At 46.6% G+C, this 54,366-nt stretch carries 59 protein-coding genes, 4 tRNA genes and 2 pseudogenes; 41 read left to right on the top strand and 24 right to left on the bottom strand.

The features are described from left to right. The 4 genes and pseudogenes from KCO92_RS03165 to KCO92_RS03150 form a co-directional block, all read right to left on the bottom strand. Nucleotides 1-249, bottom strand: a pseudogene (locus tag KCO92_RS03165) (hypothetical protein); the annotation flags it as partial. A gap of 13 nt (nt 250-262) precedes the next feature. Beyond that, nucleotides 263-943: a hypothetical protein gene (locus KCO92_RS03160; RefSeq protein WP_104695640.1), complete on the bottom strand. Its 681-nt coding sequence runs from the start codon at nt 941-943 to the stop codon at nt 263-265. Nucleotides 944-953: 10 nt separating this feature from the next. Further along, nucleotides 954-1,844 carry a hypothetical protein gene (locus KCO92_RS03155; protein WP_104695639.1) on the bottom strand — a complete coding sequence of 297 codons (891 nt, stop codon included), beginning with the start codon at nt 1,842-1,844 and terminating at the stop codon, nt 954-956. A gap of 12 nt (nt 1,845-1,856) precedes the next feature. Continuing rightward, the gene (locus KCO92_RS03150; protein WP_158653563.1) at nt 1,857-2,546 is read right to left on the bottom strand and encodes a hypothetical protein; all 690 of its coding nucleotides are present in this window, start codon (nt 2,544-2,546) and stop codon (nt 1,857-1,859) included. Between the two features lie 75 nt (nt 2,547-2,621). On the opposite strand from KCO92_RS03150, the gene KCO92_RS03145 reads away from it, so the two are divergent. Continuing rightward, nucleotides 2,622-3,923 (top strand): tetratricopeptide repeat protein, encoded by a 1,302-nt coding sequence (locus tag KCO92_RS03145; RefSeq protein ID WP_104695637.1) that lies wholly within the window; start codon nt 2,622-2,624, stop codon nt 3,921-3,923. On the opposite strand, the gene KCO92_RS03140 is transcribed toward KCO92_RS03145, so the two are convergent. Both KCO92_RS03140 and KCO92_RS03135 read right to left on the bottom strand, forming a co-directional pair. Beyond that, a complete protein-coding gene (locus KCO92_RS03140; RefSeq protein WP_104695636.1) occupies nt 3,911-4,663 on the bottom strand; it encodes a hypothetical protein in 753 nt (250 codons plus the stop codon). The two genes, KCO92_RS03145 and KCO92_RS03140, sit on opposite strands and share 13 nt — an antisense overlap. A gap of 880 nt (nt 4,664-5,543) precedes the next feature. Then, nucleotides 5,544-5,738: a hypothetical protein gene (locus tag KCO92_RS03135; RefSeq protein WP_104695635.1), complete on the bottom strand. Its 195-nt coding sequence runs from the start codon at nt 5,736-5,738 to the stop codon at nt 5,544-5,546. Nucleotides 5,739-5,774: 36 nt separating this feature from the next. Between KCO92_RS03135 and KCO92_RS03130 the strand changes: the two genes are divergently transcribed. Next, nucleotides 5,775-6,164 (top strand): DUF1104 domain-containing protein, encoded by a 390-nt coding sequence (locus KCO92_RS03130; protein WP_104695634.1) that lies wholly within the window; start codon nt 5,775-5,777, stop codon nt 6,162-6,164. Between the two features lie 175 nt (nt 6,165-6,339). On the opposite strand, the gene KCO92_RS03125 is transcribed toward KCO92_RS03130, so the two are convergent. The 14 genes from KCO92_RS03125 to KCO92_RS03060 all read right to left on the bottom strand — a co-directional run bounded on the left by KCO92_RS03125 (nt 6,340) and on the right by KCO92_RS03060 (nt 16,077). Next, complete coding sequence (locus tag KCO92_RS03125; RefSeq protein WP_104695633.1) at nt 6,340-6,708, bottom strand: DUF779 domain-containing protein; 369 nt, start codon at nt 6,706-6,708, stop codon at nt 6,340-6,342. Then, the gene (locus tag KCO92_RS03120; protein ID WP_104695632.1) at nt 6,708-8,213 is read right to left on the bottom strand and encodes an aldehyde dehydrogenase family protein; all 1,506 of its coding nucleotides are present in this window, start codon (nt 8,211-8,213) and stop codon (nt 6,708-6,710) included. Before KCO92_RS03120 ends, KCO92_RS03125 begins: the two co-directional genes overlap by 1 nt. 16 nt (nt 8,214-8,229) lie before the next feature. Then, on the bottom strand, nt 8,230-9,276 hold the full coding sequence (gene adhP, locus KCO92_RS03115; RefSeq protein ID WP_104695631.1) for an alcohol dehydrogenase AdhP: 1,047 nt from the start codon (nt 9,274-9,276) through the stop codon (nt 8,230-8,232). Nucleotides 9,277-9,419: 143 nt separating this feature from the next. Beyond that, nucleotides 9,420-10,928: a Na+/H+ antiporter NhaC family protein gene (locus tag KCO92_RS03110; RefSeq protein ID WP_104695630.1), complete on the bottom strand. Its 1,509-nt coding sequence runs from the start codon at nt 10,926-10,928 to the stop codon at nt 9,420-9,422. Between the two features lie 20 nt (nt 10,929-10,948). Beyond that, nucleotides 10,949-11,036 (bottom strand) — tRNA-Ser (locus KCO92_RS03105). A gap of 30 nt (nt 11,037-11,066) precedes the next feature. Next, a tRNA-Cys gene (locus KCO92_RS03100) sits at nt 11,067-11,141 on the bottom strand. Between the two features lies 1 nt (nt 11,142). Continuing rightward, a tRNA-Leu gene (locus KCO92_RS03095) sits at nt 11,143-11,229 on the bottom strand. Between the two features lie 35 nt (nt 11,230-11,264). After that, nucleotides 11,265-11,576 (bottom strand): TRL-like family protein, encoded by a 312-nt coding sequence (locus tag KCO92_RS03090; protein ID WP_104695629.1) that lies wholly within the window; start codon nt 11,574-11,576, stop codon nt 11,265-11,267. A gap of 24 nt (nt 11,577-11,600) precedes the next feature. Further along, nucleotides 11,601-11,675: transfer RNA gene (locus KCO92_RS03085), tRNA-Gly, on the bottom strand. Nucleotides 11,676-11,688: 13 nt separating this feature from the next. After that, nucleotides 11,689-13,245 carry a dipeptide ABC transporter ATP-binding protein gene (locus KCO92_RS03080; protein ID WP_411710052.1) on the bottom strand — a complete coding sequence of 519 codons (1,557 nt, stop codon included), beginning with the start codon at nt 13,243-13,245 and terminating at the stop codon, nt 11,689-11,691. Nucleotides 13,246-13,249: 4 nt separating this feature from the next. Then, on the bottom strand, nt 13,250-14,266 hold the full coding sequence (locus KCO92_RS03075; protein WP_104695648.1) for an ABC transporter permease: 1,017 nt from the start codon (nt 14,264-14,266) through the stop codon (nt 13,250-13,252). Between the two features lie 76 nt (nt 14,267-14,342). Further along, nucleotides 14,343-15,008, bottom strand: coding sequence for an outer membrane protein (locus KCO92_RS03070; RefSeq protein ID WP_104695627.1), 666 nt, complete (start codon nt 15,006-15,008; stop codon nt 14,343-14,345). Nucleotides 15,009-15,016: 8 nt separating this feature from the next. Further along, the gene (locus KCO92_RS03065) at nt 15,017-15,202 is read right to left on the bottom strand and encodes a hypothetical protein (protein ID WP_104695626.1); all 186 of its coding nucleotides are present in this window, start codon (nt 15,200-15,202) and stop codon (nt 15,017-15,019) included. A gap of 8 nt (nt 15,203-15,210) precedes the next feature. Then, nucleotides 15,211-16,077 (bottom strand): class 1 fructose-bisphosphatase, encoded by an 867-nt coding sequence (locus tag KCO92_RS03060; protein WP_233709750.1) that lies wholly within the window; start codon nt 16,075-16,077, stop codon nt 15,211-15,213. A 109-nt stretch (nt 16,078-16,186) separates the two neighbouring features. Here KCO92_RS03060 and rplI point away from each other — a divergent pair, with 109 nt between their 5' ends. From rplI to KCO92_RS02960, 20 genes are read left to right on the top strand one after another with little or no spacing between them, the layout of a single operon-like run. Beyond that, nucleotides 16,187-16,633: a 50S ribosomal protein L9 gene (rplI, locus tag KCO92_RS03055; RefSeq protein WP_104695625.1), complete on the top strand. Its 447-nt coding sequence runs from the start codon at nt 16,187-16,189 to the stop codon at nt 16,631-16,633. A 3-nt stretch (nt 16,634-16,636) separates the two neighbouring features. After that, the gene (gene hslV / locus KCO92_RS03050; protein ID WP_104695624.1) at nt 16,637-17,179 is read left to right on the top strand and encodes an ATP-dependent protease subunit HslV; all 543 of its coding nucleotides are present in this window, start codon (nt 16,637-16,639) and stop codon (nt 17,177-17,179) included. A 23-nt stretch (nt 17,180-17,202) separates the two neighbouring features. Next, nucleotides 17,203-18,519: an ATP-dependent protease ATPase subunit HslU gene (gene hslU / locus KCO92_RS03045; RefSeq protein ID WP_199766175.1), complete on the top strand. Its 1,317-nt coding sequence runs from the start codon at nt 17,203-17,205 to the stop codon at nt 18,517-18,519. Further along, nucleotides 18,516-19,412, top strand: coding sequence for a GTPase Era (era, locus tag KCO92_RS03040; RefSeq protein WP_199766174.1), 897 nt, complete (start codon nt 18,516-18,518; stop codon nt 19,410-19,412). Before hslU ends, era begins: the two co-directional genes overlap by 4 nt. A gap of 32 nt (nt 19,413-19,444) precedes the next feature. Beyond that, nucleotides 19,445-20,452: a L,D-transpeptidase Cds6 family protein gene (locus KCO92_RS03035; protein ID WP_199766023.1), complete on the top strand. Its 1,008-nt coding sequence runs from the start codon at nt 19,445-19,447 to the stop codon at nt 20,450-20,452. Between the two features lie 52 nt (nt 20,453-20,504). Then, nucleotides 20,505-21,689, top strand: coding sequence for a tryptophan synthase subunit beta (gene trpB, locus KCO92_RS03030; RefSeq protein WP_104695621.1), 1,185 nt, complete (start codon nt 20,505-20,507; stop codon nt 21,687-21,689). Further along, nucleotides 21,686-22,480 carry a tryptophan synthase subunit alpha gene (gene trpA / locus KCO92_RS03025; protein WP_104695620.1) on the top strand — a complete coding sequence of 265 codons (795 nt, stop codon included), beginning with the start codon at nt 21,686-21,688 and terminating at the stop codon, nt 22,478-22,480. The genes trpB and trpA overlap by 4 nt, the downstream gene beginning before the upstream one ends. Before the next feature lie 23 nt (nt 22,481-22,503). Then, nucleotides 22,504-23,229, top strand: coding sequence for an META domain-containing protein (locus KCO92_RS03020; protein ID WP_233709751.1), 726 nt, complete (start codon nt 22,504-22,506; stop codon nt 23,227-23,229). Between the two features lie 2 nt (nt 23,230-23,231). Beyond that, a complete protein-coding gene (locus KCO92_RS03015) occupies nt 23,232-23,777 on the top strand; it encodes a YigZ family protein (RefSeq protein WP_104695619.1) in 546 nt (181 codons plus the stop codon). Continuing rightward, entirely contained in the window at nt 23,778-24,215 is a 438-nt protein-coding gene (gene hemJ / locus KCO92_RS03010; protein WP_104695618.1) for a protoporphyrinogen oxidase HemJ, read from the top strand. It abuts the gene before it with no gap. Then, nucleotides 24,212-24,991, top strand: a complete 780-nt coding sequence (ubiE, locus tag KCO92_RS03005) for a bifunctional demethylmenaquinone methyltransferase/2-methoxy-6-polyprenyl-1,4-benzoquinol methylase UbiE (RefSeq protein WP_199766024.1) — start codon at nt 24,212-24,214, stop codon at nt 24,989-24,991. The genes hemJ and ubiE overlap by 4 nt, the downstream gene beginning before the upstream one ends. After that, nucleotides 24,982-25,794 carry a carbon-nitrogen hydrolase family protein gene (locus KCO92_RS03000; protein ID WP_104695616.1) on the top strand — a complete coding sequence of 271 codons (813 nt, stop codon included), beginning with the start codon at nt 24,982-24,984 and terminating at the stop codon, nt 25,792-25,794. Before ubiE ends, KCO92_RS03000 begins: the two co-directional genes overlap by 10 nt. After that, a complete protein-coding gene (gene serS, locus KCO92_RS02995; protein ID WP_104695615.1) occupies nt 25,787-27,046 on the top strand; it encodes a serine--tRNA ligase in 1,260 nt (419 codons plus the stop codon). Before KCO92_RS03000 ends, serS begins: the two co-directional genes overlap by 8 nt. A 1-nt stretch (nt 27,047) precedes the next feature. Further along, on the top strand, nt 27,048-29,582 hold the full coding sequence (locus KCO92_RS02990; RefSeq protein ID WP_158653561.1) for a tetratricopeptide repeat protein: 2,535 nt from the start codon (nt 27,048-27,050) through the stop codon (nt 29,580-29,582). Next, entirely contained in the window at nt 29,579-31,441 is a 1,863-nt protein-coding gene (locus KCO92_RS02985) for an ATP-dependent helicase (protein WP_104695614.1), read from the top strand. The genes KCO92_RS02990 and KCO92_RS02985 overlap by 4 nt, the downstream gene beginning before the upstream one ends. Then, nucleotides 31,441-32,112: a flagellar basal body P-ring formation chaperone FlgA gene (gene flgA / locus KCO92_RS02980; protein ID WP_104695613.1), complete on the top strand. Its 672-nt coding sequence runs from the start codon at nt 31,441-31,443 to the stop codon at nt 32,110-32,112. The genes KCO92_RS02985 and flgA overlap by 1 nt, the downstream gene beginning before the upstream one ends. Next, complete coding sequence (locus KCO92_RS02975) at nt 32,109-32,675, top strand: UbiX family flavin prenyltransferase (protein WP_104695612.1); 567 nt, start codon at nt 32,109-32,111, stop codon at nt 32,673-32,675. The genes flgA and KCO92_RS02975 overlap by 4 nt, the downstream gene beginning before the upstream one ends. Beyond that, nucleotides 32,657-33,163 (top strand): pantetheine-phosphate adenylyltransferase, encoded by a 507-nt coding sequence (coaD, locus tag KCO92_RS02970; protein WP_199766029.1) that lies wholly within the window; start codon nt 32,657-32,659, stop codon nt 33,161-33,163. Before KCO92_RS02975 ends, coaD begins: the two co-directional genes overlap by 19 nt. Continuing rightward, a complete protein-coding gene (tmk, locus tag KCO92_RS02965; RefSeq protein WP_104695610.1) occupies nt 33,147-33,719 on the top strand; it encodes a dTMP kinase in 573 nt (190 codons plus the stop codon). The genes coaD and tmk overlap by 17 nt, the downstream gene beginning before the upstream one ends. Continuing rightward, complete coding sequence (locus KCO92_RS02960; RefSeq protein ID WP_324726186.1) at nt 33,688-34,284, top strand: ComF family protein; 597 nt, start codon at nt 33,688-33,690, stop codon at nt 34,282-34,284. The genes tmk and KCO92_RS02960 overlap by 32 nt, the downstream gene beginning before the upstream one ends. Here KCO92_RS02960 and KCO92_RS02955 read toward each other — a convergent pair. Both KCO92_RS02955 and ispF read right to left on the bottom strand, forming a co-directional pair. Then, a complete protein-coding gene (locus tag KCO92_RS02955; RefSeq protein ID WP_104695608.1) occupies nt 34,274-35,155 on the bottom strand; it encodes a response regulator in 882 nt (293 codons plus the stop codon). The genes KCO92_RS02960 and KCO92_RS02955 overlap by 11 nt on opposite strands. After that, complete coding sequence (gene ispF, locus KCO92_RS02950) at nt 35,152-36,333, bottom strand: 2-C-methyl-D-erythritol 2,4-cyclodiphosphate synthase (RefSeq protein ID WP_233710467.1); 1,182 nt, start codon at nt 36,331-36,333, stop codon at nt 35,152-35,154. The genes KCO92_RS02955 and ispF overlap by 4 nt, the downstream gene beginning before the upstream one ends. Before the next feature lie 169 nt (nt 36,334-36,502). On the opposite strand from ispF, the gene thiC reads away from it, so the two are divergent. Further along, on the top strand, nt 36,503-37,852 hold the full coding sequence (thiC, locus tag KCO92_RS02945; protein WP_104695607.1) for a phosphomethylpyrimidine synthase ThiC: 1,350 nt from the start codon (nt 36,503-36,505) through the stop codon (nt 37,850-37,852). Here the strand turns inward: thiC and KCO92_RS02940 are convergent. Then, nucleotides 37,849-38,166 (bottom strand): c-type cytochrome, encoded by a 318-nt coding sequence (locus KCO92_RS02940; protein ID WP_104695643.1) that lies wholly within the window; start codon nt 38,164-38,166, stop codon nt 37,849-37,851. The genes thiC and KCO92_RS02940 overlap by 4 nt on opposite strands. A 102-nt stretch (nt 38,167-38,268) precedes the next feature. Here KCO92_RS02940 and KCO92_RS02935 point away from each other — a divergent pair, with 102 nt between their 5' ends. The 10 genes from KCO92_RS02935 to nspC are packed head-to-tail and all read left to right on the top strand — an operon-like array spanning nt 38,269 to nt 46,725. After that, on the top strand, nt 38,269-39,120 hold the full coding sequence (locus KCO92_RS02935) for a bifunctional 5,10-methylenetetrahydrofolate dehydrogenase/5,10-methenyltetrahydrofolate cyclohydrolase (RefSeq protein WP_104695606.1): 852 nt from the start codon (nt 38,269-38,271) through the stop codon (nt 39,118-39,120). Beyond that, nucleotides 39,114-39,968 (top strand): signal peptidase I, encoded by an 855-nt coding sequence (gene lepB, locus KCO92_RS02930; protein WP_104695605.1) that lies wholly within the window; start codon nt 39,114-39,116, stop codon nt 39,966-39,968. The genes KCO92_RS02935 and lepB overlap by 7 nt, the downstream gene beginning before the upstream one ends. After that, the gene (rpiB, locus tag KCO92_RS02925) at nt 39,969-40,403 is read left to right on the top strand and encodes a ribose 5-phosphate isomerase B (RefSeq protein ID WP_104695604.1); all 435 of its coding nucleotides are present in this window, start codon (nt 39,969-39,971) and stop codon (nt 40,401-40,403) included. Then, a complete protein-coding gene (locus KCO92_RS02920) occupies nt 40,397-40,729 on the top strand; it encodes a hypothetical protein (RefSeq protein WP_104695603.1) in 333 nt (110 codons plus the stop codon). The genes rpiB and KCO92_RS02920 overlap by 7 nt, the downstream gene beginning before the upstream one ends. Nucleotides 40,730-40,737: 8 nt before the next feature. Next, nucleotides 40,738-41,286: an adenine phosphoribosyltransferase gene (gene apt / locus KCO92_RS02915; protein ID WP_104695602.1), complete on the top strand. Its 549-nt coding sequence runs from the start codon at nt 40,738-40,740 to the stop codon at nt 41,284-41,286. Nucleotides 41,287-41,305: 19 nt separating this feature from the next. After that, nucleotides 41,306-41,932 (top strand): DedA family protein, encoded by a 627-nt coding sequence (locus tag KCO92_RS02910; protein WP_104695601.1) that lies wholly within the window; start codon nt 41,306-41,308, stop codon nt 41,930-41,932. After that, a complete protein-coding gene (locus KCO92_RS02905; RefSeq protein ID WP_104695600.1) occupies nt 41,932-43,410 on the top strand; it encodes a leucyl aminopeptidase in 1,479 nt (492 codons plus the stop codon). Before KCO92_RS02910 ends, KCO92_RS02905 begins: the two co-directional genes overlap by 1 nt. Next, entirely contained in the window at nt 43,410-44,510 is a 1,101-nt protein-coding gene (ychF, locus tag KCO92_RS02900; RefSeq protein ID WP_104695599.1) for a redox-regulated ATPase YchF, read from the top strand. The genes KCO92_RS02905 and ychF overlap by 1 nt, the downstream gene beginning before the upstream one ends. Before the next feature lie 38 nt (nt 44,511-44,548). Further along, nucleotides 44,549-45,520 (top strand): chemotaxis protein, encoded by a 972-nt coding sequence (locus KCO92_RS02895; RefSeq protein ID WP_104695598.1) that lies wholly within the window; start codon nt 44,549-44,551, stop codon nt 45,518-45,520. Continuing rightward, entirely contained in the window at nt 45,520-46,725 is a 1,206-nt protein-coding gene (gene nspC, locus KCO92_RS02890) for a carboxynorspermidine decarboxylase (protein ID WP_104695597.1), read from the top strand. Before KCO92_RS02895 ends, nspC begins: the two co-directional genes overlap by 1 nt. Here nspC and prmC read toward each other — a convergent pair. Then, entirely contained in the window at nt 46,722-47,555 is an 834-nt protein-coding gene (gene prmC, locus KCO92_RS02885) for a peptide chain release factor N(5)-glutamine methyltransferase (RefSeq protein ID WP_104695642.1), read from the bottom strand. The two genes, nspC and prmC, sit on opposite strands and share 4 nt — an antisense overlap. A 142-nt stretch (nt 47,556-47,697) precedes the next feature. On the opposite strand from prmC, the gene KCO92_RS02880 reads away from it, so the two are divergent. From KCO92_RS02880 to KCO92_RS02845, 8 genes and pseudogenes are all read left to right on the top strand, one after another. After that, the gene (locus tag KCO92_RS02880) at nt 47,698-48,732 is read left to right on the top strand and encodes a D-alanine--D-alanine ligase (RefSeq protein WP_104695596.1); all 1,035 of its coding nucleotides are present in this window, start codon (nt 47,698-47,700) and stop codon (nt 48,730-48,732) included. Next, a complete protein-coding gene (locus KCO92_RS02875) occupies nt 48,732-49,469 on the top strand; it encodes an alpha/beta fold hydrolase (RefSeq protein WP_104695595.1) in 738 nt (245 codons plus the stop codon). The genes KCO92_RS02880 and KCO92_RS02875 overlap by 1 nt, the downstream gene beginning before the upstream one ends. 2 nt (nt 49,470-49,471) lie before the next feature. After that, nucleotides 49,472-50,944 (top strand): Mur ligase family protein, encoded by a 1,473-nt coding sequence (locus KCO92_RS02870; RefSeq protein WP_104695594.1) that lies wholly within the window; start codon nt 49,472-49,474, stop codon nt 50,942-50,944. A gap of 9 nt (nt 50,945-50,953) precedes the next feature. Next, on the top strand, nt 50,954-51,445 hold the full coding sequence (locus tag KCO92_RS02865; RefSeq protein WP_104695593.1) for an HIT family protein: 492 nt from the start codon (nt 50,954-50,956) through the stop codon (nt 51,443-51,445). Nucleotides 51,446-51,456: 11 nt separating this feature from the next. Beyond that, nucleotides 51,457-52,392: a ribose-phosphate pyrophosphokinase gene (locus tag KCO92_RS02860; protein ID WP_104695592.1), complete on the top strand. Its 936-nt coding sequence runs from the start codon at nt 51,457-51,459 to the stop codon at nt 52,390-52,392. A 14-nt stretch (nt 52,393-52,406) separates the two neighbouring features. After that, nucleotides 52,407-53,612, top strand: a complete 1,206-nt coding sequence (locus KCO92_RS02855) for an adenylosuccinate synthase (protein ID WP_199766031.1) — start codon at nt 52,407-52,409, stop codon at nt 53,610-53,612. After that, complete coding sequence (locus KCO92_RS02850) at nt 53,609-54,037, top strand: flagellar FliJ family protein (RefSeq protein ID WP_104695590.1); 429 nt, start codon at nt 53,609-53,611, stop codon at nt 54,035-54,037. Before KCO92_RS02855 ends, KCO92_RS02850 begins: the two co-directional genes overlap by 4 nt. Further along, nucleotides 54,030-54,366: pseudogene (locus KCO92_RS02845) on the top strand (hypothetical protein); the annotation flags it as partial. The gene KCO92_RS02850 and the pseudogene KCO92_RS02845, both read left to right, overlap by 8 nt.

Below are 54,366 nucleotides of genomic sequence, written 5' to 3'. Positions count from 1 at the left end.
GGGTGTGAGGGCTTGTAAAAGCGGGATGTGATTGACAAAGGCTTTTAGGTGCTTGACAAGGGTTGGTGCTCCTTTTTGCATGGCATTTGAATAGACTATGTCATTATCCATGCGATCGCAACGCTCTTTGAAAGCTTGGTGGTAGATTTTAACCATCAGCGCGCGGGCTTGTTGCATTTCTTGGACCAAATCAACGCTGACAGCCCATAGGGGACTGATGAGTAGAATAATACCTAGTAAGCGAGTCATTTAAATCCTCCATTTAATTGCTTGGCATGGATGGCAAAGATTTATAGTAGTTATCTAGCAAAATTGCAGGCTTTTGGCTAAAATCCACGCCTAAGAATTTTTGGCTAAAAGCGCGGTAAGCTTTTTGCCCATTGCTATCAAAACTCATGTCATCATCAGGCGACCCTTCTATGTCATTGGGTTGGCTTTTTGGCAAGTTTTCTAAGATTTTTAGAATATCCACGCCCTCTTGGTGCTTTTTAAATAGAGGGGCATAGACAAAATCCCATGAGTTTAAAAAACTCTGCGCGCTTGTGGTGGTGTCAAAAGAGGGAACATCTAGAATCTCCGCACAATCAGAGTCGGGGATATTCTCACTCAAGACTAGCAAAACTCGCATGGCTTCATACACCTTGATCGTCCTTAATAAATGCGCTTCTTGGGGGGTTCTAGGCTTAAAGGTTTGCAATAAAGGCACTTGATTCATCATGTCCAGTGCCAAAGCAAAGGTAGCAATGGCATGCCTTCGCATAGAGTTTTGGTAGCGATTAGAATTATCACAAATGAACCTAACACCCCCTAGACCATTGATCAAACCCTCTTCATAGTTTTTAACCATCAAGCCATAAAGCGCGTTAAACTTCTGCAAAAACGCTTGAGGGGGCTGGCCTAAAGCCAACTGCACCACCAACAAACACCATAAAACCCAACGCATAAAACCTCCTCTAATCAGTGCTATACAAACAACGCCCTTGTGTGTATATATTCTTATCGCACACCTCATATAAGGCTTTTGGATTAAGAAACTGACATTTTTGACTCCTAAAACACGCGCTTCTTAGCCTATATAAGAGTGCATCCCTGCCAAAAAAATCCATGTAGTCGTTATCTCCTCCTACATAATCATCTAGCCCCTCCTTGCCCCAAAAATATAAAAAATCTTGCATAGAAATTCTAAATTTGCCCTGTGGATCGTCCCTAGGTTGGCTGTAATAAAGATGGCTACCAAGCAATTTCATCAGATCGCCTCCCAAATCGTAGAGATAAGTTAGACCAGGATCGGGACATCCATGCGCATTATCTGGATCGTGGCAAGAAAAAACTTGTTTGCTATAAGTGCGTAGATAAAAACGCCCCCGCAACATTTCAAAGGCATATTGGTCGGCGGAGTAATGATCATCGATTTCAACTTCTTGGTATTTTGCCAAGATCACCAAGAGATTATTTTTAACCTCAATGTCTAGGGGTGTGTCGGTGCAAAACCCCTTAGACAATTGCCCCTTATGCAAAATACCCATGCATGTGTGCACGCCATCAGAGGGTCTAGCCCCCATAAATAAAGCACAACCCCGATAAAAAATCAAAGTGTAGGCTTTGGACTTGTTAGGTTTGTCATGGGGGGTTTTGGTTAATGTGCGGGCATCTTCTTGATTATAGATCGCTTCGCTCCACTGCAAGCTATCTTCATTATGGATACATCCCCCTTTTATCCCATCCGAATCTTTCCAATAATCATCCACCCATTTTTTCACCATTACTTGCGCCTCTTTGAGTTCTAAGGCGTGCAGACTGTGCCAAGAGAGGCACAAACTAAGCATTAAAAATAAATTTTTCATGAAACTCCTATCTCAAGGTTTAGCATACCGATCGCTCTTGATCCACAACTTAACAATCTCCCCATTTTTACGCCTAAAAGCTACAAAAGCAAATGCGCCTTGTTGTTGCAAAAGATATACCCTATCTTTAGGGATTAAAAAGAGATTGTTGATCTTGCAATGCTTATTAGGGGCAGAGTAAAAATACGCCCTATTCTTGCCACTAATGGTTTTTAGGGGGTGGGTGTGAAGATTTTGATCTTTAAAGCGCGCTTGCAAGGCTTTAGTTTGGCTAGCATCGCAGAATTTTAAACATGTTTCTAGTTGGTTTGCGTATTTTAAAGGGAAGGTGAGATTAACCCCGTTTAAATCTTGCAATGTGTGCGTTTTAAGATCATAATTTGCCCAGCTTATTGTGCCCGTACCTAAGAATTTGGGGTGCTTGGGGTCTTGTTGCCAGTTAAAATACAATTTGGCCATGATGCGGTCTTGATCCCATGTGTCTATGTAATAGGAGATATGACCTTTAAGCCATTTAATGCCCTTGTGCTCGCTGTCCCACTGCTTAAAATTAAAAGCGCTATGCTCCACTAAAGAGATAAATTTTAAAACACACTCAGAATTGACATGTCCGGGGAAATCAATTTGAGTGGGTGTGGCTTCTTGGGCGTAAATTAGGGCGATCCAACTCACCCATACAAGACAAATTTTAACTAATCTCATCACTCTAAAACCTATGGTAGTTATCTAAAAAGTTTAAGTCCTTTGGTTTAATTCTCAAACAATTAGGAGATGATAATGTTAAGAAAATATCTTATCGTGGTGCTTTTAGTGGTGGGTGTGCTGGGCGCTCAGGCAACACTTTTAGAACAAGCAGAGGCAGCTTACAAGAGAAAAGACTACCCCAAAGCCTTTAGACTTTACAAACAAGGGGTGCAAAGAGGAGAGGCGCAGGCGTTCTATCATTTGGGCTTGATGTATTACTATGGGCAATATGTGGATATGGATATAAAGGGCAAAAAAGCCTTTAACTACTTTAAGAAAGCCGGAGAGATGGGGATAGCAGATGCCTATCTTGAGCTAGCAGACATGGTCGCAGATGGCAGAATAGCCAAAAATGCCAAGGGAGAGCCTTTTGCTTGCGAGAAAGCACTTTCATATGCCGACAAAGCCCTAGAGTTGAGCCCAAAGAGGGCAGATATCTATGAAAGAGTCGGGTTGCTTTATCTTAGGGTTCAATGGAGCAACCATACTTGCAGTCTTAAAGACTTTAGCCAATACTCCCAAGAAGTCCAATACAAGCAAAAAATTTTTCAAAAGGGGTCGTCTTATCTTGAAAAGGCGGGGGAGATGGGCGACTTTAGTGCCTACACAACACTAGGCTACTATCATGCTGCGGGCGATTTCGGGTTTGAGCGTAGTTTTGACAAAGCCAAGCAATACTATCTTAAGGCAGTAGCGGTGCTAGAAAAAGCGGGGGCAAAGGGGGATAGCCAAGCCTATAATGAGCTGGGATTGATTTATCAAGATGAGCATAGCAATCTTAGCACGGGGACTATCCTATTTGATCTTGACTCTAGGATTACCCGAGAAAATAGGGATAAAGCGTTGGAGTATTTTAAAAAGGCGGCGGCTATGGGGAATGCCAATGCCTACACCAACATGGGAAAGTATGTAGATGAGAATAAGGCGATGGAGTATTACAAAAAGGCAGGAGAGTTAGGGGACGCACAGGGGTATATCAAGTTGGCACAAATGGAGGGAACACTGCTTAACAAGAGCATAGAGTATTTAAAGTTGGCAGGAGATTTGGGAGATGAGGATGGTTATAGCATGCTTGGCGACATTTATTTTTATGGTGGTTGGGAAAGGGATGAAAATGACCCTAGTGCTCCCCATATCCCACGCGATTATAAAAAAGCAGCACATTACTACAAAAAATGCACAGATATGGGGAATGCCTATTGTTATCTATCGTTAGCAAAATTGTATAAAAAAGGCTTAGGGGTGCCAAAAGATACCAAAAAAGCGCGCGCATACGAGGGACATGGGAGGGATATCCTGTGTGTGGGAGAGGACTTGGATGATTATTGTGAGTGAGGTGAGGAATCGCTTTTCCACTCTGGGTGTCGCTTTTGGATGGTCTCTAAGAGCGTTTTTGCGCTGTAAGGGCAGATATGGAGGTTGGGAATGGTTTTGCTATTAGCGTATTTAAAGGGGCGATAGACATCGTCTGTATGCTTGCCCTTAGCATCTAGGGCATAAGTGGCTGTGTGGTCATCTAAAAACTTAAGTCTTCTGATCATCCAACCGCTGAAGGGTGGATTGGGCGGATACCAATCATCATCACTATACCAAATGTGTAGCCGTTGGGATTTTGCTAAATCGCCTTTTAAAGCACTCAAGAACTCCCATAGCAAAATGGGTGTTATGGTAAAAACATCGTCTTTGAGTTTGACATCAAGGACGCGCGCTAAACCCGGAGATTCAGGGTTAGGACCTTCTCTAGTTGCTAGCAATAAGGTAGGCTTGTAGTAAAGAAAATACCCCGGGTAATCCTCCATTTCTTGTGGGTTATTAGGATTTAGTTTTATGAGTTTCTGGCAATCCTTAGGATTATAGACAAAGACCTTATCCCAAAAGGAACGCCCTTGAGAGTCCTTTAAATCTGTATTGACCTTTAAAACTTTGGAGTCAGAAACATCGCCTTGAGTGATAATGTATTCTGTGTTTTTAGCATGTAGAATTTTGTAAGACCCATCGCTAACAATCTCGCCGTCGTCTGTATTATCCGTAGCATTTAAGAGTAAGGTTAATAGTAAAAAGATGAGAAATTTCATTTTGTTCCTTGTTTGTCCATGTTCTTCTAGTCGGCACTAAAAAGGCAGTGATCCCGCTCTGAATCTGAGCTATACTTTTTGCATGCCTCTTGCAGTGCCTTGAAATTGAGAAACTTGCACCTACCTTTTGCAAAGCATGCAAGCCTTAACTTATACAAGAGCGTAGCATTACCAAAATCTCCGTATCCGTTGTCTGCATATGTTCCTAGGAAATCATCCAGCCCCTCCTTGCCTTGCTAGCATCTCCATAGGGGTATCCTTGTAGATCGGAGTCGTGGCAGAAAAAAACCTTTGTGCTATAAGTTTTTAGGTAAAACGCCCACTTAACATTTTAAAAGCGTATTGGTCTTTGTAGTAGTGATCGTCTACAAGGTCTGCGGCTTCCTTCGAGACAACCAAGAGATTATTTTTAACCTTAATGGATATAATTGCATCTGAGAAACATCCCTTAGATAATTGCCCATTGTGTAAAATGCCCACGCATGCGTATAGACCATCAGGAGCGGGTCTAGCGGAATTCAACGCAGTACAACCCTGATAAAAAATCAAAGTATAGGAATCCGTCTTATTGGGTTTATCATGGAGATTTTTGTCCCCGTGTGTGAATTTATGTTGTCATGGATGGTCGCTACCCATTGTGCGTTATCAAAAAAGTGCATAGATTGGGATCTTGAGTTGTATACCCATGTTCTCTCCAATATCCTTTCCAATAGTCATCCACCTATTTTTTCACCACCGCTTGCGCCTCTTTGGGTTCTAAGGCGTGTAGGCTGTGCCAAGAGAGGCATAGATTAAAGATAAAAACTGACACCCTCGCAAAAGTCTTTTGTGTATCTCTCATGGGTTTTAGTGTAGTTTGGATTTTTAAACTCAGAGTAAATTATTGAGGAGTTTTAGGATGTTTGATAGCAAAATAGGCATTGATGTCTTCCTCAGAGAGGTCGGGGAAAAACTTGATAGTTTCGCCTTGCACATAAAGCCAATAACCCCATTCTTTATCCATTTTGATTCTTTGCTGGGCATTGCAGCTTAAAGGTTCTAAAAAAGGCTCAAATTTACAATGCGCGCAATCCATGTTACAATGTTTGGACAATACATTGAAAGGATGAACATGTACAAACGCGCCTTAATGTTGGCTTCTTTGGCTACGGGGCTGGCTTGGGGGCAGGATTTTACTAAGTTGAGCGATGAGCAGCTCATTAAAATCGCAGGCACTCTTCCGGCTAGTCAGGCTCTAAATTACAGGATGGAAGTGGTGAAACGCTTGAGGGCACTTGATGAAGAGCACCAGAAAGAGTTTAAAGAGGCGTTTAGCCAAAGCGCTCAAACAAATTTAAAAAAGATGAGTTGGAAAGAGTTTTCCCACATGCGCGAGCAGGTACGCAGGCATTTAGCTAAGATGAAAAAGAAACACAGCCCCAAAGAGCTTGAGGCGATGGGTTTAAACATAGATATCTGCACGGGTAAGGAGCGCCGTGTTTGGTGCGCCGCCTCCATTTGATACATCATCTACAGCTGAAAACTGGGAGCTACTCCCCCTAAGAGTTATGGTATTATCCAAAACCCATCTCGCAGGGGATTTTTGTGGTTTCCACTCCAAGAGTTGACGCCCCAACCCTTGTACATTGTGCCTTTTACTTGCATGTGGCCAAGCATTCCCATGGCTTGAGAGAGATTTAGGCCCTTTGAGCTTCTAATTGTGTCAACTCTTGGGGAGTGAATACGCGGCTTTTGAGATTAAAGCTTTTACCCGTGCCATAGGCTAGAGAAAATTCGCTCCCTTCAATATCCTGCACATCTAAAATGAGCTGGGTATGCCCTTGATATTCTTGTTGTTTGGTGTGCAGGTAGAAGCCCACCCCTTCCACCTCCCCCAAGCACACATCATTTTGCCCAAGCTTAAAATCCTCTTTAGCATAGGCATACACCACACTCCCCTCACAGCACCCACAGGAGTGGTAGAAAATAAAACCCCCCGGATGAGCAATTTTAAGCTGTGCGATAAAATCGCGGGCTTGTGGGGTGGCTATTACGCGCTCAGGCATTAGAAGAATCCTAGCTTATTGGGGCTGTAGCTGACCAAAATATTTTTAGTCTGTTGGTAGTGTTCGAGCATCATTTTATGCCCCTCGCGCCCAATTCCACTTTGCTTATAACCCCCAAAGGCGGCGTGGGCGGGATAGAGGTGGTAGCAGTTAGTCCACACACGCCCGGCTTTGATCGCGCGCCCAAAATGATAAGCGCGGTTGATGTCCCTTGTCCACACCGCTGCGCCCAAGCCAAACATGGTATCATTAGCAATTTCTAAAGCTTCTTTTTCATCTTTAAAGGTAGTCAGGGCTAAGACGGGGCCAAAAATCTCTTCTTGGAAGATGCGCATTTTATTATGCCCCTTGTAGATGGTGGGCTGGATGTAACAACCATTTTCTAGCCCCTTGATGTGGTTTTTACCCCCACCAATGAGGCACTCTGCACCCTCCTCTTTGGCCACTTGCATATAGTTTAAGATAGTGTTAACTTGGTTTTCATCCACTTGTGCACCCATCATGGTGTCTAGCTCGAGCGGATTACCCACTTTGATCGCTTTGACCCGTTCTAAGACCTTTTGAATAAAAGAGTCATAGATCTTTTCATGCACTAAAGCGCGCGAGGGGCAGGTGCACACCTCCCCTTGATTGAGTGCAAAGAGCACCAAGCCCTCAATGGCCTTGTCTAAAAACGCATCTTCGTGCTCGTAAATATCCGGGAAGAAAATATTGGGACTCTTGCCCCCCAGCTCAAGCGTGCAGGGGATGATATTTTCGGTAGCAAATTGCATGATCTGCCTTCCTACAGCTGTCGAGCCGGTGAAAGCGACTTTGGAAATTTTGGGGCTGGTGGCGAGATGTTTGCCAATCTGCCCTCCGCTCCCATTGACTACATTGACTACCCCAGCGGGGAGCAAATCCCCAACAATCTCTAAAAGCACCAACAGACTAGCGGGCGTGGCTGAAGCGGGTTTGAGCACCAAAGCATTGCCTGCAGCTAGAGCAGGGGCAAACTTCCAAGCGGCCATCAACAAGGGGAAGTTCCAAGGGATAATCTGCCCCACTACACCCAAAGGTTCGTGAAAATGGTAGGCCACGAGTTCCGGATTGATGTCGCTAATACCTCCCTCTTGGGCACGGATACAGCTGGCAAAATAGCGGAAATGATCAATGGCTAGGGGAATATCCGCGTTCAGTGTCTCTCTAATGGGTTTGCCATTGTCCCAAGTTTCCGCATACGCAAGCTTTTCTAAGTTGGCTTCCATTCTATCAGCAATCTGGAATAACACGCGTGCCCTAGCATCCACAGGGGTGGCTGCCCATGCGTCCTTAGCCTTGTGGGCGGCATCCAAAGCCTTTTCAATGTCCTCCGCAGAGGATAGGGGCACTTCACAGAGCACTTCTCCATCGATGGGGCTCTTATTGGATTTGTATTGTCCCTTTACAGGTTTGACCCACTCCCCGCCAATGTAGTTTTCATAACGGGGCTTGAAAATTTGCTTACTGTCTTTGTAAATACTCATACATCTTCTCCTTAAATTAATGTCCATGGCGAAAATCTAGCACCATACGCCCATCGATCGCGCCTTTTTTCATGCGATCAAAAATGGCATTGATGTCTTCAAGCTTGGCAGGAGCCACATGGGCTTTGACCTTCTGTTCCTCAGCAAAGTTAATGGCTTCTTGCAGATCTAAGCGTGTGCCCACAATGGAGCCACGCAGAGTGATACCATTTAAAATGAGATTAAAGATATTCACGGGAAAATCACCCGGAGGTAGCCCATTCATCGCCACGGTCCCCCCACGGCGCACAAAACCCAGAGCTTGTTTAAAGGCTACAGGGTGCACAGCGGTTACCAAAACCCCATGTGTGCCCCCTTCTGTTTCTTTTACGATTTTATCAATCGTGCCCTGTTCGCCTAGATCTTTAGCATTAGCCACCACGCTAGCCCCGTATTTTTTGGCTAACTCTAGCTTGTCATCAGAAACATCCACCGCAGCTACATTCAAGCCCATCGCTTTGGCATATTGCACGGCTAAATGCCCCAGTCCGCCAATGCCAGAGATGGTAACCCACTGCCCGGGCTTGGTGTCTGTCATTTTAAGTCCCTTATACACCGTAACCCCAGCGCACAAAATGGGAGCGATGTTTAAAAAGTTAGTGTCTTTTTTGAGCACACCAACATAGTTAGCGTCAGCCAAAGCGTATTCCGCATACCCACCATTGACAGAATACCCCGCATTGTCTTGTTTTTCACACAGAGTCTCCCAGCCAGCCATACAGTGGGTGCAATGCCCGCATGCGCTATAAAGCCAGGGAATGCCCACCGCATCGCCTTCCTTAATATGCTTGACACCCTTGCCTACCTCTACCACATAACCCACACCTTCATGCCCGGGGATGAGAGGCAATTTTGGTTTAACGGGCCAATCTCCATCTATAGCATGCAGATCGGTATGGCAGACCCCACACGCCTCAATCTTGACCAGCACACCCCCCTCTCCAACTTTTGGGACATCTACTTCTTCTACAAAGAGGGGACCTCCAAATTGTTTGACCACCGCGGCCTTCATCTTTTTGCTCATAATCGCTCCTTAGTTATATTCCCAATGTGAAAATGTTGTATCTAGTCTAGTTAACACTATCAGTAAACAAAGATTGCCAAGCGAAAAAAATACCCGCTTGTCGTTACAAATTGTAATTCCAAATCGTGTGCGTAGGAAGTTATTTAACGCGTGGAGTGGGCGCACCTGAGAAAATAGAAAAGTCCCATGAGCAATCCCAAACCTACTAAAAACCCTATTGCTTTGGAGAGAGTGAGTGAGGCCACCAAGAAGGCTATCATCGCACATCCGGCTGTGAGAGTGGCATAGGGCAACTGGGTTAAAAAATGACTCTGCACAGAGCAACCAGCCCCAGTAGCAGAGAGAATGGTTGTGTCAGAAATAGGGGAGGCGTGATCGCCATAAACCGCTCCGCTCAAGATTGCGGCAACAACCAGCACAATATCCCCCCCCACCACACTCACCATTCCTGCTCCAATGGGCAACATGATCGCAAACGCTCCCCAACTTGTACCCGTGCTAAAAGCGATGAAACCTGAGATGAGAAATAAAAGCAAGGGCATGAGCAAAAACACCCCTTGAAAATGCTGGATTAAACTAGCTAAATACAGTCCTGTTTGTAAATCATCGCGAATCATCGGCCCAATAGCCCACGCCAAGATTAAAACCCAGATTGCCCCAATCATACTCTTAAAACCCTTGATGAAGAGGGAAGGAAAAGCTTTTTTGGGTAAATATCGATATGCCAAGATCGCCCCAGATCCTAGAGAAAAAAGACCACCAAAAAAGAGGGCAAAGGCGGTGTCTGTATTTTGAAAAATGCTCAATAAATCCTTGTGATCGCTGGCACTATATCCCGTGTAGATAATCAGGGTTGTAATGCTCATGATGAGTGTGATGATACTCAGGAGTAATACGGAGATGGGGGCATTTTGCGTGCGCTTTGCTAGATCAAACTTTTGAAAATCTTTTACACCAACATTTTGATATTTCTGCATGGCAGGCAAGTTAATTTGCCACACAATGGTCAAAAACACGGCGAAAATGGCAAACCATGCGTAGTAATTGCATCCAATACTACTCAAGAGCAGTGCAAAGCTATCTTTGAGCAAGGGTGAACCCTCATTTTGCATCACCCCCACGATATAAGCCCCCCAACTAGAGATGGGCACTAGTAAGCACACGGGCGCAGAGGTGGAGTCGATGATATAAGCCAAACGCTCCCGACTACTTTGATGGGCATCGTTGAGAGACTTGCTAATTTGGCCCACAATGAGCGCATTAAAATAGTCATCAATAAAAATTACTAGGCCCGCAAAGAGGGCGATACCCTCTGATTGGCGCGCGCTTTTAACATAGGTTCTAGCCCGTTGCACAAAGGAATTGATCGCCCCAGAGGCAGCGATAATCTGGCTTAAAATACCTAGGATAATTAGAAAACCAAAGACGAATAGACTGTTCAAATTCGCTTGCACGCCCTGGGGCGTGGTGTGATAAAAAACAGCACCAATTTTGTGGTAAATGTAGAGGACAATATCCCACAAATGCCCATTTGTCATGAGCAGTGCGCTCAGCACCATGCCACTGAAAAGCGAGAGTGCGACGCGTTTAGTAAAGATTACCATGAAAATAACAAACAGGGGAACAGAGAGACTAAGGACGGAATGACCCATGGATGCCTATCAATAGAAGCTGGCCGGGAGAGAGGGATTCGAACCCCCGGAGGTGTGACCCTCAACGGTTTTCAAGACCGCCGCTTTCAACCACTCAGCCATCTCCCGCGACAAATGCAAAAATTAGCGTGGTAAATCTGGAGGCGACACCCGGATTCGAACCGGGGAATCAAGGTTTTGCAGACCCATGCCTTACCACTTGGCTATGTCGCCATGGTGCCCAAAGCCGGACTTGAACCGGCACGGTATTGCTACCGAGGGATTTTAAGTCCCTTGTGTCTACCTATTCCACCACCTGGGCGTGCAAACGCCGTTGCAACGGTGTTTAAAGGGTGTTTAATCGCCCTTTACAATAGTCGTGTAGTGGCCATAAAGCCCAATTACATTGAAAACTTTACGATCCACTGACTTAATGGTTTTAATGCCACCTTCTTTAGCCGCTTTTTCTACAGAACAATCACCGAAAGCGAAGAGGCCAAGGATACTACCGCAACTGGCTTCACCGGTTTTAGATCCAGATTCACCATTGCCTGAAACTGGAAGCTTAACACCTGTAAAAAGGTTACCCACAGGAAAAGGCGACGCACAACCCGCCATCAAAATTCCCGCGCACGCACCCACACCCGCAAGCTTAGCCACACGCAACATCAATTGCCTCTCTAAAATCAAAAATGGAGCGGGAAACGGGGATCGAACCCGCGGCCCCGACCTTGGCAAGGTCGTGCTCTACCACTGAGCTATTCCCGCAAAAACCGCAATTTTAGCAGGACTTATCTAAAAAGTCAAGCCGCGTTTCTAAAAGTCTCTTAGTATAAGGATGTTTTGGCGCATTAAAGACATCCGCCACACTCCCACTCTCTATCACCTGCCCCTTTTCTACTACCAAAACAGAGTCGCAAATGCTTTCAATTACATCTAAATCATGACTGATAAACAGATAGCTCAGATTAAGCTTTTCTTGTAGCTCTAGTAGCAAGCCCAATACCACCTTTTGCATACTCTTGTCCAGTGCGGAAGTAGGTTCATCCATCACAACCACCTGCGGGTGCACAATAATCGCACGCGCGATGGCTACCCTCTGGCGTTGCCCACCACTGAGCTCAAAGGGGTAGTATGTTAAATGTTTGGCTTCCAAGCCCACCGCCTCTAAACTCTTTTGGGCCACCTCCACACTCCCCTTAATGCCTGCCCCATGAAAGGCTTCTAGCAAAATCTCTTGCACGCTCCAGCGTGGATTTAGCGAGGCATAGGGATTTTGAAATACCATTTGTAGAGATTTTCTAAAAGGTTTAAAGGTCTTGCGATTGAGCTGGTGCACGCTTTGGCCTAGCACAAATTGCTCGCCCACGGAGGCGATGAGTTTTAAAATTCCTAAAGCTAGCGAGCTTTTTCCACTGCCAGACTCTCCGATGATCCCTAGAGTCTGCCTAGCATGCAGGTTTAAATTCACCCCCTGGATAGCAACGCGCACCTTATGAGCTCCCAAAAAGCGTTTTTGCACATAATGCACTCCAAAATTTTGCAATCTTAGGGTTTCTTCCCCTTGTTCTAAGCTTTTTTTGCGTAGCAGGTGGCGGGCTTCTAAGAGCATTTGGGTGGTGGGATGAGTAGGGCAGGTAAATAGGGTATTGAGATCGTTATGCTCGCATAATTGCCCCCCTTGCAAGACATAAACATACTCAGCTAACCATTGCACCGCGCCTAGATCATGGCTGATAAGCAAGATCGCCATTTGGTTTTGCACGCTTAGAGTTTTGAGTAGTTCTAAAATTTGTAATTGCACTTGCGCGTCTAGGGCAGTGGTGGGCTCGTCGCAAATTAGAAGTTTGGGGCGGTTGATAATGCTCATGGCAATCGCCACACGCTGGTTTTGCCCCCCGCTAAGTTGGTAGGGGTAGCGTTCTAACAAATCCAGCCCTAAGCCTACCTGATTCATCACTTCCTCAAGACGCGTAGTAAATTCTTGTTTGGGATAGGTTTTATGTAGGCGCAAACTCTCGGTAATTTGGGTTTTGATCTTGTGTAGGGGGTTGAGCGCACTTAGGGGCTCTTGGGCGATGTAGGCGATATCCTTGCCCCGAATATTGCGCAGGGCAGTGGGTTTGAGGGTGAGCAGGTCGGTATTTTCAAAGAGAACTTTCCCGCTTAAAGGGCGCACAAAGGGCACAAGCTGCAAAATGAGGCGGGCAAGTGAACTCTTCCCGCTCCCACTCTCCCCCACTAAGGCTACCCTCTGCCCTGGCTCTACGCTCAAATTAATGTCTTTGAGCAAAAAATCTTCTCCCACCTTTGCATGCACGCGATCTAGGCGTAGCAAAGGTTTATTTGAAGTTGGTGGCATCAAAGGCATCTCTCACTCCTTCCCCAATGAAAACCAAGATGGATAACAATAGCGCGATGGCAAAAAAGCCTACAAGGGCCAAATGCGGGGCGTAGAGATTGTTTTTGCCCTGCTCTAAAAGCTCTCCTAAGGACGCGCTCCCAATGGGCATGCCAAAACCCAAGAAATCGAGGCTCGCCAACGCTCCGATACTCCCAGCCATGATAAAGGGGATATAGGTTGTAGTGGCCACCATCGCATTGGGTAAGATGTGGTAAAAGATCACGCGCGCATCGCTTACCCCTAGCGCATAAGAAGCCCTGACATAGTCCATGTTGCGCCCTCTTAAAAACTCTGTGCGCACCACTTGGGCTAAACCCATCCAAGAAAAGGCTAGTACCAAGAGTAAAAGCCACCAAAAGCTGGGGGTGAACATGCTAGAGAGAATGATGAGCAAAAAGAGCATGGGAATCCCACTCCAAATCTCAATGAAGCGTTGCCCCAAGAGGTCTAAGAGTCCGCCATAATAGCCCTGCAATGCCCCCACAGCCACCCCCACCACCACGCTAAAGGCACTCAGCAAGAGTGCAAAGAGAATGGAAACCCGATACCCATAGACTAATCTCGCCAACACATCGCGGGCTTGATCATCTGTGCCCAGCCAATGTTCCCAGCTAGGGGGCGTGGGTGCGCTCTGCTTTAAATCCATCACAATAGTGTCATAGGAATAGGGAATGAGGGGGCGGATCACAAAAGCATCTTTGAGCAAATGATTTTTGACATAAGGATCGTTGTAATCCGCGCTGGTGTAAAAATCCCCCCCAAAGGTGGTTTCTGGATAATCTTTAAAAATAGGGAAGTAGGCTTTGTGGTCTTTATAGATAAATAGGGGCTTGTCATTCACCCACAATTCCGCCCCTAAGCAGAGCACAAAGAGAACGATGAAAATAATGAGTGCCCACAACGCCCGTCTGTTGTCTTTAAACGCCCGCCAGCGCCTCGCATGCACATCTACCACAATAGCCCCTTAATCACTTATGGAATGTCTAAAAATTACCGCGCTTACTAAAGCCAAGCAAGAGGCATGCCCATCTCTAAAAATTATAGACATAGTGGGTAAAAAAGACCGCACTTCTCTGGAAAGTGAGACCGCTCACACCTCCATTCACGAGGGTCTTAAAATAGTAATTGCGCACCAAAGGGATTTTTACCCCCATTTCAAACCCATGATGCTTGTGCATGTTCACGCGCAAACCCCATTGCATGGGAACTTGGAAGTAACTGGTGTTCATAGCGGTGTTGGGGTAACGCAATAGGGCCTTAAAAGCATCCGCTCGGTTGGTGCTCCATGAGCTCCCTGCAAAGCCCAACCCTATAAAAAAGCCCGCTTGGATGCGCACATTGTCTAGGAAATCAAAGAGGTAGTCTGCACCCACACCATAGACATTATTATTAAGACGAATGCCATTAAAAGTGGGGTTATCATAGCCATAGCTGTAGAACGCATAGCCCCGCACGCCATTACGCCTTTCCCCTTTCCCAAAGAAATACTTATAGCCACCCTGGAGTGTCAAACCATACATATTGCTCTGCCCTGCACTAATGCCCCAACCTTCTGGAACTCCAAAACTCCCCGTGATGGTTGTTTTAACCAGGCTGTATTGAAACCCCGTGCTCGCGTAAAATCCATCTTTTTCTGCATGAAGCCCTCCTGTTAGACCAACTAATACGACAACAGCTCTCAATAACCGACAATTCATGCGCTCTCCTAAAACTCGAAACTGCCCTGCTGCCCTTTGTTCATGCTCATGTAAACACTCTGGACATAGGCTTGGCGCTGCTTGCATGTAAGCACGACACCACACTGCAAACATGACCCCACACCCTTGCGCTTTTGGCAGGCCAGTACCTCTTGAAGGTGGGATTGCAACGCCTGCTCAAAATTATCTTCCATCCAAACTCCTAAAGGGTTTGCATTTCAACCTTAGACCCTAAAAAGCAGGAACTCTTGTCATGCAAACTCTCTAATTCTGTCTCTAAAAGGCGCTTGCCATGCCCATCTAGGGCATTCCCTCCCGCTCTCTCCACCATAAAAGCTAGGGGATAGACCTCAAAGAGTTTGCGTAATTTGCCCTTAGGCGCGTCCTGTGTGGCTGGGTAACAGAAAATCCCTCCCTCCTTGTGCAGGAGATGGTGCACATCAGCGACCATGCTACCGCTATAGCGCAGACGATACCCTTGAGCAAAAAAGCGATCTAAAAACGCCCGATACTCTGGGCTAAAATACTGCCAACTCCCTCCAGGTGCGATACTCTTCCCTCGATCTTGCAAGTGCATTGTGCCCTTATTTACCCATGTGCCTTGCGCTTCGTGGTAAAGATAATGTACCACTTGGGTCTGCGTTGCCACCACCAGTTCAAGCTTAGCCCCATAGAGCAGATAAGCCCCCATGACCAGATTTTTAGCAATTTGCTTGTTGGCAAAACCCTCAGGAGTGCTGGCATAAATCCCAAAAATGCTACCCACTAGAAAATTAGCCCCCACTACACTAGAGCCATCCAAGGGGTCAAAAGCCACTAAAAACCCCTGCTGCCCCCCTTTGTAGTGCGCTTCTGAGCGCTCCTCACTCATCACTCCTACAACATGCTCAAGCCTCAAGCACGCCTCAAAGATCAAGGTATCTACCTTGACATCTAGGTCAAGTTGCATATCTGCAGTCGGGTTAAGTTGGTTTGTGTATTGGGCATCGCTAGTTTTAAGGGTTTTGTACACCTCCACGCCTATATTTTGCAATGCCTCTACAAATAGACCTTCTGCCATTCTATCCATCAAACTCCTTTTACAAAGCTTCATTGTAGCATGGAAGTGTATAGATTTAAGCTATCTTAAACTTAAACGGGCTAGAATGGGGGCTTTTAGCGTCATAAGGAGTGTCTCTATGAAAGTGTTATTGCTACAAGATGTCAAGAACTTAGGCAAGGCGGGCGATGTGTGTGAGGTCAAAGATGGCTATGGAAATAATTTTCTCATTGCCAAAAAACTCGCCCAACTTGCTACTAAAGAAGCCCTCAATAAGTACAAAGCGTTGCAGAAAAAACGCGCGGAATTAGAAGCACAAGAACTCGCTACCAAGCAAGAAATTGCCCAAAAACTCGAAGGCATTACTTTGCAAATTATCAAGAAGGTTGGGGCCAATGGGGCATTATTTGGCTCGATCACTAAAGAGGAAGTAGTAGAAGCCCTGCACGCCAAGCACCCTTTGGAGCTGGATAAAAAGAGTTTAGATTTGAAAACCCCCATCAAAAGCACAGGTATTTATGAGATTGATGTTAAACTAGGGCATGGCATCACTGGAGTGCTTAAGATTGATGTGGTGGCTGAGTAGGGCATGTTCCACGCGACCACGATTTTAGGATATAAAACGCATTTTGAAGGCAAAGATTATGCCATCATCGGGGGTGATGGACAGGTGAGCTTTGGGAATTGTGTGCTTAAAGGGAACGCCACTAAAATCCGCACCTTGCACCATGGACAGATTTTGAGTGGATTTGCAGGGAGCACGGCAGATGCTTTCACTTTATTTGACATGTTTGAGCGCATTTTAGAGGGTAAAAAGGGGGATTTGTTTAAAAGCGTGGTAGATTTTAGCAAGGAGTGGCGTAAGGATAAGTTTCTGCGCCGCTTAGAGGCGATGATGATCGTGCTTAACAAACAATCCATTTTTATCTTGAGCGGGACGGGGGATGTAGTCGAACCTGAGGATAGTAAGATTGCCGCCATTGGAAGTGGGGGGAATTATGCCTTGAGTGCGGCGCGCGCGCTGGACAAGTTTGCTACCCTGCCTCCTAGAACTCTCGTGGAAGAATCGCTTAAAATCGCGGGCAATTTGTGCATTTATACCAATGAACACATCAAAATCTTGGAGCTTTGAGGATGGATACTGATAAATTGAATATGACCCCTCAAGAGATTGTGACTTACTTAGATGATTATATCATTGAGCAACAGGACGCTAAAAAGATGATTGCCATTGCTCTGCGTAATCGCTGGCGGCGTCTACAGCTGAGTAAGGAACTCCAAGAAGAGGTGACACCTAAGAATATTTTAATGATTGGTTCAACGGGAGTGGGTAAAACCGAGATTGCAAGGCGCATGGCCAAGATGATGGGCTTGCCCTTTATCAAAGTGGAAGCTAGCAAGTATACAGAGGTGGGGTTTGTGGGGCGCGATGTGGAATCGATGGTGCGCGATTTAGTGGCAACTAGCATTAATTTGGTAGAGAGTGAGCAAAAGGAAAAGAATAAGGAAAAGATTGAAGAGCTCATTGTAGAAACAATCACTAAGAAATTGCTGCCTGCCCTGCCCAACGGCGTGAGTGATGCTAAAAAAGAAGAATATGCGATCAATTTTGAAAAAACAAAAGAAAAGGTCAGGGGCACAGTCCTAGATCATGTTAAGATTGAGATCGAATTGCATAAGAAACATTTGGAGGGAGATTTCAATGTCCCTCCTGAGATCATCAAGGTGCAAGAGAGTATCATCAAGGTGCTCAACAGAGAAGGCGAAAAGGTGAGCAAGGAGATGACCATCAAGGAGGCTAAGGAAGCCTTGCGCCATGATGTTTCACAGACAATCTTAGACATGGAACGGGTGCAAATGGAGGGTGTGCAACGCGCCGCTCAATCAGGAGTGATCTTTATCGATGAGATCGATAAGATTGCCGTAGGGGTTAAGGAGGGGAGTAGGCAGGACCCCAGTAAAGAAGGGGTGCAACGCGATCTCTTGCCCATTGTGGAGGGCAGTGTGATCAACACTAAATACGGCCCTGTGGCAACCGATCACATTCTCTTTATTGCTGCAGGGGCGTTTCACTTGAGTAAGCCTAGCGATCTCATCCCCGAGTTACAGGGGCGTTTCCCCCTGCGCGTGGAATTGGAGAGTCTCTCTGAGGAGATCATGTATGCTATTCTCACACGCACCAAGAGTTCTATTATCAAGCAGTATCAAGCCCTTCTAGCCGTAGAGGGTGTGGAGCTCGTCTTTGAGCCTGAGGCCCTCAGAGAGTTGGCCAGACTTTCTTTTTTAGCTAACCAAAGCACGGAGGACATCGGCGCGCGCCGCCTACACACCACCATCGAAAAGGTACTAGAAGACATTAGCTTTAACGCGTCTGCTTATAAGGGGCAGAGTGTAACCATGACTAAAGAGCAGGTGAGTGAGAAGCTTCAAAATCTCGTAGAAAATGTGGATTTAGCCCGCTTTATTCTCTGATGACTAAGGCTGGTTTTATCGCCCTGCTTGGGCGACCTAATGCGGGCAAGAGCACTTTGCTTAACGCGCTTTTGCGGGAGAAAATCGCCCTTGTTTCGCACAAGGCCAACGCCACACGCAGGGCTTTAAAAGCCATTGTGCCCTTTAGCGACGCGCAAGGTGTGGCATGTCAGATGATCTTTTTGGACACGCCCGGGCTTACCACCCCTCAAAAACTCTTAGATCGGGCTATGCAAGCAGAGAGTGCGCGCGCCCTGCAAACATGTGATCTTTGCGTATTTGTAACCAGCGTGCATGAGGGTTTACAAGCCTACCAAGATTTTTTAGTCCTCTGTGGCGACAAGCCCCACATTGTTGCACTCAATAAAATTGATACTCTCACACATGCTCAATTGCTGGCCAAAATACAGCCTTATCAGGCCTATAACTCCACATTCAACGCTCTAGTGCCCTTGAGCGCGACCAAATGTAAAAATTTAGACATCTTGCTACAAGAGATTGCCAAGCTCCTGCCCATTGCCCCTTTCTACTATGATCCTGAGCTTATCAGCGATGCACAGACAAAAGAGATTTATCAGGAGATGATTCGTGAACAAGTTTTCGCGCATTTGAGCGAAGAGATTCCCTATGCGAGCGATGTGTGCATTGTGCGCTTCGTAGAAGATGCGCATATCGATCGCATCCACGCACAGATTATTGTAGAAAAAGAGAGTCAACAAAAAATGGTGGTGGGCAAGGGCGCGTGGGTAATCAAAAAGATCGGCAAACAAGCCCGTTTACAGATGCAGGCCTTTGGGGGCAAGAAGGTGTTTTTACGCTTGGAGGTGGTGGTGCGTAAAAATTGGAGTCAGGAGCTAGATCAGCTGAAAAAAATGGGCTATATGCTAGAATGAAAGTAGACTTTGTGATTTGTAAGAGGTGTTTGATGCGCGTAAAAAAGATGTGCTTGGGGGCGTTGTCGTCTGTGTTGATGGGCATGATGGGCCTGCACGCAGACACCCTGATGGGGTTTGTGAAAGCCTACCAAGAAAAGGGAATCGACTCCATTGAGCGACTCTTGCAGTCCTATTTAACCCAACGAGAATTTTGGGAAGATGCTTTGGAAAACCGCGATATTAGCTTTGGTTATTACGAAAACTTGGATTATTTGTTTGTGATTAACAAGGCAGATCCAAAACTCATTCTCTACGCTTTGGAAGGGGAGAAAATTGTTAAAGTGAATGAGAGCAAAGCCTTAGTAGGGCCTAAGGCTGGAGAAAAAAAGAGTGAGGGGGACAAGGCGACACCTATTGGGGTGTATCGTATCCTTAAAAAGCTCACTGGCTTGAATGCCTACTATGGACCCTTTGCGTTGGAAACCAATTACCCTAACCCGTTTGACATGGCGCTCAAACGCACAGGTCATGGGATTTGGATTCATGGTTTGCCTCTCAATGGGAATCGCGACGATCTTAACACCAAGGGCTGTGTTGCAATCGAAAATGCCATGCTTAAGGATTATGGAGAGCGTGTCAAGGGAAAAAAGGCTTTACTCCTCGTGTATGAGGGCGAGCTCAAATACGCCACCAAGGATGAACTTGCACACCTTCTGAGTGCTCTTTACACCTGGCGTAGCGCATGGGCAAATAACGATCTAGTAGGTTATATGAATTTTTACGCCCCCGATTTTAGGCATGCCAATGGCATGGATTTCAAGACATATGAGAAATTCAAGACCCAAGTGTTTGCCAAAAATGAGGCCAAGACCGTGCGTTTCTCGGGGATTAATATCACCCCTTATCCCAATGCGAACCATAAGCGGCTTTTCAGAATCGCTTTTAACCAAGACTATAAGGCATATAAAAATAAAAAGCTTACCTATGCCTCTGATGGTCCAAAAGAACTCTATGTAGAGCTCAAGGGTCATAAGATGCAAATTCTCACGGAGAAATGATACCATTTTGCTAACTTGATACTGAGGGGTTATTTCAGCAAGAGGGTTGCGTATGCAAACAGAGAAACAGGCGTATTTTGGGGAGTTTGGGGGCTGTTTTGTGCCCGAGATTCTAGTGCCCGCATTGCAAGAATTAGAAGAGGCCTTTATAGCGTGCTTGCCAGATAGTGCATTTCAAGATGATTTTAATGCGCTCTTGCGTGACTTTGTAGGGCGGCCAAGCCCGCTCACTTTGGTCAAAAACTTTTGCCCTAATCCCAAAGTAAAAATGTATTTAAAGCGTGAGGATTTAATCCATGGCGGGGCACACAAGACTAATCAGGCTTTGGGGCAGGCCTTGCTCGCCAAACGAATGGGTAAAACACGTGTGATTGCCGAAACAGGTGCAGGCCAGCATGGGGTAGCCACTGCTATTGCCTGCGCTCTCTTAGGACTGGAATGCGTGATCTATATGGGAGAGAAGGATATGCAACGCCAAGCGCCCAATGTTTTTCGCATGCGCTTGATGGGAGCTGAGGTCGTGGGGGTTGATAGCGGGAGTGCGACCCTTAAAGACGCGATTAACCAGGCTCTGCGCGATTGGTCTGGTTCGTATGCCACTACCCATTATCTGCTAGGCACAGCTGCGGGGCCTCACCCCTATCCGCGCATGGTGAAACATTTTCAAAGTATGATTGGCGCAGAAACAAAGACCCAGATTTTAGATAAAGAGGGCAGATTGCCCGACATGGTACTTGCATGCGTGGGCGGGGGTTCTAATGCCATTGGCATGTTTTCAGCTTTTTTAGACACTCCACAGGTGCAACTTATAGGCGTAGAACCCGCAGGTTTGGGACTAGATACCCCTAAACACGGCGCAGTATTGTGCAAAGGGGGTGTTGGCATCTTGCATGGGTGCAGGACTTACATTTTACAAGATGATCAGGGGCAAATTCAAGAAAGTCATAGTCTTTCAGCAGGCCTAGATTATCCGGGCGTGGGCCCAGAGCATAGCTATCTGAAAGCAAGTGGAGCAGCGCACTATGTAGCTGTGAGCGATCAAGAGGCTTTAGAGGCCTTTGCGCTCTTGTGTCAAAAAGAGGGAATTATTCCTGCTTTAGAAAGTGCACACGCTCTAGCCTACGCGCTTAAAATGGCGCGCGAGTGTACCCAGGAAACTTTGATTGTAGTGAATCTAAGTGGACGGGGAGATAAGGACCTAGCAAGTGTGCAAGACGCGCTCAAGGCAAACTCATGAGATATCAGAAAATATTCCGAGAAAACAAGGGAGTGTTTGTGCCCTTTGTTACATTGGGTGATCCCTCCTATGAGATGAGTTTTGAGATCATCAAAACCTTAATTGATGCGGGAGTTGACGCGTTAGAACTAGGATTTGCCTTTTCAGACCCTATTGCCGATGGACCCACCATTCAAAAAAGTCATCTCAGGGCATTGCAAAATCCTATCAATATGCGCGCCAATTTTGCCTTGTTGGAGAAAGTACGCGCCTATAATGCTCGTATTCCCATAGGACTCTTGCTCTATGCTAATCTAGTACACCGCTTTGGGATAGAGGATTTTTACCACGCCTGCGCACAGAGTGGTGTAGATAGTGTATTAGTTGCCGATGTGCCCATGTGTGAGAGCGATGCGTATGTGCACAGCGCGCATAAACACTGCATTGCCCCTGTCTTTATCGCCAGCCCCAATGCGCGTCCACCAACTTTAGAGCACATCGCGCGCTCGAGCACTGCATATATCTATGTCCTGACACGTACGGGGGTAACAGGCACCCATGCCAGTATCAGCCCCCAGACCCATAACTTGATCAATGATCTAAAAACTCTCACACAAACTCCTTGCTTACTAGGTTTTGGTATTTCGAAGTCTGAACACGCCCAACAAGCTTTACAAATGGGGGCCGGTGGAGTCATTGTGGGCTCTGCTGTGGTGAATCTCATAGAAACACACCTAGAAAATCCTACACACATGTTGGCGCGCTTGGGCGCGTTTGTACAGGACATGCAGGTGGGCTTGTGCTATAATTAGATTTTACCGCATAAAGGGATGGAGTGCAAGAAAATAGGGGTGCTATTAAAGCGGGGATTGGGTGGGCGCGCTTGGGCGTGGGGCTGTGCCTGGTCGCCTTATTTTTGAGCGGGTGTTTCTTAGTGCGTTTTTTTAGTAAGGATTTTAGTTACAACCATTACCGCATCGTGCGGGTGGTGATGGATGGACAAAGCTTTAATTTAAATGATCTGATTTTAGAAGCGCTCACCCCTCAAGCAACTCCCCCTCCTCCAGCCCAATCTACCCCTCCAAATTCCCCGACAACGACCCCAAATCCCCAAAATAAATTAGACTTGCTCAAAGCCGAGTTGGAAGCTAAACTAAAAAACCTCAATGCGCAGGACTTGCCCCCTGATGCCTCCATGATCAGAAATGACATCCAGCGTTTGCAAGAAGATATCGCGCGTAGCCGCCACACCTCTGCTAATTCTAAACTCTCCAGCGCGATTGCCAACAGTCCAATGGGCCGCATAGAATTTGATCAAAAGCAGTTGCGCGCCTATGGGACAGCTTATTGCAACAAGTACTTTGTCAGTTATGCTTTCCGTGATGACGATCATTTACGCATTGAAGATAAGGGAATCTCGCGCCGTGTGTGTAAGAATGAAAAATTAATGGCCTTTGAGCTGGCCTTTTACGATCATCTACAAGGTCTCTTCACCATCACGCGGGGCAAGAATACATTAATTTTAGACAATCAAAAAATGCAGATTTATTTACAGCACTAGCTATGCACCAAGTCAATCGTCTACTCACCTCTAAACACCGCGTAAAGGGTTCTCTTTTTTTAGGCTTTCTAATGCCTAGTGCGTGCTTTGAGAACACCCTAGCGCAATTACGCCAAGAACATCACAAAGCCCGTCATATTGTCTATGCCTATCGGCACATGCAAAATGGACGATTAGAGGAGGCTTTGCATGAGGCCAAAGAGCCTAAACATAGCGCGCAAGGCTTGCTAGAAATCCTACGCCATGAAGAATTATGTCAAAGCGCGGTCATCGTGGTGCGCTACTTTGGGGGGGTGTTGCTAGGCGTGGGAGGTTTAATGAAAGCCTATGCGACTAGTGTACAACTCTGTATCCAGGAAATGCGTGCTACCCAAGCCCTCGAAATTTTTGAAGAGCCTTTATTGCGCTTTGTGCCCTATGCGCAACTGGATAGCTTACGCGCGCGGGCTAAAAAGTGTGCTGTGTTGCTAGAAAAGCAAGTCCTGGAACCCGATGGAGTGTGGGTGAGCCTCAAGGGCGCGCAAGCGCATATGATTTTAGGAGAATAAATGGAAAATTGGTATCTTTGGCTCAAAATTGTGCATGTAATTGGGATCATTTCCTGGATGGCAGCTCTGTTTTATCTGCCGCGCCTATTGGTCTACCACCGCGAAAATAGCGATAAACACGAGTTTGTGGCCATTGTGCAGGTGCAAGAACAGAAACTCTATAGCTATATCGCCATGCCCGCGATGATCATCTCAGTCTTGAGCGGTTTAGCTTTACTCTATATTCTAGCTCCAGAAGTTTTTCACCACGGGTGGCTACACCTCAAATTACTCTGTGTGCTCATCTTGCTACATTATCACTTTATGTGTCGGAAATTCATCCGCGAACTGGGCAAAAATGCACATTACAAAAGCAGCCGGTTTTTCCGTTGGATTAACGAAGTGCCCACAATCTGCATGATCGTGATTGTCTTTTGCGTGGTAGGGAAATTCTTTTGAAGTCTGAGCGCGAACAGGATCAAAAAAAGATCATTGGCATGTTTAATGCCATTGCCAAGACCTACGACACCACCAACCGCATTTTGAGTTTCAGGCAGGACGAAAAGTGGCGCAAAGACGCGATTGCGCGCGCGTTGCGTTGGGTCTATGCCTTCAAGGGGGACTTGCAAAATTTAGCGGTGGGTGATGTGGCTTGTGGCACAGCCGATATGCTCTTACACATCGTCCAAGATTTGGAGCATAAGGGAAGTTTGGCGCGCATGTATGGGATCGATCCTTCTGAAGAGATGTTGCGCTTGGCTCAAGATAAAATCGCCAAACAAGCTCCCAAACAAGCTCCTATTCAGCTAGAATGTTTGGAAGCCAAAAATCTCTCTCCTCTTCAAAACGAAGAATTAGACCTGATCACCATCGCCTATGGTTTGCGTAATGTGCTCGATCGGCATGCCGCTTTGCGTGAATTTAGCCGCACCCTCAAAAAGGGGGGCGTGCTCCTCGTGTTAGAGTTTATGCGTTGCGATCAGCGCGGCATCTTGGGCACTTTGGCACATTTTTATACCTCCAAGATTTTGCCTATCATTGGCATGTTGCTCAGCCGCAATTACAGCGCATATGCCTACCTACCTGCCTCCATTGAAGACTTTATCAGTGTGGACGAGTTAGAAGACGAGTTGAATGCGGTAGGTTTGGAAGTGGTGGAAAAAAAGCACTACCTTTATAAAAGCGTTTCTTGCATTTTGGCGGTAAAAAACACTCAGGAACAGGCATGCACCTAGCCCTTTTTCAAATGGCGCGCTTTGAACTGGACTTTATCAAGGCCAATCTAGCCCAAATCCCCCAGGGTGCGCTCTGTCTCTTCCCCGAATATATCTTAAGCTCTTTCTTCTTGGATTTGCTCCAAGAAGACCCTGAGCATGCGCTCTCACAAGTCCAGAACCGCCAAGCCCAACTCCAAGAGCTCGCCTTCAAGAATGGCATACATTTCGTAATCCCCACTTTGAGCGCGCACCCTAATGGTCTGCTCAAAGAGATGGCATGGATTAGCCCTGAACATACAGAATTTGTACCGCAGCAACGCCTCATTGCCTTCGATCACTGGGACGAGCAGGCCTTTTTTGCTAACTCCAAACAGGATTTTAAACCTCCTCTCACCTTTGTGCTAGAAGGGATTAAAATCGCCGCGCTCTTTGGTTTTGAGGTGCATTTTGACGCGCTGTGGCTGAAAATGCAAGAGGAGGGAGTAGACATGGTGCTCTTGAGTAGTGCGAGTGCCTTTGAGTCTTTTGAGCGTTGGCGGGCGGTGTGTAGCGCGCGCGCCTTTTGCAATTCAATGTTAGTCGCGCGGGCCAATCGCATTGGTATGGTGCGCCAGGAGTATTATCAGGGTGTGAAACACAATTTGCCTTGGCGTTTTTATGGGGATAGCTTTATCGCCCTGCCTAATGGGCAGATTAGCGATAGCTTGCAGGGGCAAAAGGGGGTGTTACATTTGGAAGTACACAAGGAATATTTAGACGCGTGGGCGCGCGAATGGGGCTTTAGAACCCCCCAAACTCATGTGGGAGAGAATTATGATTGATAAAAAGTTGTTGTTGAAAGATTTTGAGGGCGTGGTGGAGAATCTGCAAAAGCGCTTTGTAGACCCCCAAGTCTTGTTGGATTTAAAGGAGATATTACTAGAGTTTAAGGCTCAAAAACTCCAGCTCGAAGAAGCGCAAGCCTTTCAAAACAGGATTTCTAAGGATTTTTTTCAGACCCAGCGCCAAAATGACCCACAAGCTAGCGATCTCAAAGCCTCTTTAGAGGAGAACAAAAGTAAAGTAACACGCCTGCAAACCCAAGTCAACACCCTAGAAGAAAAACTAGACACACTTCTAGCAGGGTTGCCCAATCTGCTCGACCCTGCTACCCCCTTTGGTAAGGACGAAAGAGATAATGTAGAGATTAAAAGGGTGCTAACCCCCAAGAGTTTTGATTTCCCTCCCCAAGAACACCATATTTTAGCTCAAAAAAATGGCTGGATCGAGTTTGAGCGTGCGGTGAAAATCTCTAAGAGTCGTTTCAATGTTCTGCGCGCGCAGGGGGCCTTGGTGCATAGAGCTCTAGCAAATTTTATGCTCGACTCCAATGCTGCGCGCGGGTTTGAAATTGTGAGTCCGCCCGTGATTGTGAATACCACAAGCCTTTTTGGCACAGGCCAGTTGCCTAAGTTTCAAGAAGACCTTTTTAAGGTTGAGGGCGAATCCTTATTTTTGATCCCCACTTCTGAGGTGAGTTTGACCAATCTCTACGCCGATGAGATTTTACGCGTGGAGGATTTGCCCATCATGATGACTGCCTGCACGCCCTGCTTTCGCAAAGAAGCGGGTAGTGCGTCTAAAGACACGCATGGAATGATCCGCCAACATCAATTCGACAAGGTCGAATTGGTCGCACTCACCCACCCTGATGAGAGTGCGCGCATGCAAGAAAAAATGTTGGAAGCGGCTAGCGCGATTCTTTGCGCCCTAGAATTGCCTCATCGTTTTGTGCAACTTTGTAGTGGGGATTTGGGATTTAGTGCGAGCAATACAGTGGATATTGAGGTGTGGTTACCTGGGCAGAATTGTTATCGCGAAATCAGCTCGGTGTCTAATACGCGCGATTTTCAAGCCCGACGGGCTAAAATCCGCTACAAAGAGGGTAAGAAAAACGCGCTAGTGCATACCCTCAATGGTTCTTCTCTAGCTATCGGGCGCACCTTAGTCGCGCTCATGGAAAACCACCAGACTCGCGATGGGGATATTCATGTTCCCAAAGCTTTAGAACCTTATTTAAAATCTTGGGTGTGAGATGGTAGACGAACCTCAAAATAACCCTAAGAAATCCCTCTTCCCCTCTTTGATTCAGGCGATTAGGGGAGTTTTTAGCCACACTACTTATGAGCGTATTACCGACACCATCACAACTCTCAAAAGTCGTCCCAAACTGCTCTACGGAGTGGGGGGAGGGGTGCTCGCTCTAGTGCTTTTGATCGTTGGTCTCTCCATCATGACTCACTACAAACACCGTAATGAACGCAAGGAATTATTAGAAACAGAAGGCCAGCTTCAAAAAGAGCGCGAGAAAAGCGCATCCACCCAAGAAGATGAACTGGCCTATTTGCCCACCTTGAGCGACGCTAATTCCATTCCTTTGAGCAATGAGGAAGAGATCAATGCTCTCATTACCAAGGCGGATATCCTTTACCAACGAGGACAACACCAAGAGGCGCTCAAAATTTTCAATGATATTTCACGCATGTCCTCTAGTATCGCTAACCACAATTTGGGCGTGATTAAAATGCGCGAACACGACTACACCGGTGCGCTCGCTGCTTTCAACAATGCAATTCAATCCGGACAAAATACCAGTGTAAATGCGATCAATGCCATGGTGGCTTCTTTTTATCTCAACAATATGGACCTTTACACTCGTTATCTCAAGCTCACCATGCAACACCTCCCAGAAATTGCCCACCAACCTGTTTATGCCTATGCCTATTCTCTAGGTCTCTACTATGGGGGGCACTATTTTGAAACGCTCTCCACTCTCACCCACTCTAATTCAACGGTCTTCAAACCCGCGCGTCAACGCTTGGCTAGTAAGATATACCTGCTCTTTGGAGATGCGAAAAACGCTTTGGATAATCTCAATTCCATCGCCACACACAAGGATCAAAAGGCACTAGGCTTGCTCTATGCTAGATTGGGGCGTTATACGGAAGCTTTAGAGCATCTCAGACGCTATGCAAATCAATATCCTGACGATCTGAGTGCACTGATGGCCATGGAAATCATTTCCCTCAAAGTAGGCGATTTTCCCGAAGTTAGTAATATTTTGGGTTTTTTGAGCCAGCATGGTAGCAATGATCCCAATGAGTTGAAAATCCTCAGCGACACTTATCCTATTGTTCCCGTTCTCAACGCGCGTTTTTTTGACATTAACACCGTGCGACGCGACTTTTGGGAGAATAATTTTAGAGAGAGCATTGGGTTACCCATTTATCGGATTTTTTTCTACTACGCCCCCTTCAAACTTGTGGATGTTAAGCGTGGACTCCAAAACATTCAAGAGGGAGTGTCTTTTGTAGATACGGATGGCATTAAAGATTTTCAAAGAGCTCTCAAATCGCTAGAAACGGGGAACAATATCAGTATTTCCAATCAATACACCATTGCAGCCCTTAAGGATATAGGGAAATCGCATTTAAGAAGCGCTTTAAACCAACTCAAACTAGCCCTGCAAGCTAATCCCAATAATGCCGTTAGTCATTACAACATGGCGCTTGTCTACGCACAATTAGAAGATTTTAATCAGGCAAGTTTCCATTTCAAAAAATCCTATCACTTAGATAGTCGCAATGTATTGGCAGGAATTTTTACAGTATTAGCCGGGCGACTTAATTATGAAGACACCAGTGCTTTTTTAAAACATCTCACTACAGATTTTCAAGCCATGAGCTTTTCTGACAAAATTCAGCGGGCTTTTTTGCATTCCTTCATTGCCTATCTCAATAACGCGAATAACGATGATTTAGAATGGCTTAATCGGGTGCAAAGACCTCTGAAGATTTACTATGCGCTCAATATCGCCTACGCGCACCAGGCACAGGACAAACGACGCTTGGTGAGCAGTTTCAAAGCTCTGCAAGCCATGCAACCCAACAATATGCTCACCAATCTTTTTTATCAAATGATGCTCAAATACCGCGCTGATATTAAACAAATGTTGGGGGCTTATGCTTTTTTGACTGACAAAAACATGAATTGGGAAGAACTGATGCATGGACCCCTCTTAGCCCGCAAGATGTATATCTACTTGGGCTTTATTACCGGCCTATTAAACCAGCAAGAAGAAACATTGACCCTGCATTTGAGTGCAACCCAAGACAAAGAACTTAGCACGGACCTCATGCGTATGCTGGGTCTGATCAGCATTTTTCAGAAGAAATATGAAAAGGCGATCAGTATCTTCAATTTTCTCATTAATAAGCGTCAAGAAATCGATGCAGAACCCCTCATGCTTGCTAGCCTAGCCAACATTGCCCTCAAGCGCTATAGCGATGCGGCTCTGATCTTGGAGTTTGCCAAGACTCAATTGCCCGGTAATTACGATATCCGCTATGGTTTGGGATTGCTCTACCAACAAGCAGGCAATTTGGAGGCAAGTTTAAACCACTTCGGAGCTATCAAGGATAAAAAATTCCAATCCACATATCTCGATTTTGCGCTCCAAATGCCCACAAATCGCCAGGATTTCCGAACACCCAAACTTTTGCAAAGTATTCACGCTGCTTCCAAAGACCTCAAATCCCAAACTAACTCCACTTCAAAAGACTCCCCATGAGTGCCCAACTCCTAGCGGGACTCAATTCACCTCAACAGCAGGCCTGCATGCACCTAGAAGGCCCCCTACTCATTTTGGCTGGAGCGGGCAGTGGAAAAACCAAAACCCTAACCACTCGTCTAGCTTACATGCTCGCCCACGCACAGGTGCACCCTGAACAGACTCTCACCTTAACTTTTACCAACAAAGCCGCGCGCGAGATGAAAACGCGTGCTAGTGCGCTTTTACGTGCTTGCGGTTACACACATGGCATAAGTCCCATACTCACGACTTTTCACCAATTTGGACTTTTTTTTCTCAAGCAGCATGCCCACTTGCTAGGGCGAAGGGATTTTAAACTCATTTCTCCCCAAGAGGCCAAGACCTTAAGCAAAGAGATGATTCTCAAACTCAAGCCTCCTCACATGGAAGAGCGTGCCTACCTAACCCACACACTCAAGAGTATTTCCATGCTCAAAAACCACCAGGTCGTTTTGCAAGATTGCTACCCAGATGTCCAAAAAGCCTATCAAATTTACCAAGCTTTATTGTGCCAACATAATTTTCTCGATTTGGACGACTTGCTCGCCCTCCCCTATTCCCTGCTAGAAGCAAACTCAGAATTAGCCATCTATACTAGCCAACGCTACACCTTTATTATGGTGGATGAATACCAAGACACCAACCCTCTGCAATTCAAGCTTTTACAACAACTCTGCACCACCCATCAAAATCTGTGCGTGGTGGGCGACGATGATCAGAGTATTTATGGCTTTAGAGGGGCAGATATTAATAATATCCTAGACTTCCAAGATCAATTCCCTCAAGCCAAAGTGATCAAATTGGAGCAAAACTACCGCTCTTCTCAGGATATTGTCCAATGCGCTAACACTCTGATTAAACATAATCTTCACCGCCACCCCAAAATCCTCTTCAGCCACAACCCTACCCATGCCAACCAACGCCTACTCTTCAAGCACTTTCACAATCCCCACGAAGAAAATAGTTTTCTCACAAGCGCAATTCAAGAATGTGCCAAGCGGGGGATACCCTACCATGAGATGGCCATCTTATACCGCTTTAACACCCTGTGTAAGGGCATTGAAGAGAGTTTGCGGCGTGCGCAAATTCCCTATAGAGTGGTGGGGGGCACGGGTTTTTTTGAACGCACAATCATTAGGAATCTGCTCGCTTATTTGAAATTGATTGTCAACCCTGATGATGAGAGCTGTTTGGCACGCATTCTCAATACTCCTCCCAGAGGCATTGGTGTAAGTAGTCTGGAAAAGCTTAAAGGGTTTTCTCAGAAACACCATTTAAGCATTTACCAACTCTATCAACAAAATCTCTTAGGAGAGGTGCTAGGTAAGCGTGCACGCGAAGCATTGATGCAACTATACACTCTGTTAGAATCCTTGGCCTCTTACAAGAGTGCTGCCGTGCTACGCGCTCTCTTGCAAGCACTGCCCCTAGAAGCGCGCTGTTCAGATGAAGAATTAGAACACATCGAGGGATTAGAGAGCATGCTTGAAGAGTATTTTGAGGAATCGGAGGCGAGCCTAGAGGGATTTTTAGAGCAAAGCATTTTGGAAGAACCCAGTCCTAAAACCTCTCAAGCCCTCTCTTGCATGAGCGTGCACGCAGCTAAGGGGCTGGAGTTTAAGGTAGTCTTTGTGGTGGGTTTTGAAGAGGGCTTTTTTCCCTACTACAAAGCAGATTTAGAGGAAGAACGCCGCCTTTGTTATGTGGCTATTACGCGCGCTAAAGAAGAATTGTATTTGTGCAGCACACAGGAACGGGTGTATTTCAACACTTTGCAGCAGAATTTGCGTCCTTCAACCTTCTTAAAAGAAGCTAAACTATTCATCAAAGGTCGCTAATGCGCGCTCTCTGCCTTGTCCTTTTGTATATCCAGCTCCTTTTGGCTGATCCACTGAACCTCATTGCCCAGCACATCCAAGAGGCTTACGAACATTTTTACCAGCATTACCATTTCCATGTGAGTCGTGTGCAGGTGCAACTAGCCAGCGGAGATGTAGCGCGTTTGCGCGCATTTTTAGCCCCCTATGAAAGCAATGCGCAAGCCCCCTTTAGCTTACGCCCCCAGCAATTCTTAAAGAAAGAGGGCTTGGTGCGTGTGGGTGAGGCCTTGCTCAAATACCAAGTGATCGCCGATATGCAGGTGTATAAAACCAAAAGCGCCCTTAAAAAGGATGTCAATCTGGATTCGCATAACACCTATGTGCTCAGTGTGCCCTTTGAGCAATTCAATACCATGCCTTTGGATAGCTCTTACATCAATAATAGTAGCACCAAAAGTTTTTTGGGTGCAAACACTCTTTTGAGTGTAGACAAGGTCGCCCCTAAGATTTTAGTCTATAAGAATGAAATTTTTAGCGCGACCCTCATTAGCGGATCGATCTCTTTAGAAACCTCTCTACAAGCTTTGCAAAATGGGAGCTTAAATCAGGTGATCGAGGCTTTAAATGTGGAGAGTAAAAAGCGCGTGCAGGTAAAGATCACGGGGCTACTCAAAGGAGAGGTACTATGAAATTGGTCGTGGGAATCAGTGGGGCAAGTGGGACACAACTCGCGCTCAAGTTCTTAGAACATGTCCCCAAAGAATACGCCCTCTTTGTGGTAGTGAGCCGGAGTGCTAAACGCGTAGCACGCGCCGAGGCCAAGATCGATCTCAAAAGCACGCTTAAAGAGTGGCAACGCCCCCTAGAAATCTTTGAAGAATCCCAAATTGACGCGCCCATCGCTTCGGGGAGTTTTGGCGCACACGCCATGGCGATCATTCCTGCGAGTTTAAATATCATCGCCAAGATCGCGCATGGCATTTGCGATGAATTGATGAGTCGCACTGCAGCCGTGATGCTTAAGGAGCAAAAAAAACTCGTAATTGCCCCTAGAGAGCTACCTCTGCATAGTATCGCCCTAGAAAACTTGCTCATTCTAGCGCGCGCGCAAGTTATCATCGCTCCGCCCATGCTCACCTACTACACCCAGCCTAAAAACCTAGAGAGCATGGAGCTTTTTCTAGTGGGCAAGTGGTTAGACGCTTTGGGTATTGAAAATCAACTTTACACGCGCTGGGGGCAACCATGTTAGAACACTGCGCCATTTATCCGGGCACTTTTGATCCCATCACTAACGGACATTTGGATATTATCCAGCGCGCTAGCGCGCTCTTTGGGGAGCTAGTAGTGGCTATTGCACGCTCTAAGGCTAAATCACCTATGTTTAGTTTAGAGGAACGCCTGGAAATGATGCGCTTGAGCATTGCACCTTTAACAGGAGTGGAGTGTGTGGGCTTTGAGGGTTTGCTAGTGGATTTGGCCAGGGAACGCAACGCGCGCTACATTATCAGAGGACTTAGGGCGGTGAGTGATTTTGAATTCGAGTTTCAAATGGGCTATGCTAACAAGTCTTTGAACCCACAATTAGAAACTCTCTATTTCATGCCCGCCTTGCAAAACGCTTTTATCAGTGCTTCTGTCGTGCGTGCTATCTTAGCCCACAAGGGGCAAATTACCCACCTAGTGCCCGCCAGTGTGGTGGATTTCATCCAAAAGAGGGGCCATGTGGATCGCGCTTGAGGGGGTGGATACCAGTGGTAAGAGCACTCAACTTAATTTACTTAAACCCTTTTTTCCAGAGGCGATTTTTAGTTTAGAACCAGGGGGCACGCCTTTAGGGGTGCAACTACGCCATGCTGCCCTGCATTGCGCCCTTTCCCCCCAAACTCAATTTCTCCTCTTTTTAACCGATCGCGCTCTGCATTTAGAAGAGGTGATCAAACCCAACGCACATAAGTGGATTTTCAGCGATCGCTCTCTTGTTTCGGGTTTGGCATATTCTGGCTATAGCTTAGAGTACGCATGGGAGCTACACCGCACGCACAATGTAGACTTATTGCCCGACATGGTTTTGTTATTAGAGTTGGATTCGCGCACACTAAGATCGCGTTTGCGCGCGAAAAATCCCGATGGAATCGAGGTTAGAGGAGTGGATTTTCTGATGAGTGTGCAAGAACGCCTTAAACAAGCTTGCGCTTTATTGGGAGTGCGCACAGAATCCATTGATGCTTCTAAGAGTGTGGAGGAGGTGCATAAAGTGGTGCTTGAAAAAATCCATGCGCTGTGTGCTCTGTGAAGGGTGGGTGCGTCCCTTTGGCTTAGTGTGTGCACGTTGCGATTCGCGCCTAGAACCCCAGATTTTAGTGCGCGAAATGGAGGGGATTGCTATCTATGGTTTTTATTTCTATGATGAAATAGAAATGCTTTTAAAGAGCAAATATTATGATATCGGGAGTCGGATTTTAGCCCTTTTAGCCCGCAGGGCGGGACAAGCCTTTAAAAAAGAGATCAGGCCCTCTTTGCAACTTCCCACAAAACTTCAAGGCATCGCCATTGATGACATGCCCAAAAGAGCCTATTCTCATAGTGCGGTGATTCTCAGGGGGTTTTGTCAAGAAAACAAGCTACCTGCGCTCTATAACCAACTTAGGGCTACTAAAAATATTGCTTATGCAGGAAGGAGTCGTAATTTTCGCCAAAGCCACCCCAAAGACTTTATTTTTAAGGGGACAATAGGGGATTACTTTTTAGTCGATGATATTTTCACCACAGGGACGACCATGCAACAAGCCCTGCAAACCCTAGCACACGCTGGGGTGCGGGTGCATTTTGGATTGGTGCTTGCACAAGCTAGGTGTTGAATTTACGAGGCAAATTATAACGGCGGCGTTTTTCCCAAAGAGATTTACGGCTAATGCCTAGTTGTTTAGCCAGTTGCGTGTCTGTATAAAAGGGACCAAACTGCACAATGGCATGCTTTTCATAGTCCTGAATGGAGAGCAGCTCCAAAGGCATGCTAGAGGGTTCCTCTGCTTCCAAGGTAATAACAGGCTCAAAATCCAAGGAGCCCGCGCCCACAAAAGAGAGAATAGCTTGTTTATCGCGCAGGGCTCTGAGGCATTTATCACGTTCCGTGCCTTTAAGCGTTTCTAGGTGGGTGGCATAAAATGTTCCCTGCATTAACTCCAAAGGAGTGTGCTTGAGCGAGAAAAACTCCAAATCTAAACGATGGATGCGCGCATAGTTCAAGACAAAGAGGTCTGCGCTGCTCTGAGTATGGCTATGCACCACAAGGGGTAAAGGGTGCTCTACATGCGCGCTTAAATCTTGTTGGGTCAGCATAAAATCCAAATATTTGTCGTAGGCACGCGCGCGTGCCAAAGTCTCCTGATAGGATTTGTGATAGGTAATCTTACGGATCAGATCGTCCATTTTAAAGGGCTTGAGGATGTAATCGCGTGCACCTGCTTGAATGGGGCGATTCACGCTATCCTCACTGATAAAAGAAGCCATCATGATGGTGATAGCCTTAGAATTCTTGCGTACAAAGTGTTCACAGCGATCTACACAGACTTTAGAGGATACCAACACCACATCGTAATCCTCTTTGAAATTATGGAAGATGCTCGATACACTCTGGCATCGATAACCCAAGCCTGCTAGGGCATTGGAGATACTTTGGGCTAGGTGGACTTCATCCTCGATAATCAATACCTTTTCAACTTTTTTCATGCCATTTTTGGGGGACAGATTTTAGTTTGCACCAACGCCTGCGCGCCCATGCCCTCCTTTCTTCCGATGAATCCAAGATTTTCTGTTGTTGTAGCCTTAAGATTGACTTGATGGGGTCGTATGTGTAACAAGCTAGCTACACTTTGGCAGATGCGTTCCCTATAAGGCGCGATTTTAGGAATTTGAGCTAGGAGCGTGAGGTCTACACTCTCTACGCTATGCCCCATACCTTGGGCTAACCCATAGAGTTCTTTGACCATGATCGTAGAATCCAAGTTAATAAATGCCCTATCTTGATCGCTATAATACATTCCAATGTCTCCTCCCTGGATCGCTCCCAAGAGCGCATCGCTCAACGCATGTAAGAGCACATCTCCATCGCTATGGGCTTTTAGCCCTAAGTATTGGCAATCGCCAGGTTCAATCAGCACGCCTCCTAGTTTTAAAGGCTTGTTGGATTCAAAGGCATGCACATCAAAACCTATCCCAACGCGTTGGGTAGGAGGGTCTAGCAGGGGGGCGAGCATGGCCAAATCCCATGCACTGGTAAGTTTGTGTAGATGAGGGCTACCCTGTATGAATTCCACACGCGCTCCCGAATGCAGCAACGCGCTGCTTTCATCACTAAAGCTACCCAATGTGTAGGCTTTTTGGAGCGCGGAAGTCAAGCAAATCTGGGGGGTTTGCACACAAAGAACGCGATCTCGTATTAAGGGTTTATGCTCATAGACAAGAGTATCTGTAGGAGGTAGGGCAGGGGCCACACCCTCTGGAGCGTGGGTACGCATGTTTTCCAAAAGTTCAGAGAGAACACACATGTCTAGCCCAAAGCGTGCTACATCGCTCACCACTACAAAGCGGCTTTCTACATGCTCCAGGGCATTTCGCACACTCTCTTGACGGCTCTTTCCCCCTAACACTACAAGAGCATCTGGGAGTCGTTGCTGCACATACACCTGCTCAATACGATGACTCACCACTAAAATAATGCGCTCAAAACACCCCAAACGCTCAAATTGTTCATACACCCTTTGCCACAAGGGCACTCCGCGCACAAGTAACCATTGCTTTTTAAGACCAGCCCTTCCCAAACTCTCTGCAAAGCGCATCCCCTTCCCCGCTGCAGCCAAAATTAGAGTAAGCCCCATTGGTCTGAAAGTGCTCAAATCAGAGTCCAATACCTCAACCTTTTCTGCGAAGTATTTATTATAATGCCCTAAATTTTAAAGTAGCTTAAAATTGAATTTCCGCGCAAATCCTTTCTAAGAGATACTACCAATAGGAACACTTAAGAGATAGCATACAAAAGTGTGCTAGTCTTAGAGAACTTTTCTATAAAGGAGTAGCATGAGTCGTGAGTACTGCGCCAAACGCGCCAACGATCCCATTAAAACCCAGTTGCACTACGCTAAAAAGGGCGTGATCACCGAAGAGATGGCTTATATTGCCAATGTGGAGGAAGTTAGTCCGGAATTGGTACGCTCTGAAGTGGCACGCGGGCGTTTGATCATTCCGGCGAATATCCAACACCAAAATTTAGAGCCCATGGGCATTGGAATCGCGTTAAAAACTAAGATTAACGCCAATATTGGCAGTTCTGCCATCATCCACTCGGTGGATGAAGAAGTACAAAAACTCCAAGTGGCTATCAAATACGGGGCAGACACGGTGATGGATCTCTCCACCGGGGGGGATTTAGATACGATTCGCCAAGAGATTATCAATGCCTCCAGTGTGCCTATCGGCACCGTGCCGATGTATCAAATTTTGCACGATGTGAACAACGATGTGATGAAACTAGACATCGACACGATGTTAGGGGTATTAGAAAAACAAGCCAAACAGGGGGTGAGTTATTTTACCATCCACTGCGGGTTTTTACTTGAGCACATGCCCTTTGTGAGCAAGCGCAAAATGGGCATTGTGAGTCGGGGGGGGAGTTTGATGGCCTCTTGGATGATGCATTATCACAAACAAAACCCCTTTTATGATGCCTTTGATGATATTCTTGCCATTTGTCAGCAATACGATGTGAGTTTGAGTTTGGGGGATTCGCTACGCCCGGGTTGTTTAGCCGATGCGAGCGACACCGCCCAATTTGCCGAGTTGAAAGTATTGGGTGAGTTGGCACAACGCGCTTATAAAAAAGATGTGCAGGTGATGATTGAGGGTCCTGGACATGTGCCCTTGAATCAGATCGAACGCAATGTCAAGCTCCAACAGGAGTTTTGTAACCAAGCTCCCTTTTATGTGCTAGGACCTTTGGTTACCGACATTGCTGCTGGCTACGATCATATCGCTAGTGCGATTGGGGCATGTGTAGCCGCGTGGAAAGGAGTAGCAATGCTCTGTTATGTTACGCCCAAAGAGCATCTAGGCTTGCCCAATGCCAAAGATGTTAGAGAGGGGATTCTAGCCTACAAAATCGCCGCCCATGCTGCCGACATCGCACGAGGTCGGATAAACGCACGCGTGCGCGATGACTTGATGAGCGATGCGCGCTACGCTTTCGAGTGGAACAAGCAGTTTGAGCTCGCCCTTGACCCAGAGCGTGCGCGTGAATACCACGATGAAGCTCTACCTCAAGAAGTATTTAAAGAAGCAGAATTTTGCTCCATGTGCGGGCCCAAGTTTTGCAGCTATAAGGTGAGTCAAGAAGTGTTCAAGCGCTATAATAAAGATGCGCAGGGAGCTTAGTTCTTGTGCGAGGAGGTGATGTAGTAATAGATTGCCTTGATCTCATCAGGAGTGAGGTTGTATTTAGGCATGATGGATCGTCCCCGCTCTAGGGCACTTTTGAAGCGCTCAAAGCTCAGGTTGTAGATGGGGGGGGCGCTGAAGATGCGTTCTTTGTTGTGATGGACATAGCGGGTAATTACTCGCTCCTCCCCTAATAAGCCGTGGCATTTTACACAGCTGATATCTCTAGGGTTCTTATATAGCTCTTTACCATACTCCAAAATGGTGATGAAGCTGTTGTCTTTGTTTTTGGGTGTGTTCTGCGCACCCATGCCAAATCCGCCTAAACATAGCCATGCAATCATCGCTCGACGCATACCAGCCCCTTTCAGAGAATTTTGACTATAATAGCGCAAAAATTTCTTAGGATGGACATGGTCTTACTGAATGGGCAGGCCTTAGCAAAACACAAAGAGGAAATTTTGCAAGAGGAGGTGGCACGCCTGGGCATGGCACCTGTTTTGGCGGTGGTGCTGGTGGGAGATAATCCAGCCAGCCAGCTTTATGTGCAGATGAAAGCTAGGGCATGTGCACGGGTGGGGATTACCTGTCAGATTCAGCGCCTAGGGGAGTCTACGCCGCAGAGTGAACTTTTAGAGATCTTGCGCACACTCAACCACGATTCGCAGGTGCATGGAATTTTGGTCCAACTCCCTCTGCCCGCACACATGGATACGCGCGAAATTTTGGAGGCCATCGATCCTAGTAAGGATGTAGATGGTTTTCACCCGCTCAATGTGGGACGGGTTTATTCAGATAGTCTGCTCAGGGGCTTTTTGCCGGCTACAGCGATGGGGGTCATGCAGCTTTTGGAACATTATCAAGTTCCCATTAGGGGACAGGATGTGGTCATTGTGGGGGCAAGCAATATTATTGGCAAGCCCCTAGCTTCCTTGATGCTCAATGCAGGGGCTAGCGTGAGTGTATGTCATATTCTCACGAAGGATTTGCGCATGTACACCCAAAAGGCAGATATTGTGTGTGTGGGTGTAGGTAAACCCGGACTCATCGGTCCAGATTTACTCAAAGAGGGGGCAGTGGTGGTGGACATTGGGATTAGCAAGCAGGGGGATAAGGTTGTAGGCGATGTGGATTTTGAAGCGGTGCACCACAAAGTCAGCTACATCACTCCTGTACCCGGCGGAGTAGGGCCTATGACCATTAGCGCCCTCTTGCAGAACACGCTTTTAGCTGCTCAATCTAGCTTGTTGGAGCGTTCATGCTAAAAACCTTATCGCGTTTTGCGTCTAGTTGGGTGGGGACAATTATCTTGGTGCTTTTGGCGATCTTCTTCGTCGCACAAGCTTTCATTATCCCCTCGCGTTCGATGGTGGGGACTCTCTATGAGGGGGATATGCTCTTTGTAAAGAAGTTTGCCTATGGAATTAGTATCCCCAGACTTCCATGGCTAGATATCCCGCTCTTGCCAGATTTTAAGGGAAATGGGCATTTGATAGAGGGGAAGCGCCCCAATCGGGGCGAGGTGGTGGTCTTTATCCCCCCTCAAGATAAGGGTTACTATGTCAAACGCCTTTTTGCGGTAGGGGGTGATGAGGTCATTTTCAATCAGGACGGCTTTTACCTGCGCCCTTTTGAGAGTGAGAGTGATCCCACCTATATTACTAAGCGCTTTCCTCACCATAAAATTAAGCAGTTTTTAGGGAGGGATTTTGTCTTTGCTCCCTATGCTTCAGAGCACAAAGGAATTTTTTACGCCCGAAACAATCAGACTTTTCAGGTCATGCGAGCTCTCTACCACCATCAATTTGGTGCTAAGGGCATGTCCGTGAGCATGCAGGAGATGGACTTGGGTGATGAGGTAGTATTTTATACCAAAGTTAAGCCCGATCACTTCTTCATGATCGGGGATAATCGGGACGATAGCAGCGATTCACGCTTTTGGGGAAGTGTGTCCTATAGCCATATTGTGGGCACGCCATGGTTTGTCTACTTTAGTATTAACTTAACCAATAGCCAGGACATGCATAGCCCTAAGGAAATCTTTAAAGTGCGTTGGAAGCGCATGTTCAAGAGTTTGCAGGGCTTAGAGGCGTTGGCGGCTAAAGGGAAGTGAATGGAAGTGTTACTAGGTTGTGATCATGCAGGGTTAGATTTAGCAGAGTTTTTAGAGAGACTTCTGAAAGAAGAAGAGGCACGGCTTAAGATATACAAACCCCCCAGGGGCACTCAAGTAGATTACCCCGATATTGCCCAGCAACTTGCCCGGGATTTGCACGAAGAAGCTGTAGGGGTTCTAGTGTGTGGAAGTGGGATTGGCATGAGCATCGCATGCAATAAAATACCTCGCATACGAGCGGCGCTGTGTACGGATGCTTACATGGCAAAAATGGCGCGCTTGCATAATGATGCTAATGTGCTCTGCTTGGGTCAGAATGTGGTTGGCTTTGGAGTGGCGCAGAGCATTTTACATGCGTTTTTACACACGGCATTTGAGGGAGGGCGGCATGTGCGCCGAATCGCTAAATTAGAGGACATCCGCCTATGCTAGCCCAATGGATGATCATCACCCTCATTGTGTTGTTTGTTACCTATATGGCTATTCGTGCGTTTTTCTACCGCTCAGTGGCTAAACGACAAGAAAAATACGCTGCATCTATGAAGCTCACCTTGCAGGAGGCGGAGGTGTTGATTCAAAAACACCAATTGCAGCTCCAACGATCTCTAGGAAATATTGATATCTTGACCCATGAAATGAATGCGCTCAAGGATGAAGTCAAGGTGCTCAAGCAGCGCAACGCCCAATACCGCCTCGAAACCGATCAATACAAAGCTCGTATTCGTGAGCTAGAACAAAAAATTGAAGCGTTATTGTAAGGAGATCGATGTTTACTCAAAAACTCAAAGCCCAACTCCAAGAGGCTATTAGAGAAGTCAAGGACTATCCTAGGAGTGGTATTCTATTCAGAGATATCACCCCGCTCATCAACCATCCCGTGCTCTTTTCCAGATTAATAGACACCTTAAAACTGCGCTACCAGCATCACAGCATTGATTTTGTGGTGGGTATTGAAGCGCGGGGCTTTATCTTGGGTGCAGCACTTGCTTATGCATTGGGGGTGGGCTTTGTGCCCATACGCAAAAAAGGCAAATTACCTTTTAAAACAATTAGCGCACAATATCAACTCGAATATGGTAGCGATAGTGTAGAGATGCACACAGACGCATTTCGAGAGATCAAAGACGCGCATGTCTTGCTGATAGATGATTTAATCGCAACAGGGGGCACGGCCCTAGCCAGCTTAGAGCTTTTAGCGAGATTACAAGCGAAGTGTTTGGAAGCATGTTTTCTGATCAATTTGCAGGAGTTAGGGGGTTTAGATAAGATGGCAGAAAAAGTCAATACATTTAGCGTTCTGGAGTATCCATGCTAAATCTTCAAAGTGGGCATTGATGGAAGCTTATATTATAGAGCTGTGGAACCAATATGCGCCCACTTGGGGGTATCTGATTCTCTTTTTTTGGAGTATTTTGGAGGGCGAAATTGGCTTGATCTTGGCTGGTATTGCATGCTATTCTGGGCATATGCATCTTTTATGGGCGATCTTAGTCGCTGGCTTGGGAGGTTTTACTGGGGATCAGATCTATTTTTACATCGGACGCACCAGTAAAGCTTACATCAATAAAAAGTTAGAAAAACAGCGGCGTAAGCTCGCCCTAGCGCATTTGCTCTTGCAAAAATATGGTTGGTTTGTGATCTTTATCCAACGCTACATGTATGGCATGCGCACCATCATTCCTATCAGTATCGGGCTGACGCGTTATAGCGCACTGAAATTTGCTATTATCAATCTACTGAGTGCTTTTGTGTGGGCTTCGATCACGATTGTGTTGGCATGGTTTTTTGGAGAGCAGATTTTCCAAGTGCTCGAAGTGCTTAAGCGTTATCCCTACCTTGTTATATTACTATTAGTCTGCGTGCTGGGGTTTGTCATCTGGTATTTCCAAGCCCACACTAAGAAAATTGATAAAAAAATTCAAAGAGTCCAAAAAGGCTTAAAACTCAAGAAAGGATCGTAATGTTGCAGTTTAAGTTAGACCATGCGTCTTTTGAGCAGGCTAAAGCCGATGTAGCCGTTGTGTTTGTGGTGGAGAAAGACCTCAACCACCCATGGGTACATCATAAGGAAGTTTTAGAAACTTTCCACTACGAGGGTGAGGGGGTGTTTTTAGATCAGGCCCATAAAAGGTTGTATGTGGGAGTGGCGCACAATGATGTGCATCTCTTTAGAGAGGCGGCGTGTTTAGCCACTAAAACGCTGAAAAAATACCATTTTAAGAGTGTAAAAGTAGGGCTCTACGCGGCTAAGCACACCAATGGGGGTGAGTGTCCCCTAGGGCAAACCATGTTAGCAATCTTTACAGGATTGCAATTTGGGCTCTACAATTACGAAGTGTATAAGAGCAAAAAAGAGCCCGTGCATTTGAAAGAAGTCGTATTAGCCTTAGGGGAAGCCCATGAGTTTAAACACGAAGTCAAAACCCTAGAGCACAATTTAGAAAAGCTCCTGCACAAAGCCCATGTTTTAGTCGAACATGTGAACTTAGCGCGCGATTTGGTCAACACCCCCCCCGATGTGGCCAGCGCACCCTACATCGCTAAAAAAGCCCAAGATTTAGCTGAGAAAAACGGGCTAGAGTGTTTCGTGCACGGGGAGGATTATCTGAAAGAAAAGGGCATGAACGCCTATTTAGCGGTGAATCGCGCCTCTGCTAACCCCCCTCAACTCGTGCATGTGGTCTACAAGCCTAAGAATGCTAAGAAAAAGATTGTTTTAGTAGGCAAGGGCCTGACCTATGATTGTGGCGGGTTAAGTATTAAAACCGCGGAATACATGATCACCATGAAAGCGGACAAGGGCGGGGCGTGTGCAGTGCTAGCCACGATCAATGCTCTAGCCCACCTAAAGGTAGAAGCGGAAGTGCACGCTGTGTTAGGTTTGGCTGAGAACATGATCGCTGGAGATGCTTACCGTCCCGATGATATTTTGCGATCCAAAGAGGGCAAAACAATTGAAGTGCGCAACACTGATGCAGAAGGGCGCTTGGTGTTGGCCGATTGTCTGAGCTTCGCCCAAGATTTAGAACCCGATGTTCTCGTGGATTTTGCGACTCTCACGGGGGCTTGCGTGGTGGGCTTGGGTTCTTACACTAGTGGAATTATGGGCAATAATGAAGAACTCAAAAGCCAATTTGAGCACGCTGCGCTCAAAAGTGGGGAATTGGTCGCCAAATTGCCCTTTAACCGCCACTTGCGCAAACTCCTAGACTCCAAAATGGCAGATATTGCCAATATCACTCCCGTGCGCTATGGGGGTGCGGTGACTGCAGGACTCTTCTTAAACGAGTTTATCCGCGAGGAATACAAAGACAAATGGTTGCACATCGACATCGCTGGACCTGCTTACATTGAAAAAGATTGGGATGTGAATACCCCGGGTGCTAGTGGAGCGGGTGTGCGTATGTGCGTGGAATTTGTGTTAGAGAGTTTAAAATAGTGGGACTCTCCATTGGAATCGTAGGTCTGCCCAATGTGGGCAAATCGAGTTTATTCAACGCGCTCACCCGCAGTGCCCAAGCCCAAAGCGCTAACTACCCTTTCTGCACCATCGATCCCAATAAAGCCCTTGTAGATGTGCCCGATGCGCGCTTGGGTGAATTAGCGCGCATTGTCAAGCCTGAGCGTATCCAACACTCAAGCGTAGAGTTTGTAGACATCGCTGGGCTCATCAAGGGGGCTTCTCAGGGTGAGGGCTTGGGAAATCAGTTTTTAGCGCATGTGCGTGAGTGCGCCGTGATCTTGCATGTGGTGCGCTGTTTTGAAGATAGCGATGTGGTGCATGTCAACTCTGTGATCAACCCTTTAGCGGACATTGAAACTATTGAAATCGAACTCATTCTAGCCGACATCCAGTCTTTGCAAAAACGCTTAGAACGCCTAGAGAAGCTCGCTAAGAATTCTAAAGAGGCAGGGGCACAGTTGGAGCTTGCGCGCGCGCTTTTAGCGCATTTAAATGAATTAAGGCCCGCGAGTGCATTCGCACAAAAGGATCACCCCACTTTTTTAGAACTCGACCAAGAGCTGCGTTTTTTAAGTGCCAAGACGATGATCTATGTGGCCAATGTAAATGAGGCGCATGTGAGTGCGTTGAATGCGCATGCCTTAAGCGTGCAGGAACTAGCCAAAGCGAGGAAGACGGGCTTTGTGGGGCTGTGTGCCAAACTTGAAGAAGAGCTTGTGAGCATGGAGGAACTGGAGGCACAGGAGTTTTTGCAGAGTTTGGGCGTGGAGCAGAGCGGGTTGGATCAGATTATCCGCCTGGGTTTTGATGCGCTAGGGCTGATGAGCTATTTCACGGCTGGGGTCAAGGAGGTGCGCGCCTGGACCATTGCCAAAGGGTCTAAGGCACCAACAGCTGCAGGGGTGATTCACAAGGACTTTGAAAAAGGTTTTATCCGCGCTGAAACCATTGCCTACAAAGATTTTATCGCCTACGGGGGAGAACAAGGAGCCAAGGAAAAGGGTGCATTGCGCATTGAGGGCAAGGATTACATTGTGCAAGATGGGGATGTGATGCATTTTAGGTTCAATGTATAGCCATGTTATAATGCGTTTATTCTGTTTAAGGAGAGTTTATGGCCAATAACCTCGCCCATATCGATCAAGTTACTAATTTACACCGCAATAATGAGTTGCAACTCTTGTGCTTTAGATTGGGCAAGAATAAAGACCTTTATGCCGTGAATGTCTTTAAAATCCGCGAGGTAGTGAAATACAATGGAAGTTTGACCATGATTAGTCATGAACCTAACTCACTGGTCGAAGGGCTCATTATCATCAGGGAGTTGACAATTCCCCTCATTGACATGAAGAAGTGGTTTTACTACGATAGCAATAATAAGCAGAAAGACCTGCGCCCCTTTAGAATCGAGAAAAGCCCCGATGAAAACGATATTATTATGATTTGCGAGTTTTCACGCTGGACCATTGGGGTGCGAATCTATGAGGCCGATCGTATTCTCAATAAGAAATGGACAGAGATCGAGCAGAGTGCGGGCGTGGGAGGCAATACGGGTAATTCCAAGTTAGTGAGTCGCACCCGTTATTTTGATGGGCGGCTGGTGCAGGTGGTGGATATTGAAAAGATGCTCACCGATGTCTTCCCTTGGATTGAGGAGGAGAGCCATGAAGAGTTGAGTAGACTTTCACAACTCTACAGCGATAAAGTGGTTTTATTTGCCGACGATTCCCCCAGCGTAGTCAAGACCATGCAGGTGATTTTAGACAAATTGGGCATCAAGCACATCGATTTTATCAATGGGCAGCAACTTTTAAACTATCTCTTTGATAAAGACACGGTCGTTGGGGATATTGGACTCATCATCACGGATTTAGAGATGCCAGAAGCGAGTGGATTTGAAGTGATTAGGCGTGTGAAGTCAGACTCGACGACAGCAAAGATTCCCATTGTTGTGAATTCTTCGATGAGTGGGAGTAGCAATGAAGAAATGGCGCGCTCCCTGCATGCTGATGATTTCATTTCTAAATCCAATCCTTTAGATGTTGAGCGCATTATTAAGCAATTCTTGCCTGTTAAAAGTCTTTGATGTTAGATTACCACGCGATTCCCTCACCCTGTTATGTGCTTGAACTGGCGAAATTGCAGCACAATTTAAGCATTTTGGAGCGAACACAGAGAGAAGCAGGCATCAAAATTTTACTCGCACTCAAGGGCTTTGCCTTCTGGCGGAGTTTTGAGTGGGTGCGTGCAAGTTTGCATGGTTGTTGCGCAAGTGGCGTGCATGAAGCTTTACTAGCCTATGAAGAATTTGGCTCCAGAGAGAGTGGCAAAGAAATCTGCGTCTTTAGTCCTGCTTTTAAACCCGGCGATATTGCGCAGATTTTGCCCATTGCAACTCATATCATCTTTAATTCTTTTGCCCAATACCACACCTATAAAGGTTTGGTGTTCGCTAAAAACAAGAAGCTAGAAAAATTGGGGCTTTCTCCCATTAAAATGGGTCTGCGCATTAATCCTCTCCACAGCCGTGTACAACCCATAATCTATAACCCTTGCGCACCCCATAGCCGTTTGGGTATCACCCCTCAGGCCTTCGTGGAGGGTATGGCACACTATGGTTTAGAGGGAGTGAGCGGATTGCACTTCCACACCCATTGTGAACAGGACGCGCCTGCTTTGCAAGAAACCTTGGAGCATGTCTGCCGTCATTTTGGTGCAACTCTAGTACAGATGGAATGGCTGAACATGGGCGGAGGGCAGCATATCACTAAGGAGGGTTATGCCCTAGAGGTCTTAATATCAGCGGTGCAAGCACTCAAAGCAGATTATCCCAATCTCAAAGATATTTTTTGTGAACCCGGAGAAGCAGTAGGCTGGCAGAGCGGCTTTTTGCTCTCTAGTGTGGTGGATATTGTGCACAATGGGGCGCAGATTGCGATCTTGGATGTGAGCATCACCAATCACATGCCCGATTGTTTGGAAATGCCCTATAAGCCAGATCTGTTCAAGGTAGCTAAAGATGGCAGCATAGAGGAGGCATGTGAGATAGGGGCATTTAGCTACTTTTTAGGGGGAGCAAGCTGTCTAGCTGGGGATTTCATCGGCCCTTATTGTTTTGAAACCCCCTTGAAAGCGGGCGATCGAATTGTCTTTAAAGACATGTTGCATTACACGATCGTCAAAAATAACACTTTCAACGGTATTGCCCTGCCCGCCCTAGGGATGCTAGCCCATGACAAGTTCACATTACTCAAAAGCTTTGAGTACATGCACTATAAGGAACGCAATTAGTTCCTGAGTGTGGCTACAAACCCGCGATCGAGTTTGGCATAGTCAACATAGAAAGTTCCGCGGTAGCCTCTCAACTCGAGATGTTCGCTCAACGAGGCTCTTTGATCCGCACCCATTTCGCAGACGAGGAATTTCACCCGCTTGCTCGCAGCCTCATCGATGAGAGCTTTGAGAATTTCATCACCTTCCTCACCCCCATAGAGTGCGATTTCAGGTTCGTAACTCACAGAATCGTCTAAGGGATAGTCTAGGGGAATGTAGGGAGGGTTGCTCACTACCAAAGTGCGTGCAGGAATCTCTAAACCCTGGATGAGCGAGGTGTGCATTAGGGAAACACGCGCCTGCAGGCTGAAGGTGGTGATATTAATACTGGCTACTTCTAGTGCTTCCATAGAAATATCCGTGCCCACTACACTAATTTTTGGATGTTGTAGAGCTAGGCTAACGCCCACTACTCCGCTCCCTGTTCCTACATCGATCACATTTTTAATGCCATACTCTTGGATAAGTTCAGAAGCCTGATGGACCAAGAGTTCCGTCTCTGGTCTAGGAATCAAGACACGCTCGTCCACAAAAAAAAGGCGGCTATAAAAGCTCACCTCATGGGTGATGTATTCGATGGGTTTGCCTCTGGCTCTGGCTTTGATCATGCGCATAAAGCGCTCCATAGCGAAATCATCAAGCTCCTCTTGCGCGTGTATATGCAGATACACCCGATCCACACCCAGCAGGTGGGCCAAGAGCAGCTCCGATTCAAGCGCAGTGCGCACACCCTTGTCTTTGAGAAATTTTTTTGCTTCATAGAGCGCCTTGGAGATATTAGTTTGCATAGAATCACAACTTAAAATTAAGGTTTGCAAAGGCGCATTTTATCCTAAAAAACCTTTAGAATGCTAGCGCATTTGTAGGCAATCTTTAGAGGGATTTGGCTATAATGGGCGCGATTGTCTTATCGTGATCAAAAGGATGTCTGTGGTTTATGGGGTCTTGTTCGGGGGGCAGAGCTACGAACACGAAATTAGTATCGTCAGTGCAATCGCGCTTAAGGAGGTTTTGGGCGCAGAGATTGGGCATTTTATCTTCTTGGATGGGACACATCGCTTCTACTTGATTCCGGCTAAGGAGATGCGCTCTCGTTTTTTTGCTAGCGGTCAGTACCGCAAATGCCCTGAGCTCTTCTTAAAACCCCATGGTTTCTACACCCAAGGTCTCTTAGGGGGTAAGCAGGTGGCATTTTCTACCCTCATCAATCTCATACACGGAGGCGATGGGGAGGATGGAAAACTCGCCTCTCTGTTGGATTTTTTTGAAATCCCTTTCATCGGGCCTAGAGTGGAGGGCTGCATTCTCAGTTACAGCAAATACCTCACCAAGGTTTTTGCCCAAGAGAGGGGAATCAAGGTATTACCCTATGTCTTCCTGGACAAACACCAAAGTGATGCGCTCAAGACTTTGGAGTTGCCTCTCATTGTCAAGCCCAATCGCTTGGGGAGTTCAATTGGGATTGGCGTGATCAAAGAGTCTAAGGATATTGAATATGTTTTAGACGAGGTCTTTGAATTTGATAATCAGGTGATTATAGAGCCTTTCAAGGCGGGCATTAAAGAATACAATTTGGCAGGTTGCATGGTTGAGGGGGGCAGTTACATCTTTTCCATTGTGGAGGAACCCCAAAAGAAGGAGCTATTGGGATTTGAGGAAAAGTATTTAGATTTTGGGCGCACCCAGAAAGTGGCTAAGGCACAGATCAGCACACAGCTCGAAGCGCAAATGCGCGCACTTTTCCAGCGCATTTACGAACCTTTTTTCGTGGGGGCAATTATCCGTTGTGATTTTTTTGTGATAGACGATCAAATCTTTTTAAACGAAATTAACCCTATTCCGGGAAGTTTAGCGCACTATCTCTTTGAGAATTTTAACGATGTGCTCGAGAATGTCCTCTTGCCCAAGAGCCCCCCCATTCCCATCACCTACCACTACATCAACCAAATTCAAAAAAACAAGTGATGGCCAGACGCAAGATAGTATATCAAGGGCACGATTTTGAGATCGCCTATGATCTGCATAATAAAAGCGCGCCTAAGAGCGTGGTGTTTTTGCACGGTTGGGGGAGCTCTAAGGAATTAATGCAGCACGCCTTCAAGACCCATTTTACAGATTACCAGCACTTTTACCTCGATTTGCCCGGCTTTGGTAAAAGCCCCAACCAGACTTTTCTCACTCCACGGGATTACGCCCACATCATCGACGCTTTTTTCCAATCCTTAGGCATTGTCCCAGATTTAATGGTGGGGCATAGTTTTGGGGGCAAGGTCGCCACTTTATGCTACAGTCAGGACTTAGTTTTGCTCAGTAGCGCGGGGATTGTGTTGCCTAAGTCTTTTAAAACCCGTCTAAAGATTCGATTGGCCAAAGGTTTGCGTGCATTAGGGGTGAGCAATCGCACGCTGAGAAGTGCAGACGCACAAGGCTTAAATCCAGCCATGTATGAAACTTTTAAATACACCATTCAAGAGGACTTTAGGGCACATTTTAGCGCCTGCACCAAGAACACTTTGATTTTATGGGGAGAACAAGACCACACAACTCCTCTGAAAGCGGGGCAACAGATTGCGGCTTTAATTCCTAACAACCGCTTGGTCATTATGCCTGGAGATCATTACTTTTTTTTAAAACAGGGGGCTCTGGTACAGCAGCATTGTTTGGAATATTTTAGCGCGCCATACATGGCCAAGCAGGGGTGATCATGGGGACATTAGAGTTAGGGGCAGTATGGGTGTTTATTATAGGGTTGAATTATTACCTGATGACTTTGTTACAATGGTATCACTACAGCTTTGCACGGGTGCTTACCAAACACCATAAAAGGCGTTGGCATTTTTACCATGTATTGTTGCCCCTAGCTATCTTTGTTATGACTCATGTAAGCCATTTGAATCATATCAAGATGTTTTTTGCTCTCTATGTTATTGGTATACAGATTCCGTGGCTGGTCTTGTGGGCTGTGAATTTGGATAAAAGACTCGTTTTCACTCCGCGCGTGTTGCGTTTCTTCGCACTCTTATTATTCTTTTTGCTTTTGGACATGCTAGTAGCACATTTTTTGGGGGAAATGCCTTTTTGGCGTTATGTCGTGCTGATGTGCTTGGTGCATGGGGCTTCTTGGGGTTTTGAAAAGAGTTGCGCACAGGGGTATGTGCGTTTGGCTCAAGACAAGCTCACGCGTATGTCTGATCTGAAAATCATCGCCATCACGGGGAGTTTTGGAAAAACCAGTGTCAAAAGCTATCTACAACAGATCCTCCAGGGGAAATACATTGCCTACAGCGCCTCGGGAAGTGTGAACACCTTGCTGGGCTTGAGTCGTGATATTAACCAAAATCTAGGAGAAAATGCCACACTCTACATTGCGGAGGCGGGCGCGCGCCAACCCGGAGATATCAAGGCAATCACCACATTTTTACAACCCCATTATGCCATCATCACCGAAGTGGGTAAACAGCATATTGAATATTTCAAGACCTTGGAGAATGTAGCCCAGACCAAGGCCGAGTTGCTCGATTCGGCGCGCTTAGAGCAGGCGTTTTGTTATAAGAGTCAAGCTTTGGAACCTTTTTTATCCGCACATCAAGATAAAATTACTTTCTATCCAGGCCAAACTAGGCAGGTGGAAGCCACTTTGGAGGGCACGCGTTTTGAGCTCTTTTTAGATCAAAAATGGGTTCCCTTTGAGAGCAAAATTTTAGGGGTTTTTAATGTGGAAAATATCAGTTTGGCCGTCATGGTTGGTTTTCACTTTGGTATCCCCATTGCACAATTACAACGCTTGGTTGCCAAACTCAATCCCGTCCCCCATCGCCTGCATGTCCTGCATACCCATAACAAAATCATCATTGACGATGGTTTTAATGGCAATCTGAAGGGAATGCTAGAGGGGGTGCGTTTGTGTAGTCTTTATCCAGGGCGTAAGGTGATTGTAACCCCAGGCCTGGTAGAAAGCGATGAAGCGTCTAATACCACGCTAGGCGAGGCGATCGACAAGGTCTTTGACATCGCCATCATTACTGGGGAGCTCAACATTCAAGTGTTGGGTCAAGCTATCCACAAACCTCAAAAGATTTTCTTAAAAGATAAGGCACAATTAGAACAAACCCTCCAAAGCGTTACGCTGGCACAAGACCTTATTTTATTTGCCAACGACGCGCCCAATTATATTTAAAGGACAACCATGCACCGACTCTACGCGCCATGGAGAAGCTCCTATCTACAAGGCACACACACACAGGGTTGTGTGTTTTGCGCCATCAGTCAGACGGCCCATTTGGATAAAAGTAACCATGTCTTATATCGCGATGCGCGCGTGTTTGTGGTGATGAATCGCTACCCTTACAATCCAGGGCATTTCATGGTGATCCCTCACCAACATGTGGATAGCCCAGAACTTTTGAGCTTGGAAGATTGGCAACATTTACAAAAGCGCATGTATGAGGGTGTGCAATTACTCTACGCCTTTGGGGCAGATGGCATCAATCTAGGTTTTAATCTCAAGGATGCGGGGGGGGCGGGTATTAGCGCGCACTTGCACGGGCATTTAGTGCCCCGTTTTTATAAGGACACGAATTTTATCAGTGTGATTGGTGATACCCGCGTTTATGGTGTGGACTTTGAAGCGATCTATCAAGAACTCCAGGAAAAGGGAAAAACCTATTTCACCCCATGAAAGGAATGTGTATGCGAACACGGAGCTTTAAGATTTTTTGCGGGAGTGCACACCCTAGCTTTGGTAAGGAAGTTGCCAAACACCTCAGTGTCGGGCTCTCTAAAGCCATCTTGGGGCGTTTTAGTGATGGAGAGATCAATGTGCAAATCAGCGAATCGGTGCGAGGCCGAGATGTCTACATTGTACAGCCCACATGCGCACCCGTGAACGATAATCTCATGGAGCTCCTAGTGATGGTGGACGCGTTGCGCCGCTCTTCGGCCAACTCCATCACCGCCGTTGTGCCTTATTTTGGGTATGCCAGACAGGATCGCAAAGCCGCCCCCAGAGTGCCTATTAGCGCCAAACTGGTGGCCGATTTGATGCAGAGCGTGTGCATCGATCGTGTGATCACTATGGACTTGCATGCCGGGCAAATCCAGGGCTTTTTTAACATTCCTGTGGATAATCTTTACGGATCGATTGTTTTTAGAGATTATATTTGTTCTAAGGATTTTAAAAACCCCGTGGTGGCTAGCCCTGATATTGGGGGCGTAGCGCGCGCGCGTTATTTTGCTAGCCAAATTGGCATGGATTTGGTTATCGTGGATAAACGGCGTGAAAGAGCTAACGAATCAGAAGTGATGAATATCATTGGGGAAGTGAAGGGGCGCGATGTGATTTTGGTAGATGATATGATCGATACAGCTGGAACTATTTGTAAGGCCGCTAGTATGCTCAAGGCAAAAGGTGCGCACTCTGTGATGGCGTTGGGCACGCATGCGGTGTTGAGTGGCAATGCCCTCAAACGCATTAAGGAGAGTGATCTTGATGAGGTGGTGGTGAGTAACTCGATTCCGCTCAAAGGTCCTCACCCAAAAATCACGATTTTGAGCGTTGCACCCCTGTTTGCAGAGGTGATTCGCCGTGTTTACCATAATGAAAGCGTGCAATCGCTCTTTGTCTAATTTAGAAGTTAAGGATCAAGATGGCTGATGTGGTTGTAGGGGTACAGTGGGGCGATGAGGGCAAGGGTAAGTTAGTAGACCGCTTGGCACAAGACTACGATTTTGTGGTGCGTTTTCAAGGGGGGCACAATGCAGGGCACACCATCGTGGCTAAAGGACATACTTATGCCCTGCACCTCATCCCCTCAGGTGTGCTCTACCCTCAGTGCAAGAATGTCATTGGAAGTGGCGTGGTGATTGCTTTGGACGCGTTAGCTCAAGAAATTGCCCCCTTTGACAACCTACAAGGCAGATTATTCGTGAGCGAGCGCGCTCATTTGATTTTGCCCTACCACCAAATGTTAGAGAGTCGCCAAGAAGCCCAAAGCGCGATTGGCACGACACGCAAGGGCATCGGGCCAGCCTATCAGGATAAAATTGGGCGTGTGGGTTTGCGTATGGGGGATTTACTCCAGCCTAAGATTTTACAAGAGAAAATCGCTACCCTCGCCCATTTACACGACACTTCTATGCTAGAAAATTATCTGCACACCTATGCGCCTACTATTATCCCCTACATCGCTGACACAACGCGCATGCTCTGGGAGGGAGTGCAAGAGGGTAAGCGCATTTTACTAGAGGGAGCACAGGGGAGTATGCTTGACATTGATTTTGGCACTTATCCCTTTGTTACTAGCTCTACCACGATTAGCGCGGGGGCGTGTAGTGGGAGTGGTTTGAGCGTGAAAGACATTGACAAGATCATTGGAGTGGCTAAAGCCTATTGCACGCGCGTAGGCAATGGCCCTTTTCCTAGCGAAGAAAAAGGAGCTGTGGGAGAGTGGTTGCGTGAAAAAGGGCATGAATTTGGCACGACTACCCAGCGTGCGCGCCGTTGTGGGTATTTTGATGCTGTCGCAGTGCGCTATGCCTGTCGCCTCAATGGATGCACAGAATTAGTTTTGATGAAACTAGATGTCTTAGATGGCTTGGAAGAAATTCTAGTCTGTGTGGGTTATGAAAAAGAGGGGCAAACTATCAGCCACATGCCCCACTCCCTAGAAGGAGTCAAACCCCTTTATAAACGCTTTGCAGGCTGGACACGCAGCGCAGATGCATGCCATTTTCAGGACTTGCCCCAAGCAGCACAAATTTATGTCAACGCCCTAGAAGAGCTTGTGGGTGTGAGAATCAGTGCGATCTCCACCAGTCCCAAGCGAGAGAAAATGATTTTACGATGAGCCAATTTAAAGCCCTGCTCAAAATCAAACGCCAAGCCATGCAGCGCGCCCAAATTGACATCGCCAACAACCGCGCTCAGATCGCGCATAAAGAGCAGGAACTGCATGCCCTAAATGCACAATTATGCGACTTAAGCGTGCCTGCCCAAGGAGGTATGCATGGCTTTACCCAGCTCAACGCTCTGAAACATAATTACCGCTACGCGCTCACGCAGACACAGATCGCAATCGCCGAGCTAGAGCAAAAGGGGGCGCGTTTGCAAGAAGCTTACAAAGAGGCTAGCATGGAGTATGAGAAAATTCTTTATTTAGAGACTTTACAGACCCAAAAAGAGTTAGCACGCTTGAAAAAACTAGAGCATAAAGAGATGGATGCCATTGGCGCGAGTGTATTTATCCAAAACCAAAGGGGAGCGCATGTTTAGATGGTGTGTGTGGTTTATGGGCGCATTTCTCTTGGCAAAAGAAACTCCCGCCCAAGTAAAAGAAACTCCCGCCCAGCAATTCTTGCAGTGCAACGCGATTTTTGAATCCCGTAAAGCCGAGATTGATCGCCAACTGCAGGCCCTCCAAGAGCGTGCCCTCACACTCCAAACTCTCCAAAACCAAACCCAAAGCCTGCTTGATCAACGCAGCGCTAAAGTGGTGGAACGCGAAAAAGCCCTAGGGATTAAACTTAAAGAATTGAGTCGTAAAGACACGGGCAAAACGCTGTATATCTTAGATGAGCCCACCACGGGGCTACATTTTGAAG

Origin of the sequence: Helicobacter salomonis, assembly GCF_017979425.1 — a bacterium.
Taxonomy (GTDB): Bacteria; Campylobacterota; Campylobacteria; order Campylobacterales; family Helicobacteraceae; genus Helicobacter; species Helicobacter salomonis.
This window is presented reverse-complemented; position numbering and strand designations above follow the sequence as displayed.

What these genes read in the sequence shown, in the direction of transcription:
- lepB (WP_104695605.1), top strand. Translation starts at nt 39,114, where the DNA reads ATGCTAAAAACCTTATCGCGTTTTGCGTCTAGTTGGGTGGGGACAATT.
- KCO92_RS02905 (WP_104695600.1), top strand. Translation starts at nt 41,932, where the DNA reads ATGTTGCAGTTTAAGTTAGACCATGCGTCTTTTGAGCAGGCTAAAGCC.
- KCO92_RS03110 (WP_104695630.1), bottom strand. Translation starts at nt 10,928, where the DNA reads ATGGGTCATTCCGTCCTTAGTCTCTCTGTTCCCCTGTTTGTTATTTTC.
- serS (WP_104695615.1), top strand. Translation starts at nt 25,787, where the DNA reads ATGATTGATAAAAAGTTGTTGTTGAAAGATTTTGAGGGCGTGGTGGAG.
- KCO92_RS02975 (WP_104695612.1), top strand. Translation starts at nt 32,109, where the DNA reads ATGAAATTGGTCGTGGGAATCAGTGGGGCAAGTGGGACACAACTCGCG.
- KCO92_RS03060 (WP_233709750.1), bottom strand. Translation starts at nt 16,077, where the DNA reads ATGGATAGAATGGCAGAAGGTCTATTTGTAGAGGCATTGCAAAATATA.
- trpB (WP_104695621.1), top strand. Translation starts at nt 20,505, where the DNA reads ATGCAAACAGAGAAACAGGCGTATTTTGGGGAGTTTGGGGGCTGTTTT.
- KCO92_RS02955 (WP_104695608.1), bottom strand. Translation starts at nt 35,155, where the DNA reads ATGAAAAAAGTTGAAAAGGTATTGATTATCGAGGATGAAGTCCACCTA.
- KCO92_RS03065 (WP_104695626.1), bottom strand. Translation starts at nt 15,202, where the DNA reads ATGGAAGATAATTTTGAGCAGGCGTTGCAATCCCACCTTCAAGAGGTA.
- KCO92_RS02895 (WP_104695598.1), top strand. Translation starts at nt 44,549, where the DNA reads ATGGCCAATAACCTCGCCCATATCGATCAAGTTACTAATTTACACCGC.
- KCO92_RS03120 (WP_104695632.1), bottom strand. Translation starts at nt 8,213, where the DNA reads ATGAGTATTTACAAAGACAGTAAGCAAATTTTCAAGCCCCGTTATGAA.
- KCO92_RS03140 (WP_104695636.1), bottom strand. Translation starts at nt 4,663, where the DNA reads ATGAAATTTCTCATCTTTTTACTATTAACCTTACTCTTAAATGCTACG.
- KCO92_RS02940 (WP_104695643.1), bottom strand. Translation starts at nt 38,166, where the DNA reads ATGGGTGCGCAGAACACACCCAAAAACAAAGACAACAGCTTCATCACC.
- KCO92_RS02935 (WP_104695606.1), top strand. Translation starts at nt 38,269, where the DNA reads ATGGTCTTACTGAATGGGCAGGCCTTAGCAAAACACAAAGAGGAAATT.
- hemJ (WP_104695618.1), top strand. Translation starts at nt 23,778, where the DNA reads ATGGAAAATTGGTATCTTTGGCTCAAAATTGTGCATGTAATTGGGATC.
- KCO92_RS02920 (WP_104695603.1), top strand. Translation starts at nt 40,397, where the DNA reads ATGCTAGCCCAATGGATGATCATCACCCTCATTGTGTTGTTTGTTACC.
- hslU (WP_199766175.1), top strand. Translation starts at nt 17,203, where the DNA reads ATGACCCCTCAAGAGATTGTGACTTACTTAGATGATTATATCATTGAG.
- KCO92_RS03000 (WP_104695616.1), top strand. Translation starts at nt 24,982, where the DNA reads ATGCACCTAGCCCTTTTTCAAATGGCGCGCTTTGAACTGGACTTTATC.
- KCO92_RS03155 (WP_104695639.1), bottom strand. Translation starts at nt 1,844, where the DNA reads ATGAAAAATTTATTTTTAATGCTTAGTTTGTGCCTCTCTTGGCACAGT.
- KCO92_RS03035 (WP_199766023.1), top strand. Translation starts at nt 19,445, where the DNA reads ATGCGCGTAAAAAAGATGTGCTTGGGGGCGTTGTCGTCTGTGTTGATG.
- flgA (WP_104695613.1), top strand. Translation starts at nt 31,441, where the DNA reads ATGCGCGCTCTCTGCCTTGTCCTTTTGTATATCCAGCTCCTTTTGGCT.
- prmC (WP_104695642.1), bottom strand. Translation starts at nt 47,555, where the DNA reads ATGCAAACTAATATCTCCAAGGCGCTCTATGAAGCAAAAAAATTTCTC.
- KCO92_RS03150 (WP_158653563.1), bottom strand. Translation starts at nt 2,546, where the DNA reads ATGAGATTAGTTAAAATTTGTCTTGTATGGGTGAGTTGGATCGCCCTA.
- KCO92_RS03125 (WP_104695633.1), bottom strand. Translation starts at nt 6,708, where the DNA reads ATGCCTGAGCGCGTAATAGCCACCCCACAAGCCCGCGATTTTATCGCA.
- KCO92_RS03090 (WP_104695629.1), bottom strand. Translation starts at nt 11,576, where the DNA reads ATGTTGCGTGTGGCTAAGCTTGCGGGTGTGGGTGCGTGCGCGGGAATT.
- KCO92_RS02990 (WP_158653561.1), top strand. Translation starts at nt 27,048, where the DNA reads ATGGTAGACGAACCTCAAAATAACCCTAAGAAATCCCTCTTCCCCTCT.
- KCO92_RS02860 (WP_104695592.1), top strand. Translation starts at nt 51,457, where the DNA reads ATGCGAACACGGAGCTTTAAGATTTTTTGCGGGAGTGCACACCCTAGC.
- KCO92_RS02850 (WP_104695590.1), top strand. Translation starts at nt 53,609, where the DNA reads ATGAGCCAATTTAAAGCCCTGCTCAAAATCAAACGCCAAGCCATGCAG.
- KCO92_RS02870 (WP_104695594.1), top strand. Translation starts at nt 49,472, where the DNA reads ATGGGGACATTAGAGTTAGGGGCAGTATGGGTGTTTATTATAGGGTTG.
- KCO92_RS03015 (WP_104695619.1), top strand. Translation starts at nt 23,232, where the DNA reads ATGCACCAAGTCAATCGTCTACTCACCTCTAAACACCGCGTAAAGGGT.
- KCO92_RS02910 (WP_104695601.1), top strand. Translation starts at nt 41,306, where the DNA reads ATGGAAGCTTATATTATAGAGCTGTGGAACCAATATGCGCCCACTTGG.
- KCO92_RS02875 (WP_104695595.1), top strand. Translation starts at nt 48,732, where the DNA reads ATGGCCAGACGCAAGATAGTATATCAAGGGCACGATTTTGAGATCGCC.
- tmk (WP_104695610.1), top strand. Translation starts at nt 33,147, where the DNA reads ATGTGGATCGCGCTTGAGGGGGTGGATACCAGTGGTAAGAGCACTCAA.
- KCO92_RS03160 (WP_104695640.1), bottom strand. Translation starts at nt 943, where the DNA reads ATGCGTTGGGTTTTATGGTGTTTGTTGGTGGTGCAGTTGGCTTTAGGC.
- KCO92_RS02865 (WP_104695593.1), top strand. Translation starts at nt 50,954, where the DNA reads ATGCACCGACTCTACGCGCCATGGAGAAGCTCCTATCTACAAGGCACA.
- nspC (WP_104695597.1), top strand. Translation starts at nt 45,520, where the DNA reads ATGTTAGATTACCACGCGATTCCCTCACCCTGTTATGTGCTTGAACTG.
- KCO92_RS03135 (WP_104695635.1), bottom strand. Translation starts at nt 5,738, where the DNA reads ATGGATTGCGCGCATTGTAAATTTGAGCCTTTTTTAGAACCTTTAAGC.
- adhP (WP_104695631.1), bottom strand. Translation starts at nt 9,276, where the DNA reads ATGAGCAAAAAGATGAAGGCCGCGGTGGTCAAACAATTTGGAGGTCCC.
- trpA (WP_104695620.1), top strand. Translation starts at nt 21,686, where the DNA reads ATGAGATATCAGAAAATATTCCGAGAAAACAAGGGAGTGTTTGTGCCC.
- KCO92_RS02985 (WP_104695614.1), top strand. Translation starts at nt 29,579, where the DNA reads ATGAGTGCCCAACTCCTAGCGGGACTCAATTCACCTCAACAGCAGGCC.
- KCO92_RS03070 (WP_104695627.1), bottom strand. Translation starts at nt 15,008, where the DNA reads ATGAATTGTCGGTTATTGAGAGCTGTTGTCGTATTAGTTGGTCTAACA.
- hslV (WP_104695624.1), top strand. Translation starts at nt 16,637, where the DNA reads ATGTTCCACGCGACCACGATTTTAGGATATAAAACGCATTTTGAAGGC.
- thiC (WP_104695607.1), top strand. Translation starts at nt 36,503, where the DNA reads ATGAGTCGTGAGTACTGCGCCAAACGCGCCAACGATCCCATTAAAACC.
- apt (WP_104695602.1), top strand. Translation starts at nt 40,738, where the DNA reads ATGTTTACTCAAAAACTCAAAGCCCAACTCCAAGAGGCTATTAGAGAA.
- KCO92_RS03130 (WP_104695634.1), top strand. Translation starts at nt 5,775, where the DNA reads ATGTACAAACGCGCCTTAATGTTGGCTTCTTTGGCTACGGGGCTGGCT.
- KCO92_RS03145 (WP_104695637.1), top strand. Translation starts at nt 2,622, where the DNA reads ATGTTAAGAAAATATCTTATCGTGGTGCTTTTAGTGGTGGGTGTGCTG.
- rplI (WP_104695625.1), top strand. Translation starts at nt 16,187, where the DNA reads ATGAAAGTGTTATTGCTACAAGATGTCAAGAACTTAGGCAAGGCGGGC.
- rpiB (WP_104695604.1), top strand. Translation starts at nt 39,969, where the DNA reads ATGGAAGTGTTACTAGGTTGTGATCATGCAGGGTTAGATTTAGCAGAG.